We start from the raw sequence: 55,913 nt of genomic DNA, 5'->3' as shown, positions 1-55,913 counted from the left end.
TCATGTTCGAGGCGGACACGGTCATCGAACGCTGGGAGCCGGTGTTCCACTCCCGCAAGGGCGACGAGGCGGCCACCCTGCTCTTCCTGCCGCTCGCGCATGTCTTCGGACGGATGGTGCAGATCGCCGCGATCCGCGGCAGGGTCCGCTTCGGCCACCAGCCCCAGCTGCACGCGGCCGCTCTGCTGCCGGATCTCGCCGCGTTCCGGCCGACGTTCTTCCTGGCGGTCCCGTACATCTTCGAGAAGGTGTTCAACGCGGCCCGCCGCAGGGCCGAGCGGGAGGGCAGGTCCGGCCCGTTCGAGAAGGCGATCGAGGTCGCCGTGGCCTACGCGGAGGCGGTGGAGGCGAAGGCGTGGGGGACCGGGCCCGGGCCGTCGGCGGGACTGCGGATGCAGCACCAGTTCTTCGACAAGGTCGTCTACGCGAAGCTGCGGGCGGCGATGGGCGGCCGGGTGCGGCACGCGATGTCGGGCGGCTCGGCGATGGACCGCCGGCTGGGGCTGTTCTTCGCGGGCGCCGGCATACAGATCTACGAGGGCTACGGGCTGACCGAGTCGACGGCCGCCGCGACCGCCAACCCGCCCGGCCGCACCCGCTACGGCACCGTCGGCCGGCCCATACCCGGGCTGACCGTGCACATCGCGGACGACGGCGAGATCTGGCTGCGCGGCGACAACGTCTTCCAGGGATACCTCAACAATCCCAAGGCCACCGACGAGACCCTGCACGACGGCTGGCTGGCCACCGGTGACCTGGGGACCCTCGACGAGGACGGGTACCTCACCATCACCGGCCGCAAGAAGGAGATCCTGGTGACCTCCGGCGGCAAGAGCGTCTCGCCGGGGCCGCTGGAGGAGCGGGTGCGCGACCATCCCCTGGTCAGCCAGTGCATCGTCGTCGGCAACGACCGGCCGTTCGTCGCCGCCCTGATCACCCTCGACCAGGAGGCCGTCGAGCACTGGCTGCAGATGCGCGCCAAGCCGCAGCTGACCCCCGCCCAGCTGGTGCGCGACCCGGACCTGGAGGCGGAGGTGCGCCGGGCCGTCGTCGCCGCGAACACCCTGGTCTCGCAGGCCGAGTCCATCCGCACCTTCCGCATCCTGGCCCAGCCGTTCACCGAGGAGCACGGGCTGCTCACCCCGTCGCTGAAACTGAAGCGCAAGGCGATCGAGAACGCGTACGCCAACGAGGTCGACGCGCTGTACCGGACGTAGGTCCCGCACGCCGCTTGGGAGGCTTCGCGGGCTCCGGGGCACGAATTCGCGGTCAGGAATGCATGACGGCCCGTGATCGTTGAGGATGTTAAGACCACTCTGACGGACAACCGAAGGATCGAGAGCTAGTGAGCAGCAAGGTCCCCCCGATCATCCTCAACAACGGCGTCGAGATGCCCCAGCTGGGCTTCGGTGTCTGGCAGGTGCCGGACGACGAGGCCGAGCGGGCGGTCTCCACCGCGCTGGAGGCCGGGTACCGCAGCATCGACACAGCGGCGATCTACGGCAACGAAGAGGGCACCGGCAAGGCCCTCACCACCTCCGGCGTGCCCCGCGAGGAGCTCTTCGTCACGACCAAGCTCTGGAATTCCGACCAGGGGTACGACGCGACGCTGCGCGCGTTCGACACCTCCCTGGCGAAGCTGGGCCTGGACTACGTCGACCTGTATCTCATCCACTGGCCGCTGCCGGCCCGGAAGACGTACGTCGACACGTACAAGGCGTTCGAGAAGCTGTACGCCGACGGCCGGGTCAAGGCGATCGGCGTCTCCAACTTCCTGCCGGAGCATCTGGAGCGGCTGATCGAGCAGACGTCGGTCATCCCCGCGGTCAACCAGATCGAGCTGCACCCGCATCTGCAGCAGCACGCCGCCCGCGAGTTCCACGCGGAGCAGGGCATCGCCACCGAGGCCTGGTCGCCGCTGGGCCAGGGCAAGGGCCTTCTGGAGGTCCCGGCGATCGTGGCCATCGCCCAGAAGCACAACCGCACCCCGGCCCAGGTCGTGCTGCGCTGGCACCTCCAGCTCGGCAACGTGGTGATCCCGAAGTCCGTCACGCCTTCGCGGATCGCGGAGAACATCGACGTGTTCGACTTCAGCCTGGACGCCGAGGACCTGGCGGCGATCAGCGCGCTCAACGAGGACCGGCGCATCGGCCCGGACCCGGCGACGTTCGACATGGGCTGAGCCCGGAACCTCCGCCGCCCACACGGGCGGGGAGGCGGGCTGACGCCCGTGCGCGTCGGGAGAGGGCGTGACCGCCGGTCACGCCCTCTCCTCATACCCGGCCGCGCCGACGGCGCCCGCGGGACGCCGGCCCACCCGGAAACGCCTCCCGCCGGTGCACCGGCGGGGCCGGGAACGAGGCCGCCCGTCCGGACCGGCCCGCGGTCCGGACGGGCGAGACGGTGCGATGTCGACCGCGTGGCCCGCCCGCGCGGGCCGGTCACACGGGCCGGTGATGTGGACCCAGCCCGGTGGGCACGGTCAGGCAGGACGCTCGCAGGGCCGGGTGTGGGCCGAGACCACGTGGACCAGTCGCGGGGAAGGGTCAGGTGGGGGGCGGACGGCTGTGCGGGGTGGTCAGGTCGGCTTGACCGCTGTGTGGACCGTGTGGGCCGCCAGTACGAAGACGTCCGGCCTGCGGTGGACGCCCGCCGGGTCGTCGGGGTCGAGGAGGCGGTCCAGTACGGCGCGGTCCTCGGGGTCCAGGGCGTCGCCGAAGACGTCGCGCAGCCGGGACAGGGACGTGGCGACGTAGGCGCGGGTCCGGTCGGAGGCGGGGGCCGGAAGATCGAGCAGGAAGCTGCGGGTGCGGGTGTGCTTCAGACCCGCGGAACCGAGCAGCGCCGACCAGTCCTCGGTCACCGCGACGGAACCCGGCAGGTCGGCCCGCATGCGCGCGAACCACTCCTCCTGCAGGGCGTCGATCCGCGCCTCCAGGCCGGGACGGCCGAGGCCGAGGTCGCGCGGCAGGAACCGGCTCGGCAGGCCGCCCTCCATGATCGCCAGGGTCCCGCCGGGCGCGAGCCGCTCCGCGAAGGCGGCGAGGGCGGCACGCTGGTCACCCAGGTGGTGCAGACTGCGGCCCGCCCACAGCAGATCGGCCGGGTAGTCCAACTCCTCGAGCACGCCGGGGAGATCACCGGCGAGGGTGCCGAAGCGGTCGGCGTACCCCAGCCGGGCGGCGCGCTGCCCGGCCCGGTCCAGGAGCGGCTCGGAGCCGTCGACCGCCAGCACGCGAGCGCCGGGGAAGGTCTCGGCGAACAGGCAGGCGACGACTCCGGGGCCGCTGCCCGCGTCGACGATCAGCCCCGGCTCGGTCACCTCCTTGCCGAGCCAGGCGAGGGCCCGCTCGTACAGGGGCATGAACAGTTCGGCCTGGGCTTCGAGGTGCGGGGCCAACTCCGCCCAGTCGATCTCCGTGCCGTGGCTGTGGCCGTGGCCGGTGCCGTGCTCGTGGTCGGGTCCGTGCTCTCGCCCGTGCTGCTGCTGGTGCGGGTGGTGCGCCATGGTGGTCAGCCTCTCGTCCGGTATGCCGTCAGCGTGCTCCGACGCACCGCAGGAAGGCCACTTCTGTTGCCGGGACGGCAAATACCGTTGCCGCCGTGTCCGGCCGCTCCCTGCGAGCTGGAGCGGCCGGACGGGGACTACCGCGCCGTCACGACAGCGGCGGGTAGGCGTTCTGCATCAGCTGCTGGAACTGGGCCGAGAACCAGTGCCCGGACAGCGGGGCGTTCGGAAGAGCGCCGGACAGGTTGTTCCCGTTGCGCGGGTTGCCCGTGTACGTCGGGTCGCACATGCGGTCGAAGCCCTTGCCCTCGTCGTTCGCGATGGCGGAGCTGGAGCCGTCGGACTCGCCCGGCGGCTTCATCCACACGTACGCGTCGATCCCGGCGGCCGGTGCGGCCTGCGGGCGCTCGCCGAGGCCGGCGCCGGACTGGTTGCACCAGTTGCCGATGTGGATGCGACGGTCGTAGCGGCCGCCGTCGACGTAGGTGTCCACGCTGGTCGTGGCGCCCGGGCCGGTGGGCCGTGCGGAGCCGCCCCAGCCGTTGCGCGAGGTGTCGATCAGCATGCCGATGTTCGACCGGAAGCCGGTGGAGACCAGCTGGGTGCGGAAGGCCTGCGCGTACGACAGCTCGTCGACGTACCGGTTCCAGTCCACCCACTTCGACTCACGGACCGACTTGCCGGCCACCGAGTCGTTGATGGTGAAGTTGTTCTCCTTCAGGGCGCTGTAGTTCGCCGTGTTGGTGATGAAGCCGTGCACGTCGTCGACCGTCGCCCCTTCCGCGTTGGCGGCCTCGTAGAAGAGCTGGGCGGACGGGGCGAAGTTGTCGTCCCAGCCGAGCCAGCCGTGGTGACCGGCGTCGATGTAGTTGTAGACGTTGGGAATGGCGCCGAGCTTGTTCAGCGCGTAGCCGACGCCCTTCACGTAGTTGCCGTTGGCCTTCATGGTGTCGCAGGCCGCGGTGGCGGTGGGCCGGCTGCCGGTGTTGGTGACCAGGTTGGGCAGCGAGTCGATCTCGATGGTGGTGACGATCCGCAGACCGGCGTACTTGCTGTCGGCGAGGATCGCGGCGATCGGGTCGATGAACTGCGTCTTGTACTTGTCGATCTCCGTCGGACCGAGCTCACCGTTGGAGGCGAGGGCAGCGCAGTCGCGTCCGGGGAGGTCGTAGACGACCAGCTGGACGACCTCTTCGCCGCTCCCCTTCTGGGCGAGGGCCGCATCGAGGTGGGCGCGCAGGCCCATGCCGCCGTTGACGCCGTTGATGGCGGCGATGCGGTCCAGCCAGACGCCGGTGGGCTGGTTGGAGATGCGGGAGCCGCCCGTCTCGGCGGCCGCCTTCGCCGACCACTCCGGGTTCACGTACACCTTGGCACCGGCGTAGGGGTTGTCCACCCGGGTGGAGGGGGTGCCCGGGTCCGTCGGTGTGCCGGGGTCGGTGGGGGTGCCGGTGCCGCTGTCGACGTTGCAGGTCACGCCGTCGAGCGTGAACGTCGTGGGCACGGCGTTGGTGCCGCTGTAGGACCCCTGGAATCCGAAGCTGACCGAACCGCCGTTCGCCAGAGTCCCGTTGTAGGTCTCGTTGTTCGCGGTGACGGCCGTGCCGGACTGGGTGATCTTCGCGTTCCAGCCGCTGGTGATCTTCTGGTTGCCGGCGTACGCCCACTTCACCGACCAACTCGTCTTGGCGGCGGAGTTGTTGGTCACGGTGACGTTGGCGGTGAAGCCGGTGTCCCACTGGTTCTGCACCTTGTAGTCGACGGTGCAGGGGATCGCGGCGATGCCCGGATCCCCGGGGACCACCGCGAGCGCCGTCCCGGAGGCGCCGGCGACCAGCGCCAGCGCGGCGAGTATCGCTGTTCTGCTACGGCTCATGAGTGCGGGTTTCCTTGTCCGTTGCGGGTGTTGTCCGTTGCGGGAGTTGTCCGTTGCGGATGTTGTCCGTTCCCTTGGGTCGTGCGGCTCTTGCTGGGGTGGCGCCTATCCGTCGAGGGCGCGCAGATGGTCGCGCAGCCCGGTGCCGTACGCGGTGGGGGTGCCGTCGTAGCTGGAGATGAGGGACGGGCCGGAGGAGCAGTCCCAGGTGTTCCAGGTCCAGCCGAGGTAGGACAGGCCCCGGTCGTCGAACCACTTCATGACCTGGTCGACGAAGGCGTGCGCGCAGGTGTTCTCCCCGATCTCCCCGGCCACGAGCGGCACCTGGGCGGCGACGGGGGCGAGCGTGGAGTTCCAGCAGCTCTCGTTCGCACAGGAGTTGAAGTTGTAGACGTGGTACGCGGCGGCGAGATTGCCGGTCGGGTCCGTGGGCTTGTACGTGAGCCACTGACTGAGGTCGTTGGAGTAGGCGATCCCGCCGGCGAGGATCACGTTCCGGGCGCCGGTGGCCCGTACGGAGTCGACGAGATCCTGCATACCGGCGACCTCGTACCCGATGCCGGGGCAGGTGCCGCCGTCCCGCCAGCACTGCCAGGCCTGGGTGGTCGTGGAGGTCGCGCGGTCCGGGTAGGGCTCGTTGAACAGGTCGAACACGACGGCCTGGTCGTTCTTGAAGGTGTTCGCCACCGAGGTCCAGAACGACGGGGTGTACTGCATGTCGGGCATCGGCTTCTGGCAGCTGGCGTGCACGTCGGAGCAGCCGGCCGAGTTGCCGGTGTACTGGCCGTAGGTCCAGTGCAGTTCGACGACCGGTGTCATGCCGTGCGCCTCGACGCGGGCCACCAGGTCCTTGACCGCGTCGACGTAAGCGGCACCGCCGTAGGCGGAGTCGATGTTCGACAGGCCGAGCCAGCACTCCTCGTTGAGCGGGATGCGGACGGTGTCGACGTTCCAGGCGGCGATCGCCCGCACCGCCGCGTCGTCGACCGGGCCGTCCCAGATGCCGCGGCCCTGGACGCACATGAACTCGCCGCCGGAGCGGTTCACGCCGAGCAGCCGGCGGGTCGCGCCGTCGGCGTCCACGAGCTTGTTCCCGGATACGTGCAGCGCGGGCGGCGCGTCGCCGGTGTCCGGCGGGGTGCTGGGGGACGCGGTGGGGGTCGGGGTGGGCGTGGGGGTGGGATCACTGTCGACGTTGCACAGGGTGCCGTTGAGCTTGAACGCCGTCGGTACGGAGTTCGTCGCACCCTTCGAGGCGATGAAGCCCGCGCTGACGACGGCGCCCGAGCCGAGGGAACCGTTCCAGCTCTCGTTCGCCGCGGTGACGGTCGTACCCGACTGGGACCACTTGGCGCTCCAGCCCTGGGTGACCTGCTGCCCGTCGGCGAAGGCGAAGGTCAGGCTCCACGCGGACACGGGGGCCGCGTTGTTGGTGATCTTCACGGCACCCTGGAAGCCGGCGTCCCACTGGCCGGTGACGGAGTACTCCACCGTGCACGCGGGCGTGGCTCCCTGCGCCGTCATGACCGGCAGGGTCACACCCGTCCCGAGGGCGACCAGGCCGGCCATGGCTGAGAACACTGAACGAGGGGGGCGTCGCATGAGCGACTCCTTGCAGCTCAGCGCGTCGTGACGAACGCGTCGACTGATGGAATCGCTCCCACTGGTGTCTCGAAGCTAGCGCCAAGTCCCGGCAAAGAACAGGGGAGTCGCTGACTTTCCCTCAACTTACAGCGTCGAATCTTTTCGACTCTTCAAGCACCTTGACCGTTCACACGCCCGTCCTCACTATGGGAGCGCTCCCACTGGTTCAAGGCTTGTTGCTCCTCCCCCACCGCTCCGAGCCGCAAGGAGGAACCAGAACCATGGATCCCTCACGCAGACGCCGCCGGGCGCGGCGCCTGTGGACCGCCGTCGTGGCGGCCCTCGCGCTTCCCCTCGCCATGCTGAGCACGAGCTCGGCCCCCGCCCACGCGGCGGCACTTCAGTGCAGCGTGGACTACAAGACGAACGACTGGGGGTCCGGCTTCACCGCGGACCTGACCCTCACCAACCGCGGCACCGACCCCATCAGCGGCTGGACCCTGACGTACGCCTACACGGGCAACCAGAAGCTGTCGAACGGCTGGAACGGGACGTGGTCGCAGTCCGGCCAGCAGATCACGGTGAACAACGCCACCTACAACGGGACGATCGCGGCGGGTGCCGCGGTGAGCACCGGTGCGCAGTTCACCTACAGCGGCGCCAACGCCGCCCCCACGAGCTTCGCGGTCAACGGCACCACCTGCACCGGCGCGCATCAGCCGCCCGTCGCCGTGCTGACCAGTCCCGCCGCGGGCGCCGTGTACACGCAAGGGGACGCGGTGCCCCTCGCGGCGACCGCCGCGGCCGCCGACAACGCGACCGTCACCAAGGTCGAGTTCTACGACGACACGACCCTGCTCGGCACCGACACGAGCTCGCCCTACACCCTGTCGGCCTCCGGGTTGTCGGTGGGCAGTCATTCGCTGGTGGCGAAGGCCTACGACAGTCTGGGCGCGTCGGCGTCGTCGACGCCCGTCGGCATCACGGTCGCCTCGGGACCGGCCGTCGTCGCCTCCACGAACCAACTGGCGGTGCAGCAGGGCAAGACGGGCACCTACGAGCTGAAGCTGTCGACCCAGCCGTCGGCCGACGTGACCGTCACGACCGCCCGCACCGGCGGCAACACGGGCCTGACGGTCACCGGCGGCGCCACCCTCACCTTCACCCCGTCGAACTGGAGCACCGCCCAGAAGGTGACCGTCACCGCGAACGCCTCGGGCACGGGCGCGGCCACCTTCGAGTCGACCGCCACGGGGCACGCCAAGGCCTCGGTCACGGTCACCGAGATCGCCGGCAGCAAGGTGTACGACGCCCGCTTCCTGGACCTCTACGGCAAGATCACCAACCCCGCGAACGGCTACTTCTCCCCCGAGGGCATCCCGTACCACTCGGTGGAGACGCTGATCGTCGAGGCGCCGGACCAGGGCCATGAGACGACGTCGGAGGCCTACAGCTACCTTCTGTGGCTGCAGGCGATGTACGGCAAGGTGACGGGCGACTGGACCAAGTTCAACGGCGCCTGGGAGATCATGGAGAAGTACATGATCCCCACCCATGCCGACCAGCCGACGAACTCGTTCTACAACGCCTCGAAGCCGGCGACGTACGCGCCGGAACTGGACACGCCGAACGAGTATCCGGCGAAGCTGGACACGGGTGTGTCCGTGGGATCGGATCCGATCGCCGGTGAACTGAAGACCGCATACGGTACGGACGACGTCTACGGTATGCACTGGCTCCAGGACGTCGACAACGTCTACGGATACGGCAACGAGCCCGGCAAGTGCGAGGCCGGCCCGACCGCGACCGGACCGTCGTACATCAACACCTTCCAGCGCGGCGCGCAGGAGTCGGTGTGGGAGACGGTTCCGCAGCCCACCTGCGACGCCTTCACATACGGCGGCAGGAACGGGTATCTGGACCTGTTCACCGGTGACTCCTCCTACGCCAAGCAGTGGAAGTTCACCAACGCCCCGGATGCCGACGCGCGGGCCGTGCAGGCCGCGTACTGGGCGGACATCTGGGCGAAGGGGCAGGGCAAGGGCAGTGACGTGTCGGCAACCGTCGGCAAGGCCGCGAAGATGGGCGACTATCTGCGGTATGCGATGTACGACAAGTACTTCAAGAAGATCGGCAACTGTGTCGGTCCGACCGCGTGCCCGGCCGGCACCGGCAAGGACGCCTCGCACTACCTGCTCTCCTGGTACTACGCCTGGGGCGGCGCCACCGACACCAGCGCCGGCTGGGCCTGGCGGATCGGCTCCAGCCACACGCACGGCGGCTACCAGAACCCCCTGGCCGCCTACGCGCTGAGCAGTTACACCGACCTGAAGCCCAAGTCGGCGACGGGCCAGGCGGACTGGGCCAAGTCCCTCACCCGGCAGATGGAGTTCTACCGCTGGCTGCAGTCCAGCGAGGGCGCCATCGCGGGCGGCGCGACCAACAGCTGGGCAGGCCGCTACGCGACCCCGCCGGCCGGCACGCCGACCTTCTACGGCATGTACTACGACCAGCAGCCCGTCTACCACGACCCGCCGTCCAACCAGTGGTTCGGCTTCCAGGCGTGGTCGATGGAGCGGGTCGCCGAGTACTACCAGCAGACGGGGAACGCGCAGGCCAAAGCGGTCCTCGACAAATGGGTCGACTGGGCGCTGTCCAAGACCACGATCAACCCGGACGGCACCTTCCTCATCCCCTCCACCCTCCAGTGGTCGGGCCGTCCCGACACCTGGAACGCGTCGAGTCCAGGCGCCAACACCGCACTTCACGTCACCGTCGCCGACTACACCAACGACGTCGGCGTGGCCGCCGCGTACGCCAAGACACTGACCTACTACGCCGCCAAGTCCGGCGACACGGAGGCCAAGACGACCGCCAAGGCACTCCTGGACGGCATGTGGACCAACTACCAGGACAGCCTCGGCATCGCGGTCCCCGAGACCCGCGCCGACTACAACCGCTTCGACGACGGCGTGTACGTCCCGAGCGGCTGGAGCGGCACGATGCCGAACGGCGACACCGTCAACTCCTCCTCGACCTTCGCCTCGATCCGGTCCTTCTACGAGGACGACCCGGCCTGGTCGAAGATCGAGAGCTATCTCGCGGGCGGCGCCGCGCCCGTGTTCACGTACCACCGGTTCTGGGCCCAGGCCGACATCGCCCTGGCCATGGGCTCGTACGCGGAGCTCCTCGAATAAGTCCCCGCTAACGCTCCGCGTACCGCGCCGGGCGGCCCCTTCCCGCATGGGGGCCGCCCGGTAGTCGCACGTCAGCCCCCACACGCACCGCACCTTTGCGCACCGATCTCCTCCCACATGGCTTCGCGAGGAAGGACCCCCACCGTGCGAAGAAAGCGCATTCTGACGGCTGTGCTGGCGCTCGCCGCCGGCCTGCTCGCCGGCAGCCCGCCCGCCCTTGCCACCGACGCCGCGCCCGGGACGGCGCCGGCCGCCGAGTCGTACACCTGGAAGAACGCCCGGATCGACGGCGGCGGCTTCGTCCCGGGCATCGTCTTCAACCGCAAGGAGAAGAACCTCGCCTACGCGCGCACCGACATCGGGGGCGCCTACCGCTGGCAGGAGTCGGGCAAGACCTGGACACCGCTGCTGGACTCGGTCGGCTGGGCGGACTGGGGGCACACCGGCGTGGTGAGCCTGGCCTCCGACTCCGTCGACCCCGACAAGGTGTACGCGGCGGTCGGCACGTACACCAACAGCTGGGATCCGGGGAACGGCGCCGTGCTGCGTTCCGGGGACCGGGGCGCCAGCTGGCAGAAGACGGACCTGCCCTTCAAGCTGGGCGGGAACATGCCCGGCCGGGGCATGGGCGAGCGGCTCGCGGTCGACCCGAACAGGAACAGCGTGCTGTACCTGGGCGCGCCGAGCGGCAAGGGGCTGTGGCGGTCGACGGACTCGGGCGTCACCTGGTCGCAGGTGACGAACTTCCCCAACGTCGGCAATTACGTACAGGATCCCAGCGACACCAGCGGGTACGCGAGCGACAACCAGGGGATCGTCTGGGTCACCTTCGACGAGTCGACGGGCACGTCCGGTACGGCGACGAAGACGGTCTACGTCGGGGTCGCGGACAAGGACAACGCGGTGTACCGGTCGACGGATGCGGGGGCGACCTGGAGCCGGCTGGCCGGGCAGCCGACGGGATACCTGGCGCACAAGGGCGTACTGGACACCGCCAACGGCTATCTGTACATCGCATACAGCGACAAGGGCGGTCCGTACGACGGCGGCAAGGGCCGGCTGTGGCGGTACGCGACGGCGACCGGGACCTGGACCGACATCAGCCCGGTGGCGGAGGCCGACACCTACTACGGCTTCAGCGGGCTGACGGTGGACCGTCAGAAGCCCGGCACCGTCATGGCCACCGCGTACAGCTCCTGGTGGCCCGACACCCAGATCTTCCGCTCCACCGACAGCGGCGGGACCTGGACGAAGGCGTGGGACTACACGTCGTATCCCAACCGCTCGAACCGCTACACCATGGACGTCTCCTCGTCGCCCTGGCTGACCTGGGGCGCGAACCCCTCGCCGCCGGAGCAGACGCCCAAACTGGGCTGGATGACCGAGGCGTTGGAGATCGACCCGTTCAACTCCAGCCGCATGATGTACGGGACGGGCGCGACGATCTACGGCACGGAGAACCTGGCGAACTGGGACAGCGGCGGTCAGTTCACCGTCAGGCCGATGGTGCAGGGGCTGGAGGAGACGGCGGTCAACGACCTCGCCTCTCCCCCGGCCGGCGCCCCGCTGCTCAGCGCCCTCGGTGACGTCGGCGGCTTCCGGCACACCGATCTGACCAAGGTGCCGTCCATGATGTTCACCTCGCCGAACTTCACGACGACCACGAGTCTGGACTACGCGGAGACCAACCCGGACACGGTGGTGCGGGTCGGCAACCTGGACTCGGGCCCGCATGTGGCCTTCTCGACGGACAACGGCGCCAACTGGTTCGCGGGGACGGATCCTTCGGGGGTCAGCGGTGGCGGAACGGTCGCGGCGGCGGCCGACGGTAGCCGGTTCGTGTGGAGCCCGGCGGGTGCCGGGGTGCAGTACACGACCGGCTTCGGCTCGTCCTGGTCCGCGTCCGGCGGGCTCCCCTCCGGCGCGATCGTCGAGTCCGACCGGGTGGACCCCAAGACGTTCTACGGCTTCAAGTCCGGCAAGTTCTATGTGAGTTCCGACGGCGGTGCCACCTTCACGGCCTCGTCCGCGAGTGGTCTGCCCAGTGGTGACAGCGTGCGCTTCAAGGCGCTGCCGGGCGCCAAGGGCGATGTGTGGCTGGCGGGCGGGGCGAGCGACGGGGCGTACGGGCTGTGGCACTCCACGGACTCGGGCGCCACCTTCACCAAGCTGTCGACCGTCGAACAGGCCGACACGATCGGCTTCGGCAAGGCGGCGACGGGAGCCTCGTACCAGACGCTCTACACCAGCGCGAAGATCGCCGGGGTCCGTGGCATCTTCCGCTCGACGGACAAGGGCGCCACCTGGACGCGCATCAACGACGACGCCCATCAGTGGGGTTGGACGGGCGCGGCGATCACCGGTGACCCGCGGATCTACGGGCGTGTCTACGTGTCGACGAACGGCCGGGGTGTCGTCTACGGCGACACCTCCGACACCAGTGGAGGCGGCAGCGGGGGCGGCGGGACGGATCCCACGCCCACCCCGACCGGCGCCTGCGCGGTGACGTACACCATCACCAACCAGTGGTCCGGTGGCTTCCAGGCCGACGTGAAGCTCGCCAACACGGGCACGAGCGCCTGGTCCGGCTGGAGCCTCGGCTGGTCCTTCCCCAACGGCCAGACGATCTCGCAGCTGTGGAACGCCGGCTACACGCAGTCGGGTTCGGCGGTGACGGCGAAGAACGTCACCTGGAACGCCAATGTGGCGGCCGGCTCGTCCGTGAGCTTCGGCTTCACCGGCAGCTGGTCGGGCTCGAACGCGAAACCGGCGGCCTTCACCCTGGGGGACCAGAGCTGCACGGTCTCCTGAGCTGAGCCGAGCCGAGGGGCGCGCGCCGGGCACGCGCCCCTCGGTCGTGTCCACGGCGGGGAGCCGGCGCGATCATCGTGTACCGACGGTGCTGCCTCGGGAGCGGGGCGCGCGGGGGCCTTCGGCACGCGGGCAGCCGCTTGGCCTCCCGTGGGGAGCCGGGAGGAGCGGCGGGCCCCGCCGTTCAGGGGACGGCAGGGCCCGAGAGCGGGATACCACCCGGGGGTGGAGCGGGATCCCGTGCGAGACACCATGCACCACAAACCAGCCACAGAGATAGATCACGGCCGAAAATCGTAGGCCGGCGCGCGAACTCGTGCGGCGGAGGACGGGCTGACTCTTCGGCGGCGTCCGCATCGGTGCTGCTCCGCTTCAGCCTGCCGACCCGGGCGGGGCTTCGGTTCACGGCGTGTACACCGTCGGCCGTGGTGCCGTCGGCATTCCGTTGCCGATGAAGAAGCTCGGGTGCGGCGGCTGGTTGTATGCGGTGTTCTGCCAGGCCAGGCCGGTGCGGTACATCGTGTCGTGGAGCAGGGTCGTGATCTTCGTGGTCGTCTCGTACGGCGTGGAGTAGATCCTGAGTGCCGTGTTGCTGCTCGTCGGCCAGACGACCTCCTCGCGCCAGTCGCCGAGGATGTCGCCGGACAGGGCCGGGGTCGCCTTGGTGCTGTTGTTGGAGTGGACGTCCGAGCCGGTCAGCAGGCGGGTGTCGGAGGACGTGCCGTACTTGTCGATGTGGGTGCCGTCCAGCAGCTCACGGGTGGTGTCGGCGTCCCACCAGGAGAGGAAGTTGACGGAGGACGGTTCACGGCCCTTGGTGGCGCCCGCCTCGTCGCGGATGGAGGAGTCGGAGGCGGACCAGACCTCGGCTCCGTCGTTGCCCGCCCAGATGTCGCCGGCGACGCCGCGGCCGTTGTCGCAGCAGGCGGCGAGCTGCCAGTTGACGGTCCCGTCGGCCGGGTTGATGTACAGCTCGGCGGGCTGGCCGGCGGACTCCGAGACCTTGAAGTACTCCAGGCCCGCGTGGGACGGGTCGAGGTCGCCGAGGTGCTGGGCGTCGCCGTGGCCGGTCTTCGTCGTCCACAGACCGTTGCCGTTTTCGTCGACCGCCATCGCGCCGTAGACGATCTCGTCCTTGCCGTCACGGTCGACGTCACCGACGGAGAGGCTGTGCGAACCCTGTCCGTCGTAGCCCTTGCCGCTGTTGGTGGAGGAGTTGGTGTCGAAGGTCCAGCGGCGGGTGAAGGCGCCGCCTCGCCAGTCCCAGGCCGCGATCACCGTGCGCGTGTAGTAGCCGCGGGCCATGATCAGGGAGGGGCGGGAGCCGTCCAGGTAGGCGGTCCCGGCGAGGAAGCGGTCGACGCGGTTGCCGTAGGAGTCGCCCCAGGAGGAGACCGTGCCGCGGGCCGGGACGTAGTCGACGCTCTGCATCGCCTTGCCGGTCTGGCCGTTGAACATGGTCAGGTACTCGGGGCCGGACAGGACGTATCCGCTGGAGTTGCGGTGGTCGGCCGAGGAACTGCCGATCACCGTGCCGGTGCCGTCGACCGTGCCGTCGGCGGTCTTCAGGGCGACCTCGGCCTTGCCGTCGCCGTCGTAGTCGTACACCTGGAACTGGGTGTAGTGGGCGCCGGAGCGGATGTTGCGGCCCAGGTCGATGCGCCACAGGCGGGTGCCGTCGAGCTTGATCCCGTCGAGGATCGTGTTGCCGGTGTAGCCGGACTGGGAGTTGTCCTTGGCGTTCGTCGGCTGCCACTTGAGGACGAAGTCCAGGGCGCCGTCGCCGTCCAGATCGCCGATCGAGGCGTCGTTCGCCTCGTAGCTGTACGACACGCCGTCCGGGGTCGTGCCGCCCGCCGGCGGGGTGATGGGGACGTCCTTGTAACCGGTGCGCAACTGCACCGCGTGGACGGAGTCGGCCTGTTCGACGCCGTTGACGACGGCGCGGACCGTGTAGTCGGCCTGTGCGGGGGCGCCGGAGTGGAAGTAGTTGGTGGAGCCGGTCACGGGGGTCGAGTTGACCTTCGTGCCGGCCCGGTAGACGTTGAAGGAGACGCTGTCGGGGTCGGTGCCGAGCCAGCGCCAGCTGACGAGGTTGCCGCTGTCGGTGTGGACGCTGACGACCCCCCGGTCGAGGGCCTCGACCTGGCGGGCGGTGGCGGCCTCGGCCGTGCCGGTGCCGAGCGCGGTCAGGCCGGCGGCGACCAGGGCCACGGCGGCTGTCGTCGCCGCGAGGAGGGCGCGGCGTCTGCGGTGCGGGTGCTGCACGGGACGAACCTCCAGAGAGGACGGACGGGTTCCGCACTCCAGTCGCCACGGGGTGCGGCCGAGTTGCCCTGTCTTTCGGCCAGTTCGGCCGCCGTACGAGCGATCCGCCCGGGCCGTTCGACGCGGTGCCGGAACAGCCGCTGGTGGACGTCGCGCTCAGGGAGTTCGTCCACGCGTCCGCGGAACCGGCGGCTTGCGGAACGCCCGTAGGGTGAACTCCGGCTCCGGCCGCGGCCGGTCCTGGTCGGGCAGGGCCGCGAGACGGGCGGCGAACTCGTCGGCGAGGGGGTGTCCGGGCGGCAGGGTGACGAACCAGCCGCGCCGCAGATCGGCGATCGCCCGGCGCGGGCTGCGGCCCTGCCCCCGGCCGGGAAAACGGGCGCGCCCGGCCGGGACCAGACCGCAGCCGACGGCGTACGCCTCGACGAGCGCGTCGGCGTCGGACGCGGGGCGGGGCGGGCGGGAGGCGAGGACACCGTCGATGTCGCTGCCCACGTTGTGCGAGGCGCCCTTGTCGACGGTGGTGATGTAGACCCCGCCCGGCCTCAGCACCCGGGCGCACTCGGCGACGATCCGCCGTACGTCCCGGGCGTCGTCGACGAGGTGCAGCAGCCACACGCTGCTCACGGCGTCGAACCGCGCCTCCCGGAAGGGGAGGTGGCGGCTGTCGGCGCGCACGATCGCGCCGGGCAGCCGGGCGGCGGCCTGCCGGGCCATCGCGGGCGACAGGTCGACGCCCGTCACGCGCAGGGCGTCGCCCGCGGCCGCGAGCCGCCGGGTGACGATGCCCGTGCCGCAGGCGACGTCCAGCAGACTGCGCGCACCGGGCGGCAGCAGGCCCAGGACGGCCTCCGCGGCGGCGGCCGCGCGGGGCTCACCGCCGCGCGAGGCGTCGTAGCGTTCGGCTTCCTTGTCGTAGTCCAGCACCCGCCCTCCCGTTCCGCCCGTCGGCCGAATGCCAGCTGCGACCCGCCGCAGGGGCACATACCGCGGACCGCAGGCCCGCCGACCGCGGACCGCAGACCGCAGACCGCAGACCGCAGACCGGGTGCCGTATGCCGGATGTCGCAGACTGTATGCCGTCGCCTCGCGTCAGTATGCCGTCGCCCGCCTCAGTGCGCGCCGTGTCCGGCGGCCGCCTCCTCCACCCGGCGGGCGAGCCGGAAGTCGAGTTCGGTGACGGCGCCGCCCACGCTGTGGGTGTTCACGGAGAGGGAGACCGTGTTGTAGCCGAGGGTGAGGTCCGAATGGTGGTCGAGGTCTTCCTGGATCTGCGCGACATGGACGACCAGGGCCGTCGCGGCGAAGTGGGAGACCAGCCGGTAGGAGCGGGTGAGACGGTCGCCGTCCAGCGACCAGCCCGGCAGCTCCGACAGACGGTCCTCGATCTCCTTCTGCGACAACGGTTCCACGGCCATGGTCCGACTCCCTTCCTGGTGTCGCGTACCTGTCCAGCCTGCCAGGCCTCAGGTCAGCGCGCTCTCGGCCGCGAAGTCGTCCGCGAGCGCGGCGATGCGGGCGCGGCCCTCCACCTGACGCAGCCAGGCGTGCGGCAGACCGTGGTCGCCGTGCCGGGTGCCGAGCAGGTTGCCGCAGATCGAGCCAGTGGAGTCGCTGTCGCCCGAGTGGTTGACCGACAGCAGCAGGGCCTGCTCGACGTCGGCGTGTGCCAGGGCCGCGTAGACGCCGATCGCGAGGGCCTCCTCGGCGATCCAGCCGGCGCCGAGCCGCTCCACCTTCTCGGCGGTGGGGTCGCCCTCCGCCGCCAGGTCCAGGGCCCGCCCGAGGGCCGTACTGGTCTCCTCGTGCCCGGGGTACCGGGCCAGCAGCCGCAGGGCGCGCAGTACGGCGCCCTCGACCGACTCCCCGTCCGTCAGGTGCGAGACGATCGCGGCGAGCGCCCCGGCCGCGTAGTAGCCGGTGGGGTGGCCGTGGGTCATCTGGGCGCACACGGCGGCGAGGCGGAACGCGGTGTCGGCAGGGGTGCCGGTGAGGCCGAAGGGCGCCGACCGCATGACGCCGCCGCAGCCCTTGGAGTCCGGGTTGACCGGTCCCGGCGGGCCCAGCTCGGCCCAGGTGTCGGGGACGAAGTCCTGCTCCAGGCCGCTCAGGCAGGCGTTGCCCGGGGCCCGGCGGGCGTACAGCCAGGGCTCGGCGACGAGGCCGCCGGCCGGGCCGGCGTAGCCGTGAGCGGTGGGTCCGCCGTCGGGCGCCGGTACGCGCTGGGTGTGCAGCCATCGCTCGTAGGCCCAGCGCACCAGCCGGGGGCCGCCCCCGCCGATCCCCCGCTCGCGCTCACGCCGGAGCGCCTGCTCGATGCCCTCCGCGCCGAACAGCGTCATCTGCGTGTCGTCGCTGATCCGGCCGACCACGCCGGCCGCGTCCGGCACGAGCCCGGTGACGCCCCGCTCGCCGTGCCGGGCGCGGATACGGCCGAGGGAGTCGAACTCCACCGGGTAGCCGAGCGCGTCCCCGAGCGCCCCGCCGAGCAGACAGCCACGCACCCGTGCCCGGTACAGCGCCTCGGCCTCGAACGTGAACCTCCGCGGAATCCACGGCACGGTCGTCCACCCACCTCTCGTCTGCGGCCCTGCGCCGGCTTCTCGACTACGGTCGTACGTATGGGCATTGTCGCGACCAGTACGAACGCGCCGTTCACCGCCCCCGCCGAGCGGGGCGTGGGTCCGCTGCTGCGGGCCTGGCGGGAGCGGCGGCGGGTCAGCCAGCTGGAGCTCGCGCTGCGGGCCGGGTCCTCGGCCCGGCACATCAGTTTCGTGGAGACGGGCCGCTCCCGGCCCAGCGAGGAGATGGTGCTGCGACTGGCCGAGCACCTGGAGGTACCCGTGCGGGAGCGCAACGCGCTGCTGCTGGCGGCCGGTCACGCCCCGCACTACGCGCAGACCCCGCTGGACGACCCGGCGCTGGACGTGCTGCGCACCGGCCTGGAGCGGCTCATCCAGGGCTATGAGCCCTACCCGGCGCTGGTGGTGGACGCGAGGTACGACGTCGTGGCCGCCAACCGCGGGATCGCCATGCTGCTGGAGGGCGTCCCGGAGTCCCTGCTCGCGCCGCCGCTGAACGCGATGCGGCTCACGCTCCATCCGCGGGGTCTCGCACCCCGCATCCGCAACCTGCCCGAGTGGCGCGGCCATCTCCTCGCCCAGATGGAGCGTCAGATCGCCCTGCACCGCTCGGCCCCGCTGCGCGCGCTGTACGAGGAGGTCGCCGCCTACCCGGTGCCGGAGTACACAGGCGACGGCGAACCGGACGGTCCCGTGCCGCACTTCGCGCTGCCGATGCGGATCGAGCACGACGGGCGGACACTGTCGTTCATCTCTTCGATCTCCACCTTCAACACGCCCCTGGACGTGACCGTCGCCGAGCTGGCCATCGAGACGTTCCTCCCGGCCGACCCGGCGACGGTCAAGTACCTTCAGTCATCGTTGGATTGACGGTTCGTCAATAAATGCTGGGCTGCGTCGTCTTCAGGGCGAAGTGCTGGAGTGCGGCGAAGCAGGTCACCGTCAGCGCCTGCAGCACCGTCCACACCGCGCCCGCCGAGGTCGGAGAGAGCCAGAAGGCGAGTGCGACGCAACTGAGGACCGACCAGGCGAGGTTGGCCTCCACCACCAGCCGCACCGGCAGCGGTGCCGGGCGGCCACGGGAAGCCAGCACGCCCACGGCCCCGGCGAACACCACCAGGAAAACCCCCAGTTCGCGCAGCAGCGCGCCGTCGACGCCGAGCAGACGCCCGAGCGGGCCGGACACGACGAGGTACGCGAGGCCGTTGACACCGGTCACCACGGCGTCCAGGGCCAGGAAGCGGCGTAGCGCGGTGTGCGGCTCCGCGGTGCGGGCGAGGGCGGTGAGCGGGGCGGACCGGGTTCCGGACATGGTGAATCACCCTCCGTCGGGGTCGTGGTCGTCCACCGGTGGTGGCGGGGACCCGGGTTCCGGGCCGGAGTGCGCCGGCCCGGAACCCGGTGACTCCACGATCCCGGCCGAGGCCGGTCGGGTCGATTACCCCTGACGTCATGCGTGGCGGGGACCTCACCTCCGTACCTGTGAGACCGCGGCCGGAACATGACAGACTGGCCCGCGTGCCTCGACACGTAGGGGAGACGTGGCGTGAGTGAACGGCGGCCCGCGCCTACGGTGGGCCAGGTGGTACTCGGCAGACGGCTGCAGGAGTTGCGTGAGGCGGCCGGCCTCGGTCGCGAGGAGGCGGCCCGCGCGCTGCGCGTGGCTCCCGCGACCGTGCGGCGCATGGAGACGGCCGAGGTCGCGCTGAAGATCCCGTACGTGCAGGTGCTGCTGGAGACGTACGGCGTTCCCGCGGGCGAGGCCGAGGCGTTCGTGCGGCTGGCCGAGGAGGCCAACCTGCCCGGCTGGTGGCAGCGCTTCCACGACGTGCTGCCGGAGTGGTTCAGCCTGTATGTGAGCCTGGAGGGCGCGGCACGGCTGATCCGCAGTTACGAACCGCACTTCGTGCCGGGCCTGTTGCAGACCGAGAGGTACGCGCGCGCCGTCCTGGAGGCCGGGACGGTCGGGCGGACGCGGCCGGACGCGATCGAGCGGCACGTGTCTCTGCGCATGGCCCGGCAGCAGCTGCTGGACGGCCCCAACCCGCCGCACCTGTGGGCGGTGATGGACGAGACGGTGCTGCTGCGCCCGGTCTGCGAGGACCCCTCCGTCATGCGCGAACAGCTGGACAAGCTGCTGGAGTTGGCCGAGCGCGACCGGATCACCCTGCAGATCGCCGCGTTCGCCGACGGCCCCCACCCGGGGACGGCCGCGCCCTTCTCGCTCTTCCGTTTCGCCGAGCCGGAGCTGCCCGACATGGTCGTCACCGAGTACCTGACCGGCGCCCTCTACCTCGACTCCCGCACGGAGGTCTCCGCGCATCTGGAGGTCCTCGACCACCTGACGACGCACGCCGCTTCCGCCCAGGAGACGCGGAAGATCCTGCGGGACGTCCGCGAAACCCTCTGAGCCCCAAGGAAGCGGACCCGGGATCCACCACGGCACGGACCGGACCCCCTACCGCGCCGGCCTGGGGACGGCACCGACCAGAACAGCACGGACCACACAGCACGGCCCACGACAGCACGGCCCACGGCGGCCCCACGCGCGAGGAGAAAAGCCCGTATGACCGGATCCGAGGCCGGGAAGGCGCCCGTCCGCATCGACACCAGCAGGCCCCACCCGGCGCGTGTCTACGACTGGTGGCTGGGCGGCAAGGACAACTACCCGGTGGACGAGGAACTGGCCCGGAAGATCCTCGCCGTGGACGGCACGGTGCTGCGCGGGGCACGCGCCAACCGCCGCTTCATGCAGCGGGCCGTGCGTGCCGCCGCCGAGGCCGGGATACGCCAGTTCCTGGACATCGGCACGGGCATCCCCACCGAGCCCAACCTGCACCAGGTGGCCCAGGGTGTGGCGCCGGAGGCGAGGGTGGTGTACGCCGACAACGACCCGATCGTGCTGCGGCACGCGGAGGCCCTGCTGCACGGAACGGCCGAGGGCTCCACGCAGTACGTGCACGCCGACGTCCGCGACCTCGAGACGCTGCTGGCGCGGGCCGCGGAGTCCCTCGACCTCGGCCGGCCGGTGTCGCTGTCGCTGGTGGCGCTCACGCACTACCTGGACGACAGCGCCCCCGACCTGGTGCGGGAGTACATGGCGAGGCTCGCCCCCGGCAGCTGGCTGATCCTCTCCCAGGTGACCCCGGACCTCAGCCCGGAGGCCATGGAGAACGCGGCGAACCACTTCCGCCGCAGCGGCACTCCCTTCTTCCCGCGCTCCCTCGCCGAGTTCGCCCACTTCTTCGAGGGCCTGGACCTGCTCGGCCCGGGCCTGATCCCGGTCTCGGGCTGGCGGCCGGACCCGGAGGACGTGGCGGCGCAGGCGGAAGGCATCGTGCCGGTGTACGCGGGGGTCGCCCGCAAGCCCTGACCGGTACCGGTGCGGATGCCGTGACCGGTACCGGTGCGGATGCCGTGGACGGCACCCGTGCGGACGCCCCGGGCGCTGTCCGTGCGGGTGCCGTGGTCCTGGCCGACGCCGGCCCGCCCTCCGCGGCCGTACACCCGGACGGGCGCCGTGGACAGGTGCGCCGGTCCCCGCGCCCCTAGCGTCGGAGGACGGGGACCCGCACCGCGTCGGTGACGCGAAGGAGGCCCGATGCCCTCGGACGCCGTGCTCCACCAGGCCGCCGCGCTCTGTCTGACGTACCCGGACGACGCTTTGCGCGACCGGCTGCCCCTGCTGCGTGAAGCGGCCCCGCAGCTGAGGGAGTTCGTGGACCACGCGGCGCTCACCGCGCCGCGGGAGCTGGCCGCGCATTACGAGGAGGTCTTCGACCCCGAGGGCCGGCACAGCCTGTACGTGAGCCGGTGGCGGGACGACGGCGGCGCCGGGCGGCCCGGCGGGCCGCAGGTCCGGGTCCGCCTGAAGGACCTCTACCGGCGGCACGGGCTGGAGTTCACCGGCGAGGAGCGGCCCGACTTCCTGCCCGCTGTGCTGGAGTTCGCCGCCCGCACCGGCGACACGGGTCCGCTCACCGAGCACCGCGGAGGGCTGGAGCGGCTCCGCTCCCGGCTGACCGGCCTCGGAACCCCGTACGCCTCCGTCCTGGACGCCGTATGCGCCACACTGCCGACTGTATGCACCACACCGCCGACCGAAGACCGCGGACGGCATCCCTGACGCCGCCGACACCCCTGACACGCCGACGGCTCCCGCCCGATGCCGCCGAGGCACCTGCGCCCCCGGCGCCGGCGGTTCCCTCGCCAGGCCCTCGCCAGGCCCTCGCTAGGCCCCCTTGGCCTGGTCCCGGTCGTCGTCGACGATCTCCGCGTCGACCACCGTCTCGTCGTCGTCCCGGCTCTGGCCTGCGGTGTGGTCATCGGCGGGTCCGGTGGTCGGCGACTGCTGCTGGGCCTGGGAGTACATCGCCTGGCCCATCTGCTGGCTGACCGTGGCGAGCTTCTCCACGCCGGCCTGCAGGGCGGTGGTGTCGGCCTGGTGCTCCAGCAGATCCTTCAGTTCGGCGACCGCCGACGACACCTCTCCCCTCGTCTGAGCGGGTACCCGTTCCTCGTTCTCGCGCAGGAACTTCTCTGTCTGGTAGACGAGTTGCTCGGCCTGGTTGCGGACCTCGGCGGCCTCGCGGCGCTTGCGGTCCTCCTCGGCGTACTGCTCGGCCTCGCGCATCATGCGGTCGATGTCGTCCTTGGGCAGCGCCGAGCCGCCCGTCACGGTCATCTTCTGCTCGCGGCCGGTGGCGAGGTCCTTCGCGGAGACGTGCATGATCCCGTTGGCGTCGATGTCGAAGGCGACCTCGATCTGCGGGACGCCGCGCGGGGCCGGCGGCAGGCCGGTGAGGTCGAAGACGCCGAGCTTCTTGTTGTAGGCGGCGATCTCGCGTTCACCCTGGTAGACCTGGATGCCGACGGAGGGCTGGTTGTCGGCGGCCGTGGTGAAGATCTCCGAACGGCGGGTGGGGATCGTGGTGTTGCGTTCGATGAGCTTGGTCATGATGCCGCCCTTGGTCTCGATACCGAGGGACAGCGGGGTGACGTCGAGGAGCAGCACGTCCTTCACGTCGCCGCGGATGACACCCGCCTGCAGCGCCGCGCCGACGGCGACGACCTCGTCGGGGTTGACGCCCTTGTGCGGGTCCTTGCCGGTCAGCTCCCGTACGAGGTCGGTGACCGCGGGCATCCGGGTGGAGCCGCCGACGAGGATGACGTGGTCGATCGCGGACAGCTGCACCTTGGCGTCCTTGACGGCCTGGTGGAAGGGCGTGCGGCAGCGGTCGAGCAGGTCGGCGGTGAGCTCCTGGAACTGAGCGCGCGTCAGTTTCTCGTCGAGGTGCAGGGGGCCCTCGGCGGAGGCCGTGATGTAGGGGAGGTTGATGGTCGTCTCGGAGGACGACGACAGTTCGATCTTCGCCTTCTCGGCGCCCTCGCGCAGCCGCTGCAGCGCCATCTTGTCGTTGCCGAGCTCAATGCCGTACTGGCCCTTGAACTTCTTCACGAGGTACTCGACGATCCGCTGGTCCCAGTCGTCGCCGCCGAGGTGGGTGTCGCCGTTGGTGGCCTTGACCTCGATGACGCCGTCGCCGATGTCCAGGAGCGACACGTCGAAGGTGCCGCCGCCGAGGTCGAAGACGAGGACCGTCTGTTCCTCGCCCCGGTCGAGGCCGTAGGCGAGGGCGGCGGCGGTCGGCTCGTTGATGATCCGCAGCACCTTCAGGCCGGCGATCTCCCCGGCCTCCTTGGTCGCCTGCCGCTGGGCGTCGTCGAAGTAGGCGGGCACGGTGATCACCGCGTCGGTGACGTCCTCGCCGAGGTAGGCCTCCGCGTCCCGCTTGAGTTTCTGCAGGACGCGGGCGGACAGCTCCTGGGCGCGGTAGCGGGTGCCGTCCACATCGCCCTGGTCGGGGAAGTGCCAGGTCGCGTCGCCCATGTGCCGTTTGACCGAGCGGGCGGTGCGGTCGACGTTGGTGACGGCCTGCCGTTTGGCGACCTCGCCGACGAGCACCTCGCCGTTCTTGGCGAAGGCGACGACGGACGGGGTGGTTCTGGCCCCCTCCGCGTTGGCGATGACCGTGGGTTCGCCGCCCTCCAGGACGGCCACCACCGAGTTCGTGGTCCCGAGATCGATGCCGACCGGACGTCCCATCGCCGTCCCCTTCCGCCAGGGAGCTCCCGTGCCACCGGACTTCCAGCACAAGTGGTGCGCGGGCTCCTGTCAATGGGGCACCGGGGGCACACCCCGGCGCAGACCGCCCCGGCGCGAGCCCCGGGTTCCCCCGCGAGGGGCGGGGCCGGGTCGGGGACCGGGCGTGCCCCTCAGGGTGCCGGGTGCCCCGCCGGACGGGTTCGATGCGCCTCGCCGCGCAGTTCCACGGCCCGCCGCGGCCGGTCGGTGATCACCACGTCCACCCGGGTGTCGGCGAGGAAGCGGCGCAGTCCGGCGTCGTCGTTGACCGTCCAGACCATGGTGAACAGGCCGTGCCGGGCCGCCCGGCGCAGCACGGTGGCGCGGGCGAGCAGCCGGTGCACGGCGACGCCGTGGGCGCCGCAGGCCCGCAGACGACGCAGGGGGAACAGTTCCCCGGCCCGGGTGCCGGCCAGCCGGGCGGCGCCCACCTCCTGGCGGTCGCGGCCCAGCGACAGGGCGGTGCGCACCCCCGGGAAGGCCCGGGTGACGGCGGCGACGGAACGGTCCTCCAGGGTCGTGGCCACGAATCCGTCCCGGCCGAGCAGTGCCACCGCCCGGTCGACGACCTCGTGCTCGTAGCCGGTCTCCTTCAGGTCCAGGTGGCCCGCCAGTTTGCCGGCGACCAGCGCCATCACGTCCTCGACGGCGGGGACGTCGTATCCGGCGCGTCCGCACAGCTCGGCGTGGGTGATCCGGTCGACCGGCGGGCCGGTGCGGCCGCCGGCCCGGGCGTCGTGGTGGACGACGAGCACGCCGTCGGCCGTGCGCCGGATGTCGAACTCGGCGTACTCCGCGCCGGAGACGAGGGCGTCCTCGTACGCCTGGAGGGTCGCGGCGCCACGGCGTTCGGAGCCGCCCCGGTGGGCGGAGACGGCGGGACGGGGCAGGGGGGTCCCGGGGGTGTGCGGGGGGCTGATCACCGCTTCATGATCCATGATCCCCGCCACCGTCGCCCTCCCTCGCGTGCCCGGGCGGGCGCCCGGGACGGGCCGTCCCGCCCACGCCCGGTGGAGCCGCCCGCTGCGGTATACCCGGAGCGCCGGCACGCCGAACCGGCCCGGAGCGCCGGCACGCCGAACCGGCCCGGAGCGCGGGCACACCGAGCCGGCCCGAAGCGGGGCACACCGAACCGGCCCGAAGCGGGGCACGCCGAACCGGCCCGAGGCGCGGACATGCCGCACCGGCCGGTGCGCGGGGGCGGGCCGGCCGGTGCGGGTGGAGGGGCGGTCAGGCGAGCTTGGCCGACAGCGTGATCGGTACGGCCTTGAGGGCCTGGCTGACCGGGCAGTTGACCTTGGCCTGCTCGGCGGCGGCGACGAACGCGTCGTTGTCGAGACCGGGGACCGTGCCCTCCACCGTGATGTGGATGCCGGTGATGCCCTCACCCGGCTGGAAGGTGACGTCGGCCGAGGTCACGAGCTTGGTGGGCGGGGTGCCGGCGCCGGCCAGGGCGTGCGAGAAGGCCATCGAGAAGCAGCTGGAGTGGGCGGCGGCGATCAGCTCCTCGGGGCTGGTCTTGCCGTTCGCCTCCTGGGTACGGGCGGCCCACGTCACGGGCTGCTGGTCGATGGCACCGGAGGAGTCGAAGGTGACGACGCCGTTGCCCTCGAGCAGGTTGCCTTCCCAGACGGTGTGTGCGGAGCGCGTGGTGGCCACGGTTGTTCCTTTCGCGTGGGTTTCCCGTCGGACGGGTTTCCGTGGTCCCCATCCGATCACACTCTCGCTCACCGCACCCGGAACACCGGCCCCTGAGCGGTGAAAGGCGAGGTGGCGCTTCCGGCGCAGGTCGCGGAGACGCGGTCGTGGACGGGAGGGGGCGCGGACGCGCGAGGTGCGACCGGTGTGGGCGTACGCCCCTCTCGGCGAGCGGGCCGGGCGCGCGGCGCCGCCGATGTCCGGGTGGCCGTGCCCCTGTCAGGCGGCCCGTTCCTCGGGGGCCGGCTCGAGCGGGACCTGGGGACCGTTGGACTCGTGCAGCCAGCGGCGCAGGACGCGGTGGACGTGTTCGGCGCCGGACAGGACCTCGCCGTCCTCGACGGGGGCGGACAGGGCGAGCGGGGACAGCAGGAACGCTCTGGTCTGGGCGCCGCCGAGGCCGCCGTGCGAGCCGATCTGCTCCTCGAAGGCGAGGACCTCGCCGTCGGCCGGGTCGTGGAAGGAGTTGACCATGATGTCGGCGGTGTGCGGGAAGGAGTGGGTGCGGCGCACGGCGTCGGCGGCGCCGGGGCCGAACGCCGCCAGCGGGCCGGGCTCCTCGTCGAGCCGGTCCAGGGGTATCTCCACGCCGAACGCGCCGAGGACGACTCCGCCGTGCCGCTCGCTGCGGACCAGGAGGAAGCCGATGCCCGGATGGTTGGCGAGGGTCGGCAGCAGGGCGGGATGGCGGGCGTCGATCTCCTCCTTGCTCATCCGGTGCGCGACGTCCGGGAAGGAGATCAGGCCCAGGTTGCCGGAGGCCAGCACGATCGGCTCGGAGCGCCGGCCCGACGGCCGGTGCTGTTCGCCGCCCTCCTCGACGGGCCGGTGCAGCGCCGCGCGGACGGCCGCGCGGGCCTCGGCGCCGCTGTGGGTGCGCCCGGCGCGGCGCGGCACGGGCAGCCCGCAGCCGGCCCGTACCAGGTCGGCGAGGGTGAGGCCGTAGCGGGCGCGGAAGGTCTCGCCGGGGCTCTGGCCATGGTCGGACAGGACGACGATCCGGTAGGGGCGGGGGGCGTGCTCGGCGACCGTCTCGATCAGGGCGAGGGCGCGGTCGAGGCGGCCGAGGACCTGCGCGGTGTCCCGGCCGAGCGGGCCGGAGTGGTGGGCCACCTCGTCGTAGGCGACGAGGTCGGCGTAGACGGCGGTGCGGCCGGCGAGCATGTCGCCCATGACGGCGGCCACGACGACGTCGCGTTCGACGACGGTCGCGAAGGCGCGGATGAACGGGTACAGCCCGCCGCGTCCCACGCGCGGGCGCTCCTTGCGCAGCCGGGCGCGGGTGGACTGGGCGATCTCACGGCCCACCTCGGCGAGGAACGACAGGGCGGTGCGCACGGCGTTGGCCGGGTCGGAGAAGTAGGCGAAGTACCCGGCGCGGGAGCGTGTCTCGCGGCTGCGCCTGCGGGTGGCGATGGACAGGACGAGGGCCTGTTCGTCGGCGCCGCCGCTGAAGAGGTTGCCGCGGCTGGCGCCGTCGGCGGTCAGCAGTCCGCCGTCGCCGGTGCGCTCGACGGCGCGGCGCTGGAGTTCGACGGCGTCGGCGGGGCGGTTGCAGACCATCACCGCGCGGCTGTCCTTCTCGTACCAGCGGAAGGCGGGCACGTCGTGGTTGCTGCCGTGCAGGATGCCGAGCTGGCTGGCGCCGGTCTGGCTGGACCAGTCGGTGCGCCAGGGGGTGAGGCGGTGGGTGGGGCGGGCCGCGGGTCCGGAACCGGGGCGGGGGGCCTCGCCGAGCCATCCGGCGACGGTCGGCATCAGGCCCTTGCGGACGGCCGCGGCGAGCACGTCGTGGCCGACGCCGTCGAGCTGGAGGAAGACGGTGCCGGGGGCGGTCGGGCAGGGCGGGCCGCCTCTGCGGCGGCGGTCGGCGAGGCGGTAGAGGCGGCGGCGGTAGGCGTCGTCGTCGCGTACGGCCAGGGCACCGCCGGTCGCCGAGGCGACGGCGGACATCACGGCGGCGACGATGACGGCGGTCTCGGGGGCGGCCTCGGTCTGTCCGGAGGGGGTCAGCCGCAGGGCGATCAGCAGCAGGGAGCCGTTGAGGAAGAACACGAGCAGGCCGACGACGAGGGCCGGTACGAGCAGCAGGAGGCGGACCAGCAGCGGCCAGGCGAGGGCGGAGAGGACGCCGAAGACGCCGGCGCCGACGGCCGCGGTGACGGCGATGGTGGTGGCGCTGTCGCCGTCGGCGGACTGCAGGCGGAAGTCCGGCAGGATCCCCGCGAGCACCAGCATGGTCAGGGTGGACACGGCCCACACCGCAAGACTCCGCCCGGCCTGGCTGACGGCCCGCCGCCACCGCACCCCTCGCACGCCCCGTCCACCTCGTCTTCCGGCCCCGATGCCGTAGGAGGGGCCGTCGTCCACCCTGTCACACGGGACCGACAGTCACCCCGGTCACCGTCCGTCGTACCCGGCCGTGGGCATCGACAGCCGGCGGTGGACGCGGGCCTTCATCTGGGCGTCGTAGGCGGGTTCGGCGTAGCCGACCGTCTCGACGCGCACCCCGCGCCGGGCGCACTCGTCGGTGAACTCCTCGACGTCGGACAGGGCGCTCTCCAGCACGCGGCGGCTGGGCGCCACGAACAGGTCGACGCCGGCCCGCACGCCGTCCCACAGGACGCAGTGGTCCGCGCGCAGGCCGCGCACCAGCAGCTCGCGGCTGACGACGTAGCCGCGCTGGGCGGCCCAGCGCGCGCACATCGCGTGCTGGCTGCGGGAGTCGACCAGGAAGGGATCGGCGTCCAGTTCCTCCAGCGGCGTCAGACTCGCGATCGCCGTGACCCGCACCGGTCCCATGGCGTCCCCCTCACCTCCGGGTTTCGCCGCCGACCCTACTCCTGCCCGTAGGCTTCGGGGGAGTCGCGCGAAGGAGGCAAAGGGGTGCCGGTGGAGATCACCTGGTGGGGTCACGCGACCTGCACGGTCGAGGATGCGAACGTGCGCGTGCTGACCGACCCCCTGTTCGTCCGCCGGCTCGCGCATCTGCGCCGTCGCCGGGGCGCGCTCCCCCCGCCGGCCGCGTGGCGCGCCGACGTGGCGCTCGTCTCCCATCTGCACGCCGACCACCTCCACGTCCCGTCGCTGGCGCGCCTCGCGCCGGGCACGCGCCTGCTGGTGCCGCGGGGTGCGCCGCGCGCCGTCCCGGGCCTGCGGCGGCTGACGCATCTGCAGGTCAGCGAGGTGGAGCCGGGCGACGAGACCTCGGTGGGCGGGCTGCGGATACGGGCCGTGCCCGCGCGGCACGACGGGCGGCGGCTGCCGGTCGGCCCGTGCCGTTCCCCCGCCCTCGGGTATGTCGTCGAGGGCGAGGCGCGCACCTATTTCGCGGGGGACACCGGGCTGTTCGAGGAGATGGCCAAGGAGGTCGGGCCCGTCGACGTGGCACTGCTGCCGGTGGGCGGCTGGGGGCCGTATCTCGGTGAGGGGCACCTGGACGCGGGCCGGGCGGCCGAGGCGCTGGCGCGGCTGGCGCCGGCGAGCGCGGTGCCGGTGCACTACGGCACGTACTGGCCGATCGGGATGGACGCCGTGCGCCCCCATGAGTTCCATGCGCCGGGCGAGGAGTTCGTGCGCCTGGCGGCGCATCGTGCGCCGGGCGTGACGGTGCACCGGCTGGCGCACGGCGAGAGCGTGCGCCCGGAGGTCACCCGATGAGGTGGCTGCTCGCCACGGCTGCGACGGCGGTGGTGCCGACGGAGTCCACGCAGCAGGCGCTCGGCTATCCGTCGCTGTTCCTGCTGGTGCTGATCGGGGCACTGGTGCCGGTGGTGCCGACGGGCGCCCTGGTGAGTTCGGCGGCGGTGGTGGCGTTCCATCAGACGGCGCCGTTCGCGCTGGCGCTGGTGTTCGTGACGGCGTCCCTGGCGGCGTTCCTGGGGGACGCGACGCTGTACTGGCTGGGGCGGCGCGGGATGCGGTCGAAGAACGGCTCGCGCTGGCTGGAGGCGATCCGCTCACGTGCGCCGGAGGAGCGGCTGGCGCAGGCGCAGCAGCGGCTCGCCGAGCACAACGTGGCCGTGCTGGTGCTGTCCCGGCTGGTGCCGGCGGGCCGGATCCCGGTGATGCTGGCCTGTCTGATGGCGAAGTGGCCGCTGCGCCGCTTCGTCCGGGGCAATCTGCCGGCCTGTCTGGCGTGGGCGCTGACCTACCAGTTGATCGGGATCCTCGGCGGTTCCCTGTTCCCGGAGCCGTGGCAGGGCGTGGTGACGGCGGTCGCGCTGACCGTGGTGATCGGCGCGGCGCCGAGCGCGTGGCGCCGGATCAGGAAGCCCCGGGCCGCATAGGCCGGTTCGACTGATTATGATCTTGGTCATGTCCGTGCAGAACTCTGACAAGACCCTGTCCCGCAAGCAGCGACTCCAGGAGAAGCAGCGTCGCCAGCTGGCGGTGGTCGACACCGTGGACAAGGCCGAGGCCAAGGTCCGCAAGGCGGAGGTCGAACTGGCCGTGGCCGTCACCGAGGCGGTGCAGGTGTTCGGCGACGAGCAGTCCGCGTCCGAGGGGCTCGACATGCCGGTCGAAGCGATCCGGCGGTTCCTCGGCATCGCGCGGGACGACGCGGCCGGTGCCGGCGACGCCGACCCCGCGGGCACCTCCTGACACTGGCGTTCGGCGCACCGCGGGCCGGCCGACGTGCCGGGCGGGCCCCCGGCCACGGTCGGGCGGCCGAGGGCCGTCCCCGCGCCGGGGACACCGCAGCCTCACCGAGGAGCGGGGCGGGCCATCTGACCGGGTCGTACGGACGGGCTTCAGCCGAGTATGCGTGAGCCTCCGACCGGGAGATCCCACAGGTCCCCGCGGTCGCGTCCCGCCTTCTCCCAGGCCGCGCGCACCCGTCGCAGCGGCTCCAGCACCGGCTCTGCGGACAGGACGAACGTGGCCCAGTGCATGGGGGCCATGCGGCGGGCGCCCAGGTCGAGGGCGGCCCGGACCGCCTCCTCCGGGTCGCAGTGGACGTCTCTGAGCCACCAGCGCGGGTCGTAGGCGCCGATGGGCAGCAGGGCGAGGTCGATGCCCGGGTAGCGCTGCCCGATACGGGAGAACCAGTGGCCGTAGCCGGTGTCGCCGGCGAAGTACACGCGCTGCCCGTCGGGCGCGGTGAGCACCCAGCCACCCCACAGGGAGCGGCAGGTGTCGGTGAGGCTGCGCTTGGACCAGTGGTGCGCGGGGACGAAGTCGATGCGGACCCCGGACAGTTCGGCCGCCTCCCACCAGTCGAGCTCGGTCACGCGCGTGAAGCGGCGGCGCTGGAACCAGCGGCCGAGTCCGGCCGGTACGAACACGGGGGTGTCGCGCGGGAGCCGGCGCAGGGTGGGCGCGTCCAGGTGGTCGTAGTGGTTGTGGCTGATGACGACGGCGTCGACCGGCGGCAGTGCCTCCCAGGGCACGCCCACGGGGGTGATGCGGGCCGGGGTGCCGAGGATGCGGCGGGACCACACCGGGTCGGTGAGCACGGTCAGCCCGCCGATGCGGACCACCCAACTGGCGTGTCCCGCCCAGGTGACGGCGACGGTGCGGGCGTCCACGCGGGGCAGCGGGGCCGGCGCGAACGGCAGCCGGGGGACGTCGGCGAGGCCCTCCTTGCCGGGGCGTACGGAGCCCTCGCGGGCGAACCGGGCGAGGGCCTTGAGGCCGGGCAGCGGAGCGGTCAACCGGTCGTGGAAGGTACGCGGCCACACCCGCCGCTCCCCCAGCGGCCGGGGCTCGGCGAGGGGCGGGACGGTGGGCTCGGACACGGGTGGCAGGGCATCGGGGTCCGGGGTGGTCACCGTGCCGGTGGGGGTGGTGGTGGTCGACTCGGACTGCTGCGTCATCGAGGAGGCTCCCATCGCTGAGCGTCGTCACGGAGATCGTCGAAGACCGACCTCAAGAGCGTCAACGCGCGTTGCACGTGTGGCAGTTCCAACGGCGCGGGTGAGGTGAGGCATTCCGTGCGCTCGGCGTCCGTGCCGCCCAGCAGCGGGCCGGTGGACAGGCGCACCCGCAGTGCCCCGAGGTCGTCTCCGAAGCGGTGGCCGCCGGGCGCGGGCATCCCGAGCCGGGCGGTGAGGAAGTCCTCCAGGTCCTGTGCGTCGCCCACCCCGTGCCCGGCGAGCGCCTCCCGCAGCGGACCGAGATCGGCGTACAGGTGGCGGCCGGCCTGCGGCGGCAGGGCGAGAGCGCCCGCAGCCACCACCGTGGCGTGCAGTTCCCGGGCCACACGCGCGTGCAGGCGTACGGTGGCGGCCACGCGCGTGAGGACCGGCTCGGGCTCGGCCAGGGCGTACGCCGCGGCGGCGGCGACCGGTGCGGCCACGCTCGCGTCGAGAGCGGTGAGGACGTCGAGCACGCGCGCGTGCAGGTCGTCCCCCGCGGTCGAGGCCGGCAGACGGGCGACGGCGGCCGGCCAGCCGTCGGGCAGCAGCGCGCCCGCCAGGTCGGTGACGACGGTGACCTGGCCGGGCAGCATCTCGGCGGGGCTGACCAGCACGGTGTCGTGCGGGGCGTGCAGGGTGCCGCGCCAGGTCTCGTCGCTGACCAGGTGCAGCCCCTCCCCCGCGGCGGCCTCGACGGCCTCGTGCAGCACCTCGGGCGGGGCGACGGTGGCGGTGGGGTCGTCGGCGACCGACAGCACCAGCAGCCGCGGATCCCCGCCCTCGGCGCGCACCCGGCGCACGGTCTCCAGCAGGGCGAAGGGATCGGGCACTCCGCCGCACTCGGCGGGTGTCGCCACGTGGAAGACGGGACGGCCCAGCAGACGGGCGTACGGCGCCCACCAGGCCGCGCACGGGCGGGGCACCAGGACGTCGCCGCCGAGCGCGGCGGTCAGCGCGAGCAGCAGGGCGGGGGCCCCGGGTCCGGCGACGACCCGGCCGGGTTCGGCGGGCGTGCCGCGCCGCTCCCAGTAGCCGCGGGCGGCGTCCAGGAGCGCGGGGCCGCCGCCGACGGGTTCGCCGTACGCGCGCGTGGCGGCCCCGGCGAGGACGGAGGCGAGGCCGGGGAGCACGGGCAGTCCGTCGGGCGGGAGCGGCGGGCCGTAGCGGACGGGCCCGTGGCCTTCCGGTGCCGTGCGCCGCATGGGGTCCTCCGCGCAGTCCGTCCCTGGTGGCGTGTGCCGTCGGCCGCCGGGAGCCGTGTGCCCTGTGGTGCCCGGTGTACCGGTGATGCGTGGCGTCTCGTACGGGGCGGGTCGTGCCCCCGGGCTCCGAGTACCCCGTGCGCCCGGGGGTCATGGCCGCCCGCCCGCGTTGCGCTGATCACAGCGCGGCCGGGCGGGCCGTCGGGCCGATCAGACGTCCGCCGTGGGCCTGCGGCGGCGCAGCAGTCGGTGCGCGGCGGCGCCGCACGCGCCGGCGATCAGCAGGCCGCCGGCGACGAGGGCGGGCACGGACTCGCGGAAGGCGCCGCCCGTACCGGCCCGTACGCCGTGTTCGACGGTGGCCGGGGTGGTGGCGTGGGCCGGGGGGCGGGCCGTGGCGCAGGAAGTCGGCTGGGAACAGGCGTGGCCGGTGTCGCAGGAGGCGGCCTGGGAGCACGTGTGGCCGGTGTCGCAGGAGGGTCCGCCCGGGACGTGAGCCGGGCCGCAGGGCTGGGGGACGGTGCCGCTGCCGGCGAGGCCGTTGTCGGTGCCGCTGCCGCTGCCGACGATTCCGTCGTCGGTGTCGCCGCCGGCGATTCCGTCGTCGGTGTCACTGCCGGCGAGGCCGCCGTAGGTGTCGCTGCCGCCGTCCGCGCCGGTGCCACTGTCAGCACCGCTGCCACCGCCGACGCCGTCGGCGCGGTTGACGTCGAAGGTCGCGCTCCAGGGGCTGCCCTGTCCGCCGGGCGGTGCCGGGCAGGTCCCGTCGACGGTCCAGGCGGTGTCCGGTCCGACCCCGCCGTCCGCCTCGCCGAGGTCGGAGGCGATGTGGGCGCTGCCCTCGTAGGCCGGCCCGGCGGTCTTCCCGTCGTCGCCCGGGACCTTGTTCAGTTTGACGGTCCCGTCGGCGAAGGCCTGCGAGACGGCGTCCAGGGTGTCGGGGGCGGTGCCGTCGAGGGGATCGCAGGAGACGGACACGGTGACGCTGCCGCCCGGGTCGACACTGCCCGGGCCGACTTCGGCCGCCGGGTCGGCGACCGCGACCGGCCCGGCGGCGACCAGCAGGGCGGCGGCGAGGAGAAGGGGGGCGGTGCGGCGCATGGGAACGGCTCCTTAGGCCGACGGGGGCGGGCACGGCGTTCATGCCTCGCACTCATCACAGCCGCAGAGCCGCCGGGCCGCGCGCGGCCACGGTCCATTGGCGGGACGCTCGCCCGCCACCCGGGTGACGCGGGGGCGGGACGAGGGTCACCGGCCCGGTGGCGGGGAACGGCGCGGCCGGCCACCACGGGCGGGCCCGCACGGCGACCGTGTCACGCCCTTCAGGCGTCGCTCATCACCTGTTCCCGCAGCCGGTCACAGCACCGGTTGATCAGCCGCGACACATGCATCTGCGAGATCCCCAGCCGCTCCGCTATCCGGCTCTGGGTCATGTCCCCGAAGAACCGCAGGTACAGAATCACCCGCTCCCGCTCGGGCAGCGCGGCCAGCCGCAGCCGGACCGCCTCGCGGTCCACGACCGTGTCGAGGGCGGGGTCGGCGGCACCCAGCACATCGCTCAGCGAGTACCCGTCCTCGCCGCCCGGCAGTTCCGCGTCGAGCGACAGCGCGGTGAAGCTCTCCAGCGCCTCCAGCCCGGCCCGGACCTCCTCCTCGCTCAGCTGCGCCTGTTCGGCGATCTCGGTGACGGTCGGGCGCCGTCCGGGCACGGTCTGGGTCAGGTCCTGGCAGGCGAACCGGACCCGGTTGCGCAGCTCCTGGACCCGGCGGGGCACGTGGACGGTCCACATGTGGTCACGGAAGTGCCGCTTGATCTCCCCGGTGACGGTGGGCACGGCGTAGCTCTCGAACGCCTTGCCGCGCTCGGGGTCGTAGCGGTCGACGGCCTTGACCAGGCCGAGGGCCGCGACCTGGCGCAGGTCCTCGTAGCTCTCGCCGCGGCTGCGGAAGCGGCCGGCGATGCGGTCGGCCATGGGCAGCCAGGCCTCCACGATCCGGCCGCGGAGCTCGTCGCGGCGGGGGCCGGGCGGCAGTGCGGCCAGCCTGCGGAAGGCGTCGGCGGTGTCGGGGGCGTCGTCGTGCGGGTGGTGCCTCGCGCTCGCTCGGGTTCGCATGATGCGTAGCAACTCCCTTGAAGTGCTCAGGGTTGGCCGGTCCCCGTGGGAGCACGGCAACAGCCCGACCGGGCGTGCCGGGGCCGCCGGCTGCGGCGGTCCCACGGGCGTGCCTCCGGTCCGAAGCACTGGCAGTGCGCCTGCCCCCGGACCCCCTCCGCAAACGCCCGCCCGGGTTTTCCGGCCGCCCCCGGGGTCACTCGTCACACGTCACGGCTTACGTCCGCATGTCCTTTTTCCCGACGTCCGGGAGGTCCCGTACATGAGCACCAAGGTCTCCGACCACATCCTGCAGCGCCTGCGCGAGTGGGGCGTGGAGGAAGTGTTCGGCTATCCCGGCGACGGCATCAACGGTCTGCTGGCCGCCTGGGGCCGGGCCGAGGACCACCCGCGGTTCGTGCAGTCGCGGCACGAGGAGATGTCCGCGTTCCAGGCGACCGGGTACGCCAAGTTCAGCGGCCGCCTCGGGGTGTGCGTGGCGACCTCGGGACCGGGCGCGATCCATCTCCTCAACGGTCTGTACGACGCCAAGCTCGACCATGTCCCGGTGCTGGCCCTCGTCGGCCAGACGCACCGCACGGCGATGGGCGGCTCGTACCAGCAGGAGGTGGACCTGCACTCCCTGTTCAAGGACGTCGCCTCGGACTTCGTGGAGACGGTGACCGTGCCCGAGCAGTTGCCGAACGTCCTGGACCGGGCGATCCGCACCGCGTACGCCCGCCGCTGCCCGACCGCGGTCATCATCCCCGGAGACGTCCAGGAGCTCGACTACTCCGCCCCCACGCACGAGTTCAAGATGGTGCCGTCCAGCCTGGACCGCAGCGACTGGACGGCGGTCCCCTCCGAGAAGTCACTGGAGCGGGCCGCCGAGATCCTCAACTCCGGTGACAAGGTGGCGATCCTGGCCGGGCAGGGCGCGGCCGGGGCCCGCGAGGAGGTCGAGCGGATCGCCGAGACGCTGGGTGCGGGGGTGGCGAAGGCACTGCTGGGCAAGGACGTCCTCAGCGACGAACTCCCCTACGTCACCGGCTCCATCGGCCTGCTCGGCACCCGCGCGTCCTACGAGATGATGCGCGACTGCGACACCCTGCTGACGATCGGATCCTCCTTCCCCTACACGCAGTTCCTGCCGGAGTTCGGCAAGGCGCGGGGCGTGCAGATCGACATCGACCCGCACATGGTGGGGATGCGGTATCCGTACGAGGTGAATCTCGTCGGCGACGCCAAGGAGACGCTGCGGCGGCTGATCCCGATGATCCGGGGCGAGGAACGCGGCCGTGAATGGTTCGACACCGTGTGCGACAACGTACGGACCTGGCACGACGTGATGGAGCGGCGGGCCCGGCTGTCCGCCGACCCGATCAACCCGGAGTACGTGGCCCGCGCCCTGGACCCGCTGCTGCCGGCCGACGCGATCGTCACCTCCGACTCCGGCTCGGTCGCCAACTGGTTCGCCCGGCACCTCACGATGCGCCCCGGCATGCGCGCCTCCCTCTCCGGCACGCTGGCGTCGATGGGCTGCGGAGTGCCGTACGCGATCGGGGCCAAGTTCGCCCACCCGGACCGGCCCGCGATCGCGCTGGTCGGGGACGGGGCGATGCAGATGAACGGCATGGCCGAGCTGATCACGGCGGCCAAGTACCGGGACCGGTGGCAGGATCCGCGTCTCGTGGTCGCCGTCTGGAACAACCGCGACCTCAACCAGGTGACGTGGGAGATGCGGTCCATGGGGGGCGCCCCGTCGTTCCTGCCGTCGCAGGAGCTGCCGGACGTGCAGTACGCGGCGTTCGCCCGTTCGCTGGGGCTGACCGGGGTGCGGGTGGAGAAGCCCGAGGATGTCGAGACGGGCTGGCGTACGGCCCTGGAGGCGGACGGGCCCGCGGTCGTCGAGTTCCTCACCGACCCGTCCGTGCCGCCGATCCCGCCGCACGCGACCTGGGAGCAGATGGAGGCGACGGCCGAGTCGATCCTCAAGGGCGACACCGACCGCGGCTCCATGATCAAGCAGGGGTTCAAGGCGAAGATGCAGGACTTCTTGCCGGGGAGGAAGTGATCGCCCGGACCCCGGGATCTTGTATGCAGTATCCGCCATGAAAGATCTCGTGTGCCGCCGTCCCCTCACGGAGATCCGCCATCCCGGCATCCGTCCCCGGGATCCCGTGTCAGCTCCCGCCCCACGGGTACGCGGTGGGCCGGCCACGAAGTCTGGAGGGAGACATGCAGCGAGGCAGTGACCGGCTGAGCGTGCACCGGGACGACGAGATGAAGCATGAACTGCAGGGTCTGCTCCGGTCCGGGCATCCCACGCGGTCCGAGGAATGGCACGACCCGGAGCCGTCCGCCGAGGACGATCCCGAGGTCTGGGGAGGTCCGGTGGTACCGGGCACCTCCCGGGCGTCCCTGGCGACGGTGCGGCTGGAACTGGGCCGGATCCTGGGGCGCGGTTCCTTCCCCGCGGGACCGGGCGAGCTGTCCGTGACCCTGCGGCGCAGGAACGCGCCCGACGCGCTGGTGGAGGCCGTACGGCGGCTGCCGCACAAGGAGCGCTACGCCAACGTGTCCGAACTGGCCGAGGCACTGGTCGGAAGCGGCCGGTGACCCGTAGGCACCGGGCCGCCGAGGTCGCAACCCCCGGCACCACCGTCGACGTCGGCGACGCGACCACCCGCTGTCTGCTGTACGGGCTGCTGCCGAGCCGGTTCGTGCCCGGTCTCGCCGACCGGGTCATGCACCGGCGCACCCGTATCGAGGACACGGCGGGCACCAGGGAATCGTTGATCCACTCACTGATGACGGCCGAGGTGGGCATTCCGACAGCGCTGACCCTGCGGTACGAGGTGAACCCGCTGCTGCTGACCGTGCAGTGCGCGGGCGCCGCGGTGCACGAGGCGACCGCGCTGTGGGACGTCCGCACGGCCGTGCGCAGCGAGCGCGAGGTCAAGCCCGTCGAGCAGCACATCCACAGTCTTCTGGAGTCGCTGCCGTTCGGCGCGGCGATCGGCGCATGTGTGCTCCTGCCGTACGGCGAGGAGCCGCTGCGGTGCCGGCGGGCGGCCCGGGCCAGGAAGAACGAACTGCGAGCCGGGGGCGAAGCGGCCCGCCGGCATGCCACGAAAGGACGTTGAACGATCATGCGCATCGCGTTTCTGGTGGCGCCCGAGGGCGTCGAACAGGTCGAACTCACCGATCCCTGGCAGGCCGCGGTGGACGCGGGTCACGAGCCCGTGCTGGTGTCGACGGACTCCGGCGAGATCCAGGCCTTCAACCATCTCGACAAGGCCGACACGTTCATGGTGGACGAGGTCGTCGGCGAGGTGCCCGCGGAGTCCTTCGGCGGGCTGGTCCTGCCGGGCGGCGTCGCGAATCCGGACTTCCTGCGAATGAGGCCCGAGGCCGTGGCGTTCGTGAAGGAGTTCTTCGAGCAGGGCCGGCCCGTCGCGGCGATCTGCCACGCCGCGTGGACGCTCGTCGAGGCGGACGTCGTGCGCGGCCGTGAGCTGACCTCGTGGCCGAGCCTGCGTACGGACATCCGCAACGCCGGCGGCACCTGGGTCGACGAGCAGGTGAAGATCTGCGACCACGGTCCGAACAAGCTGGTCACCAGCCGCAGGCCGGACGATCTGAAGGCGTTCTGCGAGGCGTTTCTCGACGTGTTCGCCAAGGAGGCGGTCTGATGGGCGCGCCGTCCGACCGCAAGGACCGGCAACTCGGCCGCTTTCGTTCCGAGGATCCCGCGTCCGGGCCGCTGACCACCGACCAGGGCGTGGAGGTCGACCACACCGACGACTCGCTGGCCGCCGGCGAGCGCGGTCCGACCCTGATGGAGGACTTCCACTTCCGGGAGAAGCTCACCCGCTTCGACCACGAACGCATCCCCGAGCGGGTGGTGCACGCGCGGGGCGCAGGCGCCTACGGATACTTCGAACCGTACGAGTCCTGCGCGGAGTTCACCCGTGCGGCCTTCCTCCAGGACCCGTCGGTGCGCACCCCGGTGTTCGTCCGGTTCTCGACGGTGCAGGGGCCGCGGGGGTCCGCGGACACGGTGCGGGACGTGCGCGGCTTCGCGACCAAGTTCTACACGTCGGAGGGGAACTACGACCTGGTCGGGAACAACTTCCCGGTGTTCTTCGTCCAGGACGGCATCAAGTTCCCGGACTTCGTGCACGCGGTGAAGCCGGAGCCGCACAACGACATCCCGACGGGCGCCTCCGCGCACGACACCCTGTGGGACTTCGTGTCGCTCCAGCCGGAGACGCTGCACGCGATCATGTGGCTGATGTCGGACCGGGCGATCCCGCGCAGTTACCGCATGATGCAGGGCTTCGGCGTGCACACCTTCCGGTTCGTGAACGCCGAGGGGCGCGGTACGTTCGTGAAGTTCCACTGGACGCCGCGGCTGGGTGTGCACTCGCTGGTGTGGGACGAGGCCCAGGAGTGCCAGGGCCGCGACCCTGACTTCAACCGGCGTGACCTGTGGGACGCGATCGGGGCCGGCGAGTTCCCGGAGTGGGAGCTGGGTGTTCAACTGGTGCCGGAGGAGGACGAGTTCGCGTTCGACTTCGACCTGCTCGACGCCACGAAGGTCATCCCGGAGGAGCTGGTGCCGGTCCGCTCGATCGGTCGCATGGTCCTGGACCGCAACCCGGAGAATTTCTTCGCCGAGACCGAACAGGTCGCCTTCCACACCGCCAACGTGGTCCCGGGTATCGACTTCACCAACGACCCGCTGCTGCAGGCCCGCAACTTCTCCTACCTGGACACCCAGCTGATCCGGTTGGGCGGTCCCAACTTCAGCCAGCTGCCGGTGAACCGGCCGGTCGCGCCGGTCCGCAACAACCAGCGTGACGGCTACCACCAGAGCACGGTCCACCGGGGTACGAACTACTTCCCCAACTCCCTCGGCGGTGGCTGCCCGGCCCACGCGGGCGTCGACGGCAAGGCCTTCACCCACTACACGGAGCGCGTCGACGGCGCCAGGATCCGCCGCCGCAGCCCGAGCTTCCAGGACCACTACAGCCAGCCGGCGCTGTTCTGGAACAGCATGGCCGACTGGGAGAAGCAGCACATCGTCCAGGCGTTCCGGTTCGAGCTGGGCAAGGTCGAGACCCGGGAGATCCGCGCCCGTACGGTCGAGCAGCTCGCGCATGTCGACGGCGACCTGGCGAGCCAGGTGGCGCGCGGCATCGGCGTGGCCGAGCCGTCCGGCGCGGCGGAGACGGCGTCCAAGGCGTCGTCGCCCGCCCTCAGCCTGGAGTCACTGCGCGGCGACGGCTCGATCCGCACCCGGCGGATCGCGGTGCTCGTCACCGACGGGGTGGACGCGCAGCAGGTGGCGTCGGTGCGGGAGGAGCTGGAGGCTCAGGGCGCGGTCGTGGAGGCGCTGGCGGCCACGGACGGGAGCGTGGCGGCGGCCGACGGTGGACGGTATGCGGTCGACCGCGCACTGCCGACCGTCGCTTCCGTTCTGTACGACGCCGTCCTGCTGCCCGGCGGCCCCACCGGCACCCCGCCGGTCATCGAGGACCCGGACGCCATGCGCTTCGCGCGGAGCGCCTTCCGGCACGGCAAGCCCGTGGGCGCGCTGGGATCCGGGGTGGACGTGATCACGGCGCTGAAGCCGGCCGGGGTGCGGCTGTCCACCGAGTTCCACCGGGTGGTGACCGACCAGGGCGTGGTCTCGGACACCTCGCCGGGTACCGCGAGCGCGGAGTTCGTCCAGGCGTTCGTGGCCGCGGTCGCGGCTCATCGGCACTGGGACCGGCCGCCCGTCAACGGCTGAGGGCGACGGCCCGCAAGGGGCGAGATGCGGTCGACTGCAGGCGATGCGGTCGACCGCATCTCTGTGCCCGGCAGCGGCCTCGCATCCCCCGACCGGCGCGCCGGTGGTTGCCCCGGGGGTGGCGGCGTGTTGGGGTGCAAAGGGTGCAATCATAACATATCGTGCACACTCGTAACGCTCCGTTACGACACGAAACGCGCCACTCAGATAGCAAAGGGGATCTAATGCGCAAGCTGCACAAGGCCGGCCTCGTCGCCGCCATGATCGGAAGCCTGGCCGTGGCGGGGGCGGGTGCCGCCTCCGCCTCCCCCTACGGGTCCGACGGGGACGGGGGCTTCCGGCAGTGCATCCAGCAGGGCGACGTGACCGTCGGTCTTCTCAACGTCTCCGACGTGAACCTCGCGGGGCTCCTCCCCCTCGGCTTCGTCGCCCCCAGCACGGTGTCGAAGCAGACCGTGACGCAGCAGAGCTGCAGCAATGGTGACGACAGCCCGAACGTGAACGTCGCCCACGTGACGGACGACAGCCCGTTCGGCGGCTGAGCGGCCGGACTCCGGGCGGCTCCGGGATCCGAGGCGGATCCCGGAGCCGCCTCGCGTCATGCCCGTGCCGTGGGCCGACCACCGGGCATCCGTTCCGCTTGGACATCCGGCCGGCCCCTGGGATCCGGCCACCCCCGACTGACGACCGCATACAACCGACCGCACACAATCGACCGCCGACCGCCGACACCGCCCGACCCGCCTCAGGCCCCGCGACGGCCCCCGCCCGTGGAACCCTGACCCCACTTGCCCACGGGGGTCTCCGACGCGGCCGTCCCCGCCGGGGCCGTGCCGGCCGGGGGTCGGCGTGTGCCCGGGCCGCCGTTCGCCGCGGTGGCGCGGTCCCTGGCTCCGTCGCGGGTGCGGCCCGGGGCGACGAAGCGGCGCGGATTGCGGCGCAGGTACTCGCCCTCGAGCTGGGCCATGCGGTCGTTGTGGGCGCGCAGGGCGTCGTTCGAGCCGTACAGCAGGGTGTCGTGGCGCGTGCGGTGGATCGTCTCCAGCTCCTTCATGAGCTGTTGGTCGTCCAGCCGGTCCGGGTCGACTCCGGTCATGGTGGTGCCCCGCTCGTCGTGTTCGTCCATGCGGTACGGGTACCCGCCCGGGAGCACACCAGCACGACCCCGAGCGGCATCCGGGAGGGAGCCATGGATCTCGCCTTTCTGCATCCACTGTACGAACATTCCGGCCCCTGGGCCTCCGTGTACGTCGACACCTCCCGGCACACGGAGAACACGCCTCACGAACGTCACCTCACGGCCGCCGCGATGGCCCGCGAGCTGGGCCGCCAGGGCGCCGACGACGCCACCTGCCGGGCCGTGGAGCGCGCGGTCGAGGAGCTGAGCCACTCCTCCGAGCCGTACGGGCGGGCCCTGTTCGCCCGGGCCGGCGAGGTCGTCCTCGATCCTGCGCTGGCCGCCCGGCCCCCGCAGGGCGACCGGGCCGAGTGGGCACCGCTGCCGCGGGTGGCGCCGCTGCTGGAACTGGCGGACCAGGACCCGGTGTGCGTGGTGGCGTACATCGACCGCAAGGGCGCGGACTTCGAGCTGCGCACGCCGTGGACCCGCGAGAAGGTGGACACGGTCTCCGGCCGGCGGTATCCCGTCCACCGCACGGCGACGGCGGACTGGTCCGAGCGGCACTTCCAGCTGAAGGTCGAGAACACCTGGGAGCACAACGCGGTGGAGATCGCGGACGCGCTCACCGTGTGCCAGGAGGAGACCCGCGCCGATCTGTTGGTGCTGGTCGGGGACGACCGGGAGCGGCGGGCCGTGCACGAGCGGCTGCCGCGGCGGTTGCAGGGCCGGGTGGCCGAGATGGAGCGCGGTGCGGGCAGCCGGCTCCTGGACGAGGAGGTGGAGGCGGCCCGCGCCGACCATGTGCGCCGTCGCACCGAGGCCGAGCTGGAACGTTTCCTCGCCGCCCGCGCCCCGGACGAGGAGGGCCACGCCGGGGCGGTGGAGGGGGTGCCCGCGCTGGTCGAGGCGGCCCGTGAGCACCGGATCGACGAGCTGCTGATCCGGCCGGACGGTCCCGACGCGCACCGCGAGGTGTGGATCGGCGAGGACCCGGACCAGCTGGCGGTGCGCCGCACGGAGCTGAAGACGCTCGGCGAGCAGCGCTCCTGGGCGGCCCGGGCGGACGACGCGCTGATCCGGTCGGCGGTCGCCACGGACGCGAGCGCGCTGGTCGTCCCGTCCGAGGCGGCCGAGGAGGCGCCGGTGGGCGGGCTCGGGGCGCTGCTGCGCTGGAAGTAGCCCGCCGGAGCGCCGTCTACCTGGCCCGTTCCACGCGCCGCTCGTCCCAGACCGGGTCCGGGGTCTCCCGGACCCGGCCGTCGCTGCCGAAGACCAGGTAGCGGTCGAAGGAGCGGGCGAACCAGCGGTCGTGGGTGACGGCGAGGACCGTGCCCTCGAAGGCCTCCAGGCCTTCCTGGAGTGCCTCGGCGGACTCCAGGTCGAGGTTGTCGGTGGGCTCGTCGAGGAGGAGCGCGGTGGCGCCCTCCAGTTCCAGGAGCAGGATCTGGAAGCGGGCCTGCTGGCCACCGGAGAGCTTGTCGAAGGCCTGCTCGGCCTGCTGCGTGAGCTCGTAGCGGCGCAGCCGGGACATGGCCGCGCCGCGGTCCTGGGAGTGTTCCTTCCAGAGGATGTCGAGCAGTGTGCGGCCCTGGAGTTCGGGGTGGGCGTGGGTCTGGGCGAAGTGCCCGGGCACCACCCGCGCGCCGAGTTTCCACTGGCCGGTGTGCGCGACGTCCTCGCCGGCGAGCAGGCGCAGGAAGTGCGACTTGCCGGAGCCGTTGGAGCCGAGGACGGCGACGCGTTCGCCGTAGAAGACCTCCAGGTCGAAGGGCCGCATCAGGCCGGTCAGCTCGAGTGCCGTGCAGGTGACGGCTCTTACGCCGGTGCGGCCGCCCTTCAGCCGCATGGTGATGTCCTGCTCGCGCGGCGGCTCCGGCGGCGGGCCGGCCTCCTCGAACTTGCGCAGCCGGGTCTGGGCGGCCTGGTAGCGGGAGGCCAGTTCATGGCTGATGGAAGCGGCCTGGCGCAGGTTCAGCACCAGCTTCTTCAGCTGGGCGTGCTTCTCGTCCCAGCGGCGGCGCAGTTCCTCGAAGCGGGCGAAGCGTTCGCGGCGGGCCTCGTGGTAGGTGGCGAAGCCGCCGCCGTGCACCCAGGCGTCGGCGCCGGTGGGCGAGGGCTCCACGGAGACGATCTTCTCGGCGGCGCGGGAGAGGAGTTCGCGGTCGTGGGAGACGAAGAGGACCGTCTTGCGGGTCTCCTTCAGCCGCTCCTCCAGCCATCGCTTGCCGGGGACGTCGAGGTAGTTGTCGGGCTCGTCGAGGAGGAGGACCTCGTCGGTGCCGCGCAGCAGCGCCTCCAGCACCAGGCGTTTCTGCTCGCCCCCCGACAGGGTGCGGACGAGCCGGAACTGCGCCTTGTCGTACGGCACGCCCAGCGCGGCCGTGGTGCACATGTCCCACAGGGTCTCGGCCTCGTAGCCGCGCGCCTCGGCCCAGTCGGCGAGGGCCTGCGCGTACTGCATCTGCGCGGCCTCGTCGTCGACGGTCATGATCGCGTGCTCGGCCCGGTCGACGGCCTGCGCGACCTGCCGGAGGCGGGGCGAGGACACGGACACGAGCAGGTCGCGCACGGTCGTCTCGTCCCGTACGGAGCCGACGAACTGGCGCATCACGCCGAGGCCGCCGCTGACGGTGACGCTGCCGCCGTGCGGCTTCAGCTCGCCGGAGATCAGGCGCAGCAGGGTGGTCTTGCCGGCACCGTTGGGTCCGACCAGGGCCACCACGGCCCCTTCGCCCACCCGGAAGGACACGTCGCCGAGCAACGCCCTCCCGTCGGGGAGGTAGTACTCGAGGTGCGCGGCTTCCAGATGTCCCATGAAAAGGCATTCTGCGGGCCGCCCGTGCCCGGCGGCAAACCCTTAATCCGCGGCGCCGGCCGCTCCCGCCGGACCGCCCTCCCCCGCCGGTACCACTGTGGTGCCCGCCCAGGTCAGGGCCTTCCAGCCGTCCGCGGGGCTGCCCTCCAGGATCACCGTTCCGGTGTTGGCGAGGCGGTGGGCGGAGGCGAACGGGACGTCGATGTTGTGGGCGCGGGCGGCGGTCCAGGTGCGGATGGCGGCGCCGTGGCTGACCAGGGCGACCGTCGCGGCGCCGGTCGCGGCGGCCTCGGTGATCACGGCGTCGTACCGCGCCAGGAACTCGGTGCCGCTCTCGCCGCCCGGCATGCGCAGGTCCACGTCGCCGGCGGCCCAGGCGAACACCGTGCGCAGGTAGAGCGCGCCCTGTTCGGAGTCTCCGGGCCGCATCTCCAGGTCGCCGGCGGAGATCTCCCGGATGCCGTCGCGGACGAGGACGCCGAGGCCGCGGGCGGCGGCCAGGGGGGCGGCGGTGAGCTGGGTGCGGACGAGGGTGGAGGCGTAGACCGCCTCGATGTCCTCGTCGGCGAGCGCGGCGGGGAGCGCCGCGGCCTGCTGTTCGCCCAGTTCGGTGAGCCCGGGGCCGGGAGCGGCGGTGTCCAGGAGGTAGTCCACGTTCGTGGGGGTCTGGCCGTGGCGGACGAGCAGCAGGCGCATACGGGGACCCTCCAGGTCGCGGACACCGCCCCGGCAAAGACGGCCGTCCTCAGCGTACCCGGCGATCACATGACGCTTCGTCAGTCCACATGCCGAAATGGATGGTCTCAGGATACGGTCGGTGCGCGTACGGTGACGAGCGTCGCCCGGACTCTCCGGAGCCCGGGGCCGGTACGTCGTCGCGGTACGTCGAGAAGGGGCTGAGCCATGCCGAAGGCACAAGAGACCGCCGTCTACACCCACGGGCACCACGAGTCGGTGCTGCGGTCGCACACCTGGCGGACCGCCGCCAACTCCGCGGCGTACCTGCTCGGCTCGCTCAAGCCGCACATGCGGATCCTGGACGTCGGCTGCGGTCCGGGCACGATCACCGCCGATCTGGCGGCCCTGGTCCCGGACGGGCACGTCACCGGCGTCGATCACGCGCCGGGCATCCTGGAGCAGGCGCGGGCCACCGCCGCCGGCCGGGGGCTGGCCAACGTCGACTTCGCGGTCGCGGACGTGCACGCCCTCGACCACCCGGACGACACGTTCTGCGTGGTCCACGCCCACCAGGTGCTCCAGCACGTGGGCGACCCGGTGCAGGCGCTGCGCGAGATGCGGCGGGTGACCAGGCCGGGCGGGTACGTCGCGGTGCGGGACTCGGACTACGCGGCGATGACCTGGTTCCCCGCCTCGCCCGGGATGGACGACTGGCTGGACCTGTACCGGCGGGTGGCGCGGGCGGGCGGCGGCGAGCCGGACGCCGGACGGCGGCTGAAGTCCTGGGCCCTGGAGGCCGGGTTCACCGACATCACGGCGACATCGGGCACCTGGACGTTCAGCACCCCGCAGGAGCGGGCGTGGTGGAGCGGGCTGTGGGCCGACCGCACGGTCGCCTCGGTGTACGCGGAACACGCCACGCGGGGCGGCCACGCCACCGGGGAGGAACTGCGGGCCGTGTCCGAGGCCTGGCGGGAATGGGGGGCACAAGAGGACGGCTGGTTCGCCGTTCTGCACGGAGAGATTCTGTGCCGAAAGGAAGCCTGAACCGAGGATGATTCGCGGAATCCGGGAAACCCGGAATGCAGGAGGTTCACACTATGGTTCCCATCCTGCTGGTACTGCTGCTGGTGCTGATACTTTTCGGCGCCGGATTCGCGGTGAAGTTGCTCTGGTGGATCGCACTCGCGGTTCTCGTCATCTGGCTCCTGGGATTCCTCTTCCGCGGAACCTCTGCGGCAGGAGGCAGGGGACGTTGGTACAGGTGGTGACAAACAGGTGAATTGACACCTGTCGCCCTCAGGGGGAATCCCGCTTTCCGGGATTCCCCCTTTCGGGCTTTCGGGGTTTTCAGGAGCTGGTTACCGGGTTCATTCCCGGGGCAGCAGCGGCCCGAGTGGCCCGAGGTCCAGATTGAGGTCCTCGGGCCGCAGTCCGTAGCGATCGCGCAGCTCGGCCATGCGGTCGTCGAGCAGCATCAGGGTGAGCCCGATGCGCTCCTCCTGCTCCTCGTCGAGGTCGCCCTGGTCGAAGCGGCGCAGCGCCTGCCGTTCCATCAGCTGGCGCAGCAGTTCCACCACGGTGAGGACGAGCTTGACGAGGTCGCGCTCGACGGTGTCGGGCTCGAGGTCCAGCCGGTTGCGGCGAGCGGTCACGGTGCATCCCCCCACGGTGACGGCACTTGTTCGTTGACGGAGCTGATCAGCGCGTTCAGGTCGATACGGACGAGATCGACGTCCGCGATGCGCAGGGTGACGTCCCCGGTGATGACGACCCCGCCGGCCAGCAGCCGGTCGAGCAGGTCCACCAACGCGATCTCCCGGCGCTCCACGACGGTCATGAACCCTCCCCCTCCGCGGCTTCGCCGGCGTCGTCCACGAACGAATAGGCCGCCCACGGACCGGTGAGTTCCACGCGAATCCCGGGTTCCTCGCCCTTGGTGCGGTCCACGATCTCCACGAATTCCTCGGACTGTGCGCGCGGCACCAGATAGGCGGCGTTCAGCACGTTCTGTCCGGCCCGGTCGGAAAGGGTGGAATTCTGTGGCGGGTGCAGCCGGGCGTCCTCGGCGTGCGCGCGGAGCGTGCTGTGCAGCCGGCCGGCGAATCGTTCGACGCACTGCCAGGTGTCCTCCCGGGCCCTGGCCTTCTGCCGCCGTTGCAGCAGATAGTCCCGCCCGGAGGCGGGTTTCGTCCCCCTCGGCGCGGCCACGGCCGCGGCGGGCTCGGTCTCGGGTTCGACGTAGACCTTCACGCCCCACTCGACCCGCCCGTCCAGCCGCTCCAGCGTGCGGCGGAAGTGTTCCTCGCGTTCCTCCATCATCACGCGGACACCGCTGTCGTCGCGGAAGACGGTGGCGAGCCGCAGCGGCAGTGGTGTGGTGACGGCCGTGAGGGCGTCGACGACCTGCTGGTGGGCGCGGGCCGTGGCGGACAGCCAGTCGAGGTCCTCCAGATGGCGGCGCAGCGGCTCCTCGGAGAAGTCCCGCTCCGGTACATGGCTGACCACGGCGATCAGGCCGTGGTGGGTGAGCAGTCGGGGCGGATCGCCGGCGACCCCGGTCAGATCGGCCTGCAGGGGCGCACCGAGCGGGCGGCACACGGCGTAGACGTAACGCAGTCCGGTCATGGGGACTCCTCACGGACGTCCTGAGGGGCATTATCCCGCGGTTCCCGTATCTCCCGTCCGCCCTTGCGGACGCCCGGGGCCTCCCGGGCGTCCGTGGCGCGGTCCGCACCCAGCTCGTCCAGCCGGGCCAGCCGCTCCCGCAGCTCGGCGTTCTCACGCGCGAGTGCGTCACGGCGGGCCCGGGTGGAGAGCTCCGGGTCGTCCTCCCACCAGTCGATGCCCATCTCCTTGGCCTTGTCGACGGAGGCGACAATGAGACGGAGCTTGATGGTGAGCAGTTCGATGTCGAGCAGGTTGATCCGGATGTCGCCGGCGATCACGATGCCCTTGTCCAGGACACGTTCCAGGATGTCGGCGAGATTGGCGCCGCCACCCTGGCCGTACGGCTCCGGCAGCCGACTCGGCATGGTCATCGACGGCTCCCGCTCTCCTCGTACGCGGACTCGTCCTCGGATTCGTCCTCGGGCTCGTCCTCCTCGTACTCGCCCTCGGCCTCCTCGTCGTACTCCTCGTCCTCGTCCTCGGGCTCGGTCCCGTCCTCCTCGTACTCGCCTTCGGGCTCCTCGTTCCCTTCCTCTTCGTCCTCCTCGGCGTCCGGGCCCACCGCCCCCTCGGCGCCCTCCTCCTCGTTCTCCTCATCGTCCTCCCGGTCGCTTTCCTCCGCGACCGCGTCCTCGTGGGAGCGGACGACCTCGCCGTCGCGGATCTCGCCGCGCCAGCCGTCCTCCGCCTCTCCCTTGATGGTGATGAAGCGGACGAAGTTCTTGAGGTCGAGGCGGGCACGGCGGCCCTGGGCACGCCAGATGTTGCCGGTCTTCTCGAACAGACCCGAGGGGTAGTACTCGATGACCAGCAGGACACGGGTGAGGTTGTCGGCGAGCCGGTGGAAGGAGACGACGCCCTTCGTGGTGCCCTTGGCGCCCTCCGAGGTCCAGGCGATCCGGTCGTCCGGCACCTGCTCGGTGGTCTTCGCCTTCCAGCTGCGGTTGGACCAGAACACCTTCAGCTGCCAGTCGGACTCGATGTCGTCCGCGCGCTTGGCGCTCTTGACGCCCTTGGCGAAGGTGCTGAAGTCCTGGTACTGGGTCCACTGGTCGTAGGCCGTGCGCAGCGGCACGCCGACGTCGATGTGCTCCATGATGACGGTCGGCTTGCTGCCGGCTCTGCTCTTTTTCCCGCCCTTGCCGCCGGTGAGGTTCTTGAAGGCGCCCATCACCTTGTCCTTCATCCGCGAGCCACCGAGTTCCAGCGCGGAGCGCAGCGGGCCCTTGCCCTCGGCGAGCTTGCGCCCGCCGTCCAGGGCCATCTTGGCGAATCCGGGGCTGTTGCCCTCGGCGATGTCGTTGAGCTTGCCGGTGGTCTCGCCGAGCTTGCGGCCGACGCCCACCAGCATCCGCTGCGCCTGCGCGGAGAGGTATTCCTGCACCTCCGCCTTCAGCCGGTCGGCGGCCTCACTGTGGGCCAGACCGGAGAGGGGGTTCGCGCCGTCCGTCGCCGAGCCGGCCTTGTCCGCCGCCCCGGACGCGGCCGAGGTCGCTCCGGACTTCGCCGAGGAGGTCGCGGATCCGAGGGTCTCGGTCATCGCTCACCGCCTCCCTTCCGTCCCCCCGTACGTCCCCCGCCGCTTCCGCCGCTGCGGGAGGCCGACCGGGCCGCGGTCTTGCGGGCGCCGCCGGTCTTCTTCGCGGCCGGCTTGCGGGCCGGTGTCTTCCTCGCCGGGGCGCTCTTGGCCGCCTTCGAGGCCGGCGCCTTCCTGGCCGCGCGCTTCCTCGCCGGTTCCTCGTCCTCCTCGGACGCCTCGGCCTCTCCGTCTTCCTCGTCCTCTTCGTCCTCGTCCTCTTCGCGGCCTTCGGGCTCCTCCTCGGCCTCTTCCTCTTCGTCCTCGTCGCGGGCCTCGGGCTCTTCCTCCTCGTCCTCGTCGCGGGCCTCGGGCTCCTCGCCCTCGGTCTCTTCCTCGGTGTCCGGCTCCTCGTGCTCGCCCTCGGGCTCCTCGGCCTCCTCGGCCTCGTCGTCCTTCCCGCCTCCGGGCGCCACGCCCTGCAGCTGGTCGCGCACCTCGGCGGTACGGCCGTGCAGCCGGTCGGCGAGGGCTTCGATCTGCCGTTCGACCAGGGCGCCGGAGGCGGCCTTGCCGACTCCGCGGAGGTCCTGGCGGAGTTCGTCGCCGATGGCCTTGAACTGCGGGTTGTCCTTGAGCTGCTGGGCCAGCAGCTCACCGAGGGCCCGCGGGGTCAGGTTCAGTTTCTTGCCCGCCACCAGCGAGCCCACGGCGAGCGCAAGCTTCGCCTTCTTGGTACGTCCGAGGACGTATCCGGCCCCGATCGCGAGGCCCAGTCCCATCCGGTTCATCGCGTTGTCCCGTCATTTCCGGCGCTTCTGCGCGTCGCGATCTCCATCCGGTCGAGGAGCTCGTCCTCCATCCGGTCGAATTCGTCCTCCGTGATCTCGCCGGCCTCCAGCCGCTCCTCCAGCCGGGAGAGTTCGGCCCGCACCGCGGCGGGGTCGTAGTAGATCCGTTCCGCCTCTCGCAGCACCTGCTGGATCGCCCATCCACTGCCGCGCACGGGCGCGAACGGCAGCAGGAGGACCTCCGAGATCAGTCCCACGGCTTCACCTACTCCCCGGCGCTGCCCGCGGGTCCGGACGGACCGGGCTCGACGAAGCTGTACGGCGGCAGGGGGCCGTTGACGCGTACGTCGAGGTGCGAGCGTGCCTTGCGCAGTTCCTCCACCGCCTCCAGGAACCCGGCGGCCGAGTCCCGGTCCACGAGGAAGGAGACGTTGGCCAGCCAGCCGGTGGACTCGGGGCCCACGCTGGTGGCGGCGGCCAGCGGCTCGAGGGTCTGCTGCACCCCGGCCGCGTCCTCGGCCTCCCGGGCCTTGACCGCCGAGGCGACCATCTCGCCGAGCTGCAGCCGCTGCTCGTAGGTGCCGCCGCCCGCCTGCCGGTTGGCCTCGGCGAGGGCCCGCAGCTCGGGGCTGTCGGCCATCACCTGGTGCAGGACGGCCTCCTCCACGTGGGAGGCCTTGACGTTGTACTCCACCTTGTTGTCGAGCGCCTGCAAACGTTCCAGGTAGTGCTCGGCACGCTCGGCGAGGACGCTGGTGACCGACTTGTCGTCGGGGGCGATGCTGCCGAACCGCATGGGCAGCACACAGCCGTCGGCGCCGGCCTCGGCGAGCACGTTCTGATGGGCGAGGAGTTCCTTGCGCTTGGGGCGCAGTTCCTCGGGCGCGTCGCTGACGACCGCCGCCAGCTCGCCCTCCGCCAGCACCCGCACGGGCCTGGGCGGGTCGCCGACACCGCCGAGGGCCTCGGGGAGCGCGGCGTGCGAGCGCGCGGTGATGCCGTAGACGTACGTGCTCACCCCTCGTCCTCCTTCCGGCGCGTCGCGGTGCTCTTGCGGGGCCGCGGCCTGGACTCGGTCTCCTTGGACGAGCTCTCGTCACGGGCCTGCTTGAAGGCGTCGGAGATGGTCTCGGCGGCGCCGGAGAGCGCGCCCTTGGACTTGCCGCGCGCGCCCGACTCGGTGACCTCGCCGACGATCTCGGGCAGGCCGGGGCTCTTGCGGGGGCCCGCCTCGAGGTCGAGCCGGTTGCACGCCTCGGCGAACCGCAGATAGGTGTCGACGCTCGCCACCACGACCCGTACGTCGATCTTGAGGATCTCGATGCCGACCAGCGACACACGTACGAACGCGTCGATGACCAGACCCCTGTCTAGGACGAGCTCCAGCACGTCGTAGAGACCACTGCTGCCGCCTCCACCGCCGGTCTGTTGTGCCGGGACAACGGTCATGCCGTCCACGCCTCCTTGTGTCGGTTTGGATGAATGGAAAGGTCTGCGGGTGCGGGCCGGGGGCTAGCGGCCGCCGGACCGATGTGCGTCGGCCCGCCCGCGTTCGTAGCGACGAACGCGCCGGTAGCCGGTGAGCTGACCCTGCGGATCGAGTTCGACCTGGTAGCTCGCCATCAGGCTCATGGTGTCGGGCACCCGGGCGAGTTCCATGACCTCGACCTCCAAGGTCCAGCCGTCCTCCGTCTGCTCGAAGGACGAGACGCTCTCGGCGGACATGCCGGTCAGCTCGGCGAGCTGCGAGCGCGCCTGACGCAGCACCTCCATGGGGCTCTGCCGGTCCTCGTCCGCCATCGTGCCGTCCTTGTCCCTCGGTCTCTGTACGTCGCGTGAAGCCCGTGTCGGCTCTGTGTTCTTCGTGTCAGACATGGCCACCTCTTCCTCCGGGTGGCCTGAACACTCTTGGCCAAACCTTCACGAGGGCCCGAGTGCCTCACGAGCCGCGCAGCGCGTCCAGCCGGCGGCGGGCGGGCCCCAGGGCCCGGCCGCGGCTCATCAGCCCGGACCAGGGACGGCTACGGGCCTGGTCGGCGGCGTTCGCGACGGTCCAGCGGCGGGGGCCGAGGTCCGGGTCGTCGAGCTGGTCCCAGGTGATCGGTACGGCGACGGGCGCGCCGGGGCGGGCGCGCACGGTGTAGGGGGCGACGGCGGTCTGGGCGTAGGCGTTGCGCCCGGTGTCGAGGTAGAGCCGGTCGCCGCGGTCCTGCTTGCGGGCGGCCGTGGTGAGCCGGTCGGGATGCTCGGCGGCGAGCAGCTCGGCCGCGTCCCGGGCGAAGGCGCGCACCTCGTCGAAGTCGTGCCGCCCGTTGAGCGGGACGACCACGTGCAGTCCGCGCGAACCGGTGGTCATCAGCCCGGAGGGCAGGCGCAGTTCGTCGAGCAGCCGGCCCGTCCACCGGGCCGCCTCCCGCACCGCGCCGAAGTCGTCGCCGAACGGGTCGAGGTCGAGCACCATCAGGTCCGGCCGGTCGAGCCGTCCGGTCCGCGACAGCCAGCGGTGCAGGGTGAGGCAGGCCTGGTCGGCGAGGAAGGCGAGGGTCGCGGCGTCGTCGCAGACGGTGTGGCAGACCGTGCCGCCTTCCTTGGGCACCTCGACCCGGGTGATCCACCGCGGATAGTGCGCGGGGGTGTTCTTCTGCATGAACCGGGGCCCGTCGACGCCGTCCGGATGCCGCTCCAGCATCAGCGGGCGCTCGCGCAGGTGCGGCAGCATGAACGCGGAGACCGAGCGGTAGTACGCGACGAGATCCTGTTTGGCGTACTCCGTGCCCCCGTCGTCCGCCGGGACGAGCACCTTGCCCGGCCGGTGCACCTCGACGGTACGGCGCCCCGCGCGCACCGTGCGGACCTCGGCACCGCTCACGGCACGACCGCCGTCTCCACCAGCAGCCGGGCGGACGCGGCGATCGACTCGGCGTCGATGCCGGCGGCGTGCAGTTGCTCGTCGGGGGAGGCCGAGCCCGGCGTCGTGCGCACGGCGAGCCGCACCAGACGAGGCATCGGGCGGCCGTCGAGGAAGGCGTCGAGGACGGCGTCGCCGAGACCGCCCTCCGGGTGGTGGTCCTCGACCGTCATCAGGCAGCCGGTCTCCTCGGCGGCCCGGCGCAGGGTGGCCCGGTCGACGGGCTTGACCGAGTACAGGTCGACCACGCGGACCGCGATGCCCTCGCCGGCCAGGGCGTCGGCCGCCTCGAGCGCCTCGTGGACGGTCACCCCGGCGGCGACGACGGTCAGCCGGTCGCGGTCGGAGGCACGCAGCACCTTGCTACCGCCGACGGGGAACTCCTCGTCGGGCCCGTACAGGGCCGGGCCGCCGCCGCGCGAGGTGCGCAGATAGCGGACGCCGTCCAGCCCCGCCATGGCGGTGACCAGGTGCGCGGTCTGGTTGGCGTCGCACGGGTAGAGCACGGTGGAGCCGTGCACCGCCCGGAACATCGCCAGGTCCTCCAGGCCCATCTGCGAGGGACCGTCCTGGCCGATGGCGACACCCGCGTGCGACCCGACCAGGTTGATGCCGACGCCGCTGACGGACGCCATGCGGACGAAGTCGTGGGCGCGGGTCAGGAAGGCCGCGAAGGTGGAGGCGTACGGCACCCAGCCGCGCGTCGCGAGGCCGACCGCCGCGGCGACGAGCTGCTGTTCGGCGATGTAGCACTCGAAGAAGCGGTCGGGGTGCTCCTTGGCGAAGAACTCGGCGCGGGTGGAGTCGCTCACCTCGCCGTCGAGCGCGACGACGTCGGGCCGGGCCGTGCCGAGGGCGGCGAGGGCCTGCCCGTAGGCGTCACGGGTGGCGACGGCGTCGTCGGAGTCCTTCTCCCAGCGGGGCAGGTCCAGGTGCCCGTCGGGCACGGAGTGCAGCATGCGGGCGGCGGGCGGCTGGTGCACCTCGACGCGCAGGTCGCGGATCCCGCCCAGTTCCTCGGTCGCCTCGTCGGCGTCGGGCAGCGGCTTGCCGTGCAGGCCCTCGCGGTCCTGGACGCTCTCGACGCCCCGGCCCTTGAGGGTGCGGGCGAGGATCACGGTGGGCTGGCCCCGGGTGGAGGCCGCCTCGCCGTAGGCGCGGTCGATGGCGTCCACGTCGTGCCCGTCGATCTCCACGGTGTGCCAGCCGAAGGCCTGGAAGCGGCGGGCGTAGGCGTCGAGGTCGTGGCCGTGCCGGGTGGGGCCGCGCTGGCCGAGCCGGTTGACGTCGACGATCGCGGTGAGGTTGTCGAGATGCTCGTACGCCGCGTGTTCGGCTGCCTCCCACACCGAGCCCTCGGCGAGCTCGCTGTCCCCGCACAGCACCCACACGCGGTATCCGGTGCGCTCCAGGCGCTTCCCGGCGAGGGCGATGCCCACGCCGACGGGCAGGCCCTGGCCGAGGGATCCGGTGGCGGTCTCGACCCAGGGCAGCCGCTGCGGGGTGGGGTGCCCTTCGAGCCGGCTGCCGAGCTTGCGGAAGGTGAGCAGTTCGTCGTCGTCGATCGCGCCGGCCGCCTTGTAGGCGGAGTAGAGGAGCGGGGAGGCGTGGCCCTTGGAGAGGACGAAGCGGTCGTTGGCGGGGTGGGCGGGCCGGTCGAAGTCGTAGCGGAGGTGGTGTGCCAGCAGCACCGCCATCAGGTCCGCGGCCGACATCGAGGACGTCGGGTGCCCGGAGCCCGCGGCGGCGGAGGCGCGCACGCTGTCCACGCGCAACTGCTGGCCCAGTTCGGTGAGTTCGGCGGTGTCCATCGGGCTACTGATCTCCTTCGGAACGGGTGTGGGTGCGTTGCGCGGGCCCGGAGGCGGGCCGACTCCCCGCCGGCACACCACCGGGCTGGTTCTTCGCGGGTTCCCCGCCGGGCTGGTTCTTCGCGGGTTCCCCGCCCGGCTGGTTCTTCGCGGGCTCGCCGCCCGGCTGGTTCTGGGCGGCGTCGGGGGTCGGCGCGACGAGCGGCGAGGAGCCGTCCTCGGCGGGATCGGACCCCGGCCCGTCCTTCGCGACGTCGGGCGTCGGCGCCACGAGCGGCCCGTCCTCGTCACCGGACCCGGACCCAGACCCGGACTCCGGGTCCTCCTTCGCGACGTCGGGAGTCGGCGTCACGATCGGCCCATCCTCATCACCCGACCCCGATCCGGACCCGGACCCGGACCCGGACTCCTGCCCGTCCTTCGCGACATCGGGCGTCGGCGCCACGAGCGGCCCGTCCTCGTCACCGGACCCGGACCCAGACCCGGACTCCGGGTCCTCCTTCGCGACATCGGGAGTCGGCGTCACGATCGGCCCATCCTCATCACCCGACCCCGACCCCGACCCCGATCCCGATCGCGGCCCCGATCCGGACCCGGGCCCCGACTCCTGCCCGTCCGTCGCGGCGCCGGGCGTCGGCGCCACCACCGGCGAGGAGCCGTCGTCGCCGGGCCCGGCCGGGCCGTGGGTGTCCTGGGCGAGCGCCGCGCCCGGCCCGGACGCGGGGCGGCGCTCGTGGCCGCCCGGCACCCTCGCCAGTTCCGGCGAGGCCGTGTCCAGCGGCACCGACCAGGAACGTACGAGGCCCAACTGAACCGACTGGCGCGGCAGTACGGCGTCCAGCAGCCAGTCGGCGGCGACGCGGACGCGGTTGCCGGGCAGGGCGGCGAGGTGGTAGCCACGGGTGACGAGGCCCGCCGGCAGTCCGGCCAGGTGTACGCCCAGCGGATTGGCCGCGGCCTGCGCCCCGCCCAGGTCGAC

52 protein-coding genes and 1 pseudogene (2 of these 53 only partly in view) are annotated in these 55,913 nt (G+C 72.1%); 20 read left to right on the top strand and 33 right to left on the bottom strand.

Annotation, left to right across the window (positions count from 1 at the left end):
• Both ACFY30_RS06280 and ACFY30_RS06275 read left to right on the top strand, forming a co-directional pair.
• Window positions 1-1,217, top strand: partial view of an AMP-dependent synthetase/ligase gene (locus tag ACFY30_RS06280; protein ID WP_390843984.1) — the 3' portion only. It extends 610 nt beyond the left edge of the window; only the last 1,217 of its 1,827 coding nucleotides appear in the window; the start codon falls outside the window, past its left edge; it ends in the stop codon at window positions 1,215-1,217.
• A gap of 128 nt (window positions 1,218-1,345) precedes the next feature.
• On the top strand, window positions 1,346-2,182 hold the full coding sequence (locus tag ACFY30_RS06275) for an aldo/keto reductase (RefSeq protein WP_390843983.1): 837 nt from the start codon (window positions 1,346-1,348) through the stop codon (window positions 2,180-2,182).
• 396 nt (window positions 2,183-2,578) lie between these two features.
• Here the strand turns inward: ACFY30_RS06275 and ACFY30_RS06270 are convergent, their stop codons facing one another.
• The 3 genes from ACFY30_RS06270 to ACFY30_RS06260 form a co-directional block, all read right to left on the bottom strand.
• On the bottom strand, window positions 2,579-3,508 hold the full coding sequence (locus tag ACFY30_RS06270; RefSeq protein ID WP_390843982.1) for a class I SAM-dependent methyltransferase: 930 nt from the start codon (window positions 3,506-3,508) through the stop codon (window positions 2,579-2,581).
• A gap of 148 nt (window positions 3,509-3,656) precedes the next feature.
• Complete coding sequence (locus ACFY30_RS06265) at window positions 3,657-5,384, bottom strand: glycoside hydrolase family 6 protein (protein ID WP_390843981.1); 1,728 nt, start codon at window positions 5,382-5,384, stop codon at window positions 3,657-3,659.
• Window positions 5,385-5,489: 105 nt separating this feature from the next.
• Complete coding sequence (locus ACFY30_RS06260; protein ID WP_390843980.1) at window positions 5,490-6,986, bottom strand: cellulase family glycosylhydrolase; 1,497 nt, start codon at window positions 6,984-6,986, stop codon at window positions 5,490-5,492.
• Window positions 6,987-7,249: 263 nt separating this feature from the next.
• Here ACFY30_RS06260 and ACFY30_RS06255 point away from each other — a divergent pair, with 263 nt between their 5' ends.
• Together ACFY30_RS06255 and ACFY30_RS06250 are read left to right on the top strand one after the other, a co-directional pair.
• Complete coding sequence (locus tag ACFY30_RS06255; RefSeq protein WP_390843979.1) at window positions 7,250-10,165, top strand: glycoside hydrolase family 48 protein; 2,916 nt, start codon at window positions 7,250-7,252, stop codon at window positions 10,163-10,165.
• A gap of 144 nt (window positions 10,166-10,309) precedes the next feature.
• Window positions 10,310-12,976, top strand: a complete 2,667-nt coding sequence (locus tag ACFY30_RS06250; protein ID WP_390843978.1) for a cellulose binding domain-containing protein — start codon at window positions 10,310-10,312, stop codon at window positions 12,974-12,976.
• A gap of 402 nt (window positions 12,977-13,378) precedes the next feature.
• Here ACFY30_RS06250 and ACFY30_RS06245 read toward each other — a convergent pair whose 3' ends face one another.
• From ACFY30_RS06245 to ACFY30_RS06230, 4 genes are all read right to left on the bottom strand, one after another.
• Complete coding sequence (locus tag ACFY30_RS06245) at window positions 13,379-15,244, bottom strand: rhamnogalacturonan lyase (RefSeq protein WP_390843977.1); 1,866 nt, start codon at window positions 15,242-15,244, stop codon at window positions 13,379-13,381.
• A gap of 156 nt (window positions 15,245-15,400) precedes the next feature.
• Window positions 15,401-16,171, bottom strand: coding sequence for a class I SAM-dependent methyltransferase (locus ACFY30_RS06240; RefSeq protein WP_390843976.1), 771 nt, complete (start codon window positions 16,169-16,171; stop codon window positions 15,401-15,403).
• A 185-nt stretch (window positions 16,172-16,356) separates the two neighbouring features.
• Complete coding sequence (locus tag ACFY30_RS06235) at window positions 16,357-16,662, bottom strand: 4a-hydroxytetrahydrobiopterin dehydratase (RefSeq protein ID WP_390843975.1); 306 nt, start codon at window positions 16,660-16,662, stop codon at window positions 16,357-16,359.
• 48 nt (window positions 16,663-16,710) lie between these two features.
• Window positions 16,711-17,805 (bottom strand): ADP-ribosylglycohydrolase family protein, encoded by a 1,095-nt coding sequence (locus tag ACFY30_RS06230; RefSeq protein ID WP_390843974.1) that lies wholly within the window; start codon window positions 17,803-17,805, stop codon window positions 16,711-16,713.
• 60 nt (window positions 17,806-17,865) lie between these two features.
• Here ACFY30_RS06230 and ACFY30_RS06225 point away from each other — a divergent pair, with 60 nt between their 5' ends.
• Window positions 17,866-18,696 (top strand): helix-turn-helix domain-containing protein, encoded by an 831-nt coding sequence (locus tag ACFY30_RS06225; RefSeq protein WP_390843973.1) that lies wholly within the window; start codon window positions 17,866-17,868, stop codon window positions 18,694-18,696.
• Window positions 18,697-18,703: 7 nt separating this feature from the next.
• Here ACFY30_RS06225 and ACFY30_RS06220 read toward each other — a convergent pair whose 3' ends face one another.
• Complete coding sequence (locus ACFY30_RS06220; protein ID WP_390843972.1) at window positions 18,704-19,138, bottom strand: hypothetical protein; 435 nt, start codon at window positions 19,136-19,138, stop codon at window positions 18,704-18,706.
• A gap of 234 nt (window positions 19,139-19,372) precedes the next feature.
• Here ACFY30_RS06220 and ACFY30_RS06215 point away from each other — a divergent pair, with 234 nt between their 5' ends.
• The 3 genes from ACFY30_RS06215 (at window position 19,373) to ACFY30_RS06205 (ending at window position 21,952) form a co-directional block, all read left to right on the top strand.
• Window positions 19,373-20,236 carry a helix-turn-helix domain-containing protein gene (locus ACFY30_RS06215; RefSeq protein ID WP_390843971.1) on the top strand — a complete coding sequence of 288 codons (864 nt, stop codon included), beginning with the start codon at window positions 19,373-19,375 and terminating at the stop codon, window positions 20,234-20,236.
• 156 nt (window positions 20,237-20,392) lie between these two features.
• Entirely contained in the window at window positions 20,393-21,199 is an 807-nt protein-coding gene (locus tag ACFY30_RS06210) for an SAM-dependent methyltransferase (protein WP_390843970.1), read from the top strand.
• Between the two features lie 228 nt (window positions 21,200-21,427).
• Window positions 21,428-21,952: a nitrate reductase molybdenum cofactor assembly chaperone gene (locus ACFY30_RS06205; protein WP_390843969.1), complete on the top strand. Its 525-nt coding sequence runs from the start codon at window positions 21,428-21,430 to the stop codon at window positions 21,950-21,952.
• A 105-nt stretch (window positions 21,953-22,057) separates the two neighbouring features.
• Here ACFY30_RS06205 and dnaK read toward each other — a convergent pair whose 3' ends face one another.
• The 5 genes from dnaK to ACFY30_RS06180 form a co-directional block, all read right to left on the bottom strand.
• On the bottom strand, window positions 22,058-23,932 hold the full coding sequence (gene dnaK / locus ACFY30_RS06200) for a molecular chaperone DnaK (protein WP_390843968.1): 1,875 nt from the start codon (window positions 23,930-23,932) through the stop codon (window positions 22,058-22,060).
• A gap of 170 nt (window positions 23,933-24,102) precedes the next feature.
• A complete protein-coding gene (locus ACFY30_RS06195; RefSeq protein WP_390843967.1) occupies window positions 24,103-24,909 on the bottom strand; it encodes a glycerophosphodiester phosphodiesterase family protein in 807 nt (268 codons plus the stop codon).
• 292 nt (window positions 24,910-25,201) lie between these two features.
• Window positions 25,202-25,630, bottom strand: a complete 429-nt coding sequence (locus ACFY30_RS06190; RefSeq protein WP_390658752.1) for an OsmC family protein — start codon at window positions 25,628-25,630, stop codon at window positions 25,202-25,204.
• 258 nt (window positions 25,631-25,888) lie between these two features.
• A complete protein-coding gene (locus tag ACFY30_RS06185) occupies window positions 25,889-27,931 on the bottom strand; it encodes a phage holin family protein (protein WP_390844196.1) in 2,043 nt (680 codons plus the stop codon).
• A gap of 138 nt (window positions 27,932-28,069) precedes the next feature.
• A complete protein-coding gene (locus tag ACFY30_RS06180) occupies window positions 28,070-28,471 on the bottom strand; it encodes a hypothetical protein (protein WP_390658753.1) in 402 nt (133 codons plus the stop codon).
• 84 nt (window positions 28,472-28,555) lie between these two features.
• Between ACFY30_RS06180 and ACFY30_RS06175 the strand changes: the two genes are divergently transcribed.
• The 3 genes from ACFY30_RS06175 to ACFY30_RS06165 are packed head-to-tail and all read left to right on the top strand — an operon-like array spanning window position 28,556 to window position 30,274.
• Window positions 28,556-29,329 (top strand): MBL fold metallo-hydrolase, encoded by a 774-nt coding sequence (locus ACFY30_RS06175; RefSeq protein ID WP_390843966.1) that lies wholly within the window; start codon window positions 28,556-28,558, stop codon window positions 29,327-29,329.
• A complete protein-coding gene (locus ACFY30_RS06170; RefSeq protein WP_390658755.1) occupies window positions 29,326-29,958 on the top strand; it encodes a DedA family protein in 633 nt (210 codons plus the stop codon). Before ACFY30_RS06175 ends, ACFY30_RS06170 begins: the two co-directional genes overlap by 4 nt.
• Before the next feature lie 28 nt (window positions 29,959-29,986).
• Window positions 29,987-30,274 carry a hypothetical protein gene (locus tag ACFY30_RS06165; RefSeq protein ID WP_390658756.1) on the top strand — a complete coding sequence of 96 codons (288 nt, stop codon included), beginning with the start codon at window positions 29,987-29,989 and terminating at the stop codon, window positions 30,272-30,274.
• A 149-nt stretch (window positions 30,275-30,423) separates the two neighbouring features.
• On the opposite strand, the gene ACFY30_RS06160 is transcribed toward ACFY30_RS06165, so the two are convergent.
• From ACFY30_RS06160 to ACFY30_RS06145, 4 genes are all read right to left on the bottom strand, one after another.
• Window positions 30,424-31,488: an MBL fold metallo-hydrolase gene (locus tag ACFY30_RS06160; RefSeq protein WP_390843965.1), complete on the bottom strand. Its 1,065-nt coding sequence runs from the start codon at window positions 31,486-31,488 to the stop codon at window positions 30,424-30,426.
• The gene (locus tag ACFY30_RS06155) at window positions 31,485-32,732 is read right to left on the bottom strand and encodes an aminotransferase class I/II-fold pyridoxal phosphate-dependent enzyme (protein WP_390843964.1); all 1,248 of its coding nucleotides are present in this window, start codon (window positions 32,730-32,732) and stop codon (window positions 31,485-31,487) included. The genes ACFY30_RS06160 and ACFY30_RS06155 overlap by 4 nt, the downstream gene beginning before the upstream one ends.
• A gap of 210 nt (window positions 32,733-32,942) precedes the next feature.
• Entirely contained in the window at window positions 32,943-33,833 is an 891-nt protein-coding gene (locus tag ACFY30_RS06150; RefSeq protein WP_390843963.1) for a hypothetical protein, read from the bottom strand.
• 221 nt (window positions 33,834-34,054) lie between these two features.
• Window positions 34,055-34,846 carry an RNA polymerase sigma factor SigF gene (locus ACFY30_RS06145; RefSeq protein ID WP_390843962.1) on the bottom strand — a complete coding sequence of 264 codons (792 nt, stop codon included), beginning with the start codon at window positions 34,844-34,846 and terminating at the stop codon, window positions 34,055-34,057.
• 262 nt (window positions 34,847-35,108) lie between these two features.
• Here ACFY30_RS06145 and ACFY30_RS06140 point away from each other — a divergent pair, with 262 nt between their 5' ends.
• From ACFY30_RS06140 to ACFY30_RS06115, 6 genes are all read left to right on the top strand, one after another.
• Window positions 35,109-36,899, top strand: a complete 1,791-nt coding sequence (locus tag ACFY30_RS06140; protein ID WP_390843961.1) for a thiamine pyrophosphate-requiring protein — start codon at window positions 35,109-35,111, stop codon at window positions 36,897-36,899.
• Window positions 36,900-37,063: 164 nt separating this feature from the next.
• Window positions 37,064-37,444 carry a DUF2795 domain-containing protein gene (locus ACFY30_RS06135; protein ID WP_390843959.1) on the top strand — a complete coding sequence of 127 codons (381 nt, stop codon included), beginning with the start codon at window positions 37,064-37,066 and terminating at the stop codon, window positions 37,442-37,444.
• On the top strand, window positions 37,441-37,971 hold the full coding sequence (locus tag ACFY30_RS06130; RefSeq protein WP_390843958.1) for a diguanylate cyclase: 531 nt from the start codon (window positions 37,441-37,443) through the stop codon (window positions 37,969-37,971). The genes ACFY30_RS06135 and ACFY30_RS06130 overlap by 4 nt, the downstream gene beginning before the upstream one ends.
• Window positions 37,972-37,977: 6 nt before the next feature.
• Window positions 37,978-38,520, top strand: coding sequence for a type 1 glutamine amidotransferase domain-containing protein (locus ACFY30_RS06125; RefSeq protein WP_390843957.1), 543 nt, complete (start codon window positions 37,978-37,980; stop codon window positions 38,518-38,520).
• Window positions 38,520-40,625: a catalase gene (locus ACFY30_RS06120; protein ID WP_390843956.1), complete on the top strand. Its 2,106-nt coding sequence runs from the start codon at window positions 38,520-38,522 to the stop codon at window positions 40,623-40,625. Before ACFY30_RS06125 ends, ACFY30_RS06120 begins: the two co-directional genes overlap by 1 nt.
• A gap of 224 nt (window positions 40,626-40,849) precedes the next feature.
• Window positions 40,850-41,167 (top strand): hypothetical protein, encoded by a 318-nt coding sequence (locus ACFY30_RS06115; protein ID WP_390843955.1) that lies wholly within the window; start codon window positions 40,850-40,852, stop codon window positions 41,165-41,167.
• Between the two features lie 308 nt (window positions 41,168-41,475).
• Here the strand turns inward: ACFY30_RS06115 and ACFY30_RS06110 are convergent.
• Window positions 41,476-41,751: pseudogene (locus tag ACFY30_RS06110) on the bottom strand (DUF6158 family protein); the annotation flags it as partial.
• Window positions 41,752-41,814: 63 nt separating this feature from the next.
• Between ACFY30_RS06110 and ACFY30_RS06105 the strand changes: the two are divergent.
• A complete protein-coding gene (locus ACFY30_RS06105) occupies window positions 41,815-42,924 on the top strand; it encodes a Vms1/Ankzf1 family peptidyl-tRNA hydrolase (RefSeq protein WP_390843954.1) in 1,110 nt (369 codons plus the stop codon).
• Between the two features lie 16 nt (window positions 42,925-42,940).
• On the opposite strand, the gene ACFY30_RS06100 is transcribed toward ACFY30_RS06105, so the two are convergent.
• Both ACFY30_RS06100 and ACFY30_RS06095 read right to left on the bottom strand, forming a co-directional pair.
• Entirely contained in the window at window positions 42,941-44,560 is a 1,620-nt protein-coding gene (locus tag ACFY30_RS06100) for an ABC-F family ATP-binding cassette domain-containing protein (RefSeq protein ID WP_390658767.1), read from the bottom strand.
• Window positions 44,561-44,602: 42 nt separating this feature from the next.
• Window positions 44,603-45,256, bottom strand: coding sequence for a histidine phosphatase family protein (locus tag ACFY30_RS06095; RefSeq protein WP_390843953.1), 654 nt, complete (start codon window positions 45,254-45,256; stop codon window positions 44,603-44,605).
• Window positions 45,257-45,463: 207 nt separating this feature from the next.
• Here ACFY30_RS06095 and ACFY30_RS06090 point away from each other — a divergent pair, with 207 nt between their 5' ends.
• Both ACFY30_RS06090 and ACFY30_RS06085 read left to right on the top strand, forming a co-directional pair.
• Entirely contained in the window at window positions 45,464-46,285 is an 822-nt protein-coding gene (locus tag ACFY30_RS06090) for a class I SAM-dependent methyltransferase (protein WP_390843952.1), read from the top strand.
• Between the two features lie 53 nt (window positions 46,286-46,338).
• Entirely contained in the window at window positions 46,339-46,509 is a 171-nt protein-coding gene (locus tag ACFY30_RS06085; RefSeq protein ID WP_390658769.1) for a hydrophobic protein, read from the top strand.
• 99 nt (window positions 46,510-46,608) lie between these two features.
• Here ACFY30_RS06085 and ACFY30_RS06080 read toward each other — a convergent pair whose 3' ends face one another.
• The 13 genes from ACFY30_RS06080 to ACFY30_RS06020 form a co-directional block, all read right to left on the bottom strand.
• On the bottom strand, window positions 46,609-46,893 hold the full coding sequence (locus ACFY30_RS06080; RefSeq protein WP_390658770.1) for a gas vesicle protein K: 285 nt from the start codon (window positions 46,891-46,893) through the stop codon (window positions 46,609-46,611).
• Window positions 46,890-47,078: a gas vesicle protein gene (locus tag ACFY30_RS06075; protein WP_390658771.1), complete on the bottom strand. Its 189-nt coding sequence runs from the start codon at window positions 47,076-47,078 to the stop codon at window positions 46,890-46,892. Before ACFY30_RS06075 ends, ACFY30_RS06080 begins: the two co-directional genes overlap by 4 nt.
• Window positions 47,075-47,866 (bottom strand): GvpL/GvpF family gas vesicle protein, encoded by a 792-nt coding sequence (locus ACFY30_RS06070; RefSeq protein ID WP_390843951.1) that lies wholly within the window; start codon window positions 47,864-47,866, stop codon window positions 47,075-47,077. The genes ACFY30_RS06075 and ACFY30_RS06070 overlap by 4 nt, the downstream gene beginning before the upstream one ends.
• Window positions 47,863-48,279 carry a gas vesicle protein gene (locus ACFY30_RS06065; protein ID WP_390843950.1) on the bottom strand — a complete coding sequence of 139 codons (417 nt, stop codon included), beginning with the start codon at window positions 48,277-48,279 and terminating at the stop codon, window positions 47,863-47,865. Before ACFY30_RS06065 ends, ACFY30_RS06070 begins: the two co-directional genes overlap by 4 nt.
• Complete coding sequence (locus ACFY30_RS06060; protein ID WP_390843949.1) at window positions 48,276-49,448, bottom strand: SRPBCC family protein; 1,173 nt, start codon at window positions 49,446-49,448, stop codon at window positions 48,276-48,278. The genes ACFY30_RS06065 and ACFY30_RS06060 overlap by 4 nt, the downstream gene beginning before the upstream one ends.
• A complete protein-coding gene (locus ACFY30_RS06055; protein WP_390843948.1) occupies window positions 49,445-50,215 on the bottom strand; it encodes a DNA primase in 771 nt (256 codons plus the stop codon). Before ACFY30_RS06055 ends, ACFY30_RS06060 begins: the two co-directional genes overlap by 4 nt.
• Window positions 50,212-50,472, bottom strand: a complete 261-nt coding sequence (locus ACFY30_RS06050) for a gas vesicle protein GvpG (protein WP_390843947.1) — start codon at window positions 50,470-50,472, stop codon at window positions 50,212-50,214. Before ACFY30_RS06050 ends, ACFY30_RS06055 begins: the two co-directional genes overlap by 4 nt.
• Before the next feature lie 8 nt (window positions 50,473-50,480).
• Complete coding sequence (locus ACFY30_RS06045) at window positions 50,481-51,233, bottom strand: GvpL/GvpF family gas vesicle protein (protein WP_390843946.1); 753 nt, start codon at window positions 51,231-51,233, stop codon at window positions 50,481-50,483.
• On the bottom strand, window positions 51,230-51,664 hold the full coding sequence (locus ACFY30_RS06040; RefSeq protein WP_390843945.1) for a gas vesicle structural protein GvpA: 435 nt from the start codon (window positions 51,662-51,664) through the stop codon (window positions 51,230-51,232). The genes ACFY30_RS06045 and ACFY30_RS06040 overlap by 4 nt, the downstream gene beginning before the upstream one ends.
• Before the next feature lie 63 nt (window positions 51,665-51,727).
• Entirely contained in the window at window positions 51,728-52,015 is a 288-nt protein-coding gene (locus ACFY30_RS06035; protein WP_390843944.1) for a gas vesicle protein, read from the bottom strand.
• Window positions 52,016-52,154: 139 nt separating this feature from the next.
• On the bottom strand, window positions 52,155-53,084 hold the full coding sequence (gene ligD / locus ACFY30_RS06030) for a non-homologous end-joining DNA ligase (protein WP_390843943.1): 930 nt from the start codon (window positions 53,082-53,084) through the stop codon (window positions 52,155-52,157).
• Window positions 53,081-54,934: a transketolase gene (locus ACFY30_RS06025; protein WP_390843942.1), complete on the bottom strand. Its 1,854-nt coding sequence runs from the start codon at window positions 54,932-54,934 to the stop codon at window positions 53,081-53,083. The genes ligD and ACFY30_RS06025 overlap by 4 nt, the downstream gene beginning before the upstream one ends.
• Before the next feature lie 4 nt (window positions 54,935-54,938).
• Window positions 54,939-55,913, bottom strand: the end of a protein-coding gene (locus ACFY30_RS06020) for an NAD(P)/FAD-dependent oxidoreductase (protein ID WP_390843941.1). It continues 1,062 nt past the right edge of the window; only the last 975 of its 2,037 coding nucleotides appear in the window; the start codon falls outside the window, past its right edge; its stop codon occupies window positions 54,939-54,941.

Origin of the sequence: Streptomyces sp. NPDC000345 (assembly GCF_042898825.1) — a bacterium.
Lineage (GTDB): Bacteria > Actinomycetota > Actinomycetes > Streptomycetales > Streptomycetaceae > Streptomyces.
Note: the sequence above shows the minus strand (reverse complement) of the source record. Positions and strands in the feature narration are given on the sequence as shown.

Excerpts from the sequence above, each read along its gene's own strand:
- ACFY30_RS06025 (WP_390843942.1), bottom strand. The coding sequence starts at position 54,934 with ATGGACACCGCCGAACTCACCGAACTGGGCCAGCAGTTGCGCGTGGAC.
- ACFY30_RS06165 (WP_390658756.1), top strand. The coding sequence starts at position 29,987 with ATGTCCGTGCAGAACTCTGACAAGACCCTGTCCCGCAAGCAGCGACTC.
- ACFY30_RS06160 (WP_390843965.1), bottom strand. The coding sequence starts at position 31,488 with ATGACGCAGCAGTCCGAGTCGACCACCACCACCCCCACCGGCACGGTG.
- ACFY30_RS06210 (WP_390843970.1), top strand. The coding sequence starts at position 20,393 with ATGACCGGATCCGAGGCCGGGAAGGCGCCCGTCCGCATCGACACCAGC.
- ACFY30_RS06155 (WP_390843964.1), bottom strand. The coding sequence starts at position 32,732 with ATGCGGCGCACGGCACCGGAAGGCCACGGGCCCGTCCGCTACGGCCCG.
- ACFY30_RS06125 (WP_390843957.1), top strand. The coding sequence starts at position 37,978 with ATGCGCATCGCGTTTCTGGTGGCGCCCGAGGGCGTCGAACAGGTCGAA.
- ACFY30_RS06180 (WP_390658753.1), bottom strand. The coding sequence starts at position 28,471 with ATGGGACCGGTGCGGGTCACGGCGATCGCGAGTCTGACGCCGCTGGAG.
- ACFY30_RS06095 (WP_390843953.1), bottom strand. The coding sequence starts at position 45,256 with ATGCGCCTGCTGCTCGTCCGCCACGGCCAGACCCCCACGAACGTGGAC.
- ACFY30_RS06145 (WP_390843962.1), bottom strand. The coding sequence starts at position 34,846 with ATGCGAACCCGAGCGAGCGCGAGGCACCACCCGCACGACGACGCCCCC.
- ACFY30_RS06120 (WP_390843956.1), top strand. The coding sequence starts at position 38,520 with ATGGGCGCGCCGTCCGACCGCAAGGACCGGCAACTCGGCCGCTTTCGT.
- ACFY30_RS06105 (WP_390843954.1), top strand. The coding sequence starts at position 41,815 with ATGGATCTCGCCTTTCTGCATCCACTGTACGAACATTCCGGCCCCTGG.
- ACFY30_RS06115 (WP_390843955.1), top strand. The coding sequence starts at position 40,850 with ATGCGCAAGCTGCACAAGGCCGGCCTCGTCGCCGCCATGATCGGAAGC.
- ACFY30_RS06075 (WP_390658771.1), bottom strand. The coding sequence starts at position 47,078 with ATGACCGTCGTGGAGCGCCGGGAGATCGCGTTGGTGGACCTGCTCGAC.
- ACFY30_RS06140 (WP_390843961.1), top strand. The coding sequence starts at position 35,109 with ATGAGCACCAAGGTCTCCGACCACATCCTGCAGCGCCTGCGCGAGTGG.
- ACFY30_RS06070 (WP_390843951.1), bottom strand. The coding sequence starts at position 47,866 with ATGACCGGACTGCGTTACGTCTACGCCGTGTGCCGCCCGCTCGGTGCG.
- ACFY30_RS06195 (WP_390843967.1), bottom strand. The coding sequence starts at position 24,909 with ATGGATCATGAAGCGGTGATCAGCCCCCCGCACACCCCCGGGACCCCC.
- ACFY30_RS06255 (WP_390843979.1), top strand. The coding sequence starts at position 7,250 with ATGGATCCCTCACGCAGACGCCGCCGGGCGCGGCGCCTGTGGACCGCC.
- ACFY30_RS06055 (WP_390843948.1), bottom strand. The coding sequence starts at position 50,215 with ATGAACCGGATGGGACTGGGCCTCGCGATCGGGGCCGGATACGTCCTC.
- ACFY30_RS06235 (WP_390843975.1), bottom strand. The coding sequence starts at position 16,662 with ATGGCCGTGGAACCGTTGTCGCAGAAGGAGATCGAGGACCGTCTGTCG.
- ACFY30_RS06100 (WP_390658767.1), bottom strand. The coding sequence starts at position 44,560 with ATGGGACATCTGGAAGCCGCGCACCTCGAGTACTACCTCCCCGACGGG.
- ACFY30_RS06260 (WP_390843980.1), bottom strand. The coding sequence starts at position 6,986 with ATGCGACGCCCCCCTCGTTCAGTGTTCTCAGCCATGGCCGGCCTGGTC.
- ACFY30_RS06170 (WP_390658755.1), top strand. The coding sequence starts at position 29,326 with ATGAGGTGGCTGCTCGCCACGGCTGCGACGGCGGTGGTGCCGACGGAG.
- ACFY30_RS06150 (WP_390843963.1), bottom strand. The coding sequence starts at position 33,833 with ATGCGCCGCACCGCCCCCCTTCTCCTCGCCGCCGCCCTGCTGGTCGCC.
- ACFY30_RS06085 (WP_390658769.1), top strand. The coding sequence starts at position 46,339 with ATGGTTCCCATCCTGCTGGTACTGCTGCTGGTGCTGATACTTTTCGGC.
- ACFY30_RS06135 (WP_390843959.1), top strand. The coding sequence starts at position 37,064 with ATGCAGCGAGGCAGTGACCGGCTGAGCGTGCACCGGGACGACGAGATG.
- ACFY30_RS06205 (WP_390843969.1), top strand. The coding sequence starts at position 21,428 with ATGCCCTCGGACGCCGTGCTCCACCAGGCCGCCGCGCTCTGTCTGACG.
- ACFY30_RS06265 (WP_390843981.1), bottom strand. The coding sequence starts at position 5,384 with ATGAGCCGTAGCAGAACAGCGATACTCGCCGCGCTGGCGCTGGTCGCC.
- ACFY30_RS06270 (WP_390843982.1), bottom strand. The coding sequence starts at position 3,508 with ATGGCGCACCACCCGCACCAGCAGCAGCACGGGCGAGAGCACGGACCC.
- ACFY30_RS06090 (WP_390843952.1), top strand. The coding sequence starts at position 45,464 with ATGCCGAAGGCACAAGAGACCGCCGTCTACACCCACGGGCACCACGAG.
- ACFY30_RS06040 (WP_390843945.1), bottom strand. The coding sequence starts at position 51,664 with ATGACCGTTGTCCCGGCACAACAGACCGGCGGTGGAGGCGGCAGCAGT.
- ACFY30_RS06065 (WP_390843950.1), bottom strand. The coding sequence starts at position 48,279 with ATGACCATGCCGAGTCGGCTGCCGGAGCCGTACGGCCAGGGTGGCGGC.
- ACFY30_RS06035 (WP_390843944.1), bottom strand. The coding sequence starts at position 52,015 with ATGGCGGACGAGGACCGGCAGAGCCCCATGGAGGTGCTGCGTCAGGCG.
- ACFY30_RS06220 (WP_390843972.1), bottom strand. The coding sequence starts at position 19,138 with ATGTCCGGAACCCGGTCCGCCCCGCTCACCGCCCTCGCCCGCACCGCG.
- ACFY30_RS06060 (WP_390843949.1), bottom strand. The coding sequence starts at position 49,448 with ATGACCGAGACCCTCGGATCCGCGACCTCCTCGGCGAAGTCCGGAGCG.
- dnaK (WP_390843968.1), bottom strand. The coding sequence starts at position 23,932 with ATGGGACGTCCGGTCGGCATCGATCTCGGGACCACGAACTCGGTGGTG.
- ACFY30_RS06225 (WP_390843973.1), top strand. The coding sequence starts at position 17,866 with ATGGGCATTGTCGCGACCAGTACGAACGCGCCGTTCACCGCCCCCGCC.